Source organism: Enterococcus sp. E5-37 (assembly GCF_035726925.1).
GTDB lineage: Bacteria > Bacillota > Bacilli > Lactobacillales > Enterococcaceae > Enterococcus_B > Enterococcus_B faecium.
Map to the genome: position 1 here is coordinate 173,015 of NZ_JAPMLG010000001.1, position 57,671 is coordinate 230,685.

At 39.0% G+C, this 57,671-nt stretch carries 62 protein-coding genes, 3 tRNA genes and 1 riboswitch (2 of these 66 running past the window's edge); of the genes, 59 read left to right on the forward strand and 6 right to left on the reverse strand.

All coding sequences use genetic code 11. The features are described 5' to 3' along the window. Together OS138_RS00805 and OS138_RS00810 are read right to left on the reverse strand one after the other, a co-directional pair. A protein-coding gene (locus OS138_RS00805; RefSeq protein ID WP_002295121.1) for an HD domain-containing protein crosses the window boundary here: on the reverse strand, window positions 1-1,158 show its 5' portion. It extends 210 nt beyond the left edge of the window; the window shows 1,158 of its 1,368 coding nt (coding positions 1-1,158); it begins with the start codon at window positions 1,156-1,158; the stop codon falls past the left edge of the window. Then, window positions 1,142-1,972 (reverse strand): lipoate--protein ligase family protein, encoded by an 831-nt coding sequence (locus OS138_RS00810; RefSeq protein ID WP_002295123.1) that lies wholly within the window; start codon window positions 1,970-1,972, stop codon window positions 1,142-1,144. Before OS138_RS00810 ends, OS138_RS00805 begins: the two co-directional genes overlap by 17 nt. A 162-nt stretch (window positions 1,973-2,134) precedes the next feature. Between OS138_RS00810 and OS138_RS00815 the strand changes: the two genes are divergently transcribed. The 5 genes from OS138_RS00815 (at window position 2,135) to OS138_RS00835 (ending at window position 5,850) form a co-directional block, all read left to right on the forward strand. Next, the gene (locus tag OS138_RS00815; RefSeq protein ID WP_002295125.1) at window positions 2,135-2,572 is read left to right on the forward strand and encodes a DUF1934 domain-containing protein; all 438 of its coding nucleotides are present in this window, start codon (window positions 2,135-2,137) and stop codon (window positions 2,570-2,572) included. 75 nt (window positions 2,573-2,647) lie between these two features. Next, window positions 2,648-3,268: a DNA-directed RNA polymerase subunit delta gene (gene rpoE / locus OS138_RS00820; protein ID WP_002292825.1), complete on the forward strand. Its 621-nt coding sequence runs from the start codon at window positions 2,648-2,650 to the stop codon at window positions 3,266-3,268. 188 nt (window positions 3,269-3,456) lie between these two features. Then, window positions 3,457-3,963 carry an RNA polymerase sigma factor gene (locus OS138_RS00825; protein WP_002295126.1) on the forward strand — a complete coding sequence of 169 codons (507 nt, stop codon included), beginning with the start codon at window positions 3,457-3,459 and terminating at the stop codon, window positions 3,961-3,963. A 16-nt stretch (window positions 3,964-3,979) separates the two neighbouring features. Further along, window positions 3,980-4,879, forward strand: a complete 900-nt coding sequence (locus OS138_RS00830; RefSeq protein WP_325069585.1) for an RsiV family protein — start codon at window positions 3,980-3,982, stop codon at window positions 4,877-4,879. A gap of 86 nt (window positions 4,880-4,965) precedes the next feature. Continuing rightward, complete coding sequence (locus tag OS138_RS00835) at window positions 4,966-5,850, forward strand: polysaccharide deacetylase family protein (protein ID WP_002334122.1); 885 nt, start codon at window positions 4,966-4,968, stop codon at window positions 5,848-5,850. Between the two features lie 191 nt (window positions 5,851-6,041). On the opposite strand, the gene OS138_RS00840 is transcribed toward OS138_RS00835, so the two are convergent. Next, window positions 6,042-6,113 (reverse strand) — tRNA-Arg (locus OS138_RS00840). Window positions 6,114-6,172: 59 nt separating this feature from the next. Here OS138_RS00840 and rpoN point away from each other — a divergent pair. The 7 genes from rpoN (at window position 6,173) to OS138_RS00875 (ending at window position 14,901) form a co-directional block, all read left to right on the forward strand. After that, window positions 6,173-7,507, forward strand: a complete 1,335-nt coding sequence (gene rpoN / locus OS138_RS00845; protein WP_002297773.1) for an RNA polymerase factor sigma-54 — start codon at window positions 6,173-6,175, stop codon at window positions 7,505-7,507. Window positions 7,508-7,655: 148 nt separating this feature from the next. Next, the gene (locus OS138_RS00850; protein ID WP_002321448.1) at window positions 7,656-8,747 is read left to right on the forward strand and encodes a sugar-binding transcriptional regulator; all 1,092 of its coding nucleotides are present in this window, start codon (window positions 7,656-7,658) and stop codon (window positions 8,745-8,747) included. A gap of 40 nt (window positions 8,748-8,787) precedes the next feature. Then, window positions 8,788-9,789, forward strand: a complete 1,002-nt coding sequence (gap, locus tag OS138_RS00855; RefSeq protein WP_002292818.1) for a type I glyceraldehyde-3-phosphate dehydrogenase — start codon at window positions 8,788-8,790, stop codon at window positions 9,787-9,789. Window positions 9,790-9,898: 109 nt separating this feature from the next. Then, the gene (locus OS138_RS00860) at window positions 9,899-11,089 is read left to right on the forward strand and encodes a phosphoglycerate kinase (protein WP_002295135.1); all 1,191 of its coding nucleotides are present in this window, start codon (window positions 9,899-9,901) and stop codon (window positions 11,087-11,089) included. Between the two features lie 103 nt (window positions 11,090-11,192). Further along, on the forward strand, window positions 11,193-11,948 hold the full coding sequence (tpiA, locus tag OS138_RS00865; protein WP_002292815.1) for a triose-phosphate isomerase: 756 nt from the start codon (window positions 11,193-11,195) through the stop codon (window positions 11,946-11,948). Window positions 11,949-12,063: 115 nt separating this feature from the next. Further along, window positions 12,064-13,362, forward strand: a complete 1,299-nt coding sequence (gene eno / locus OS138_RS00870; RefSeq protein WP_002292812.1) for a phosphopyruvate hydratase — start codon at window positions 12,064-12,066, stop codon at window positions 13,360-13,362. A gap of 399 nt (window positions 13,363-13,761) precedes the next feature. Beyond that, the gene (locus tag OS138_RS00875; RefSeq protein WP_002295137.1) at window positions 13,762-14,901 is read left to right on the forward strand and encodes an ArgE/DapE family deacylase; all 1,140 of its coding nucleotides are present in this window, start codon (window positions 13,762-13,764) and stop codon (window positions 14,899-14,901) included. Window positions 14,902-14,967: 66 nt separating this feature from the next. Here OS138_RS00875 and OS138_RS00880 read toward each other — a convergent pair whose 3' ends face one another. Further along, entirely contained in the window at window positions 14,968-15,543 is a 576-nt protein-coding gene (locus OS138_RS00880) for an ECF transporter S component (protein ID WP_325069586.1), read from the reverse strand. A 4-nt stretch (window positions 15,544-15,547) separates the two neighbouring features. Continuing rightward, window positions 15,548-16,522: a nucleoside hydrolase gene (locus tag OS138_RS00885; RefSeq protein WP_002296444.1), complete on the reverse strand. Its 975-nt coding sequence runs from the start codon at window positions 16,520-16,522 to the stop codon at window positions 15,548-15,550. Window positions 16,523-16,545: 23 nt separating this feature from the next. Next, a riboswitch (PreQ1 riboswitch) is annotated at window positions 16,546-16,590 on the reverse strand. 214 nt (window positions 16,591-16,804) lie between these two features. Between OS138_RS00885 and OS138_RS00890 the strand changes: the two genes are divergently transcribed. The 25 genes from OS138_RS00890 to OS138_RS01010 all read left to right on the forward strand — a co-directional run bounded on the left by OS138_RS00890 (window position 16,805) and on the right by OS138_RS01010 (window position 35,293). Beyond that, on the forward strand, window positions 16,805-17,773 hold the full coding sequence (locus OS138_RS00890; protein ID WP_002289477.1) for an alpha/beta hydrolase: 969 nt from the start codon (window positions 16,805-16,807) through the stop codon (window positions 17,771-17,773). Between the two features lie 112 nt (window positions 17,774-17,885). Then, window positions 17,886-18,164, forward strand: a complete 279-nt coding sequence (locus tag OS138_RS00895; protein ID WP_002296443.1) for a GNAT family N-acetyltransferase — start codon at window positions 17,886-17,888, stop codon at window positions 18,162-18,164. A gap of 117 nt (window positions 18,165-18,281) precedes the next feature. Then, window positions 18,282-18,518 (forward strand): preprotein translocase subunit SecG, encoded by a 237-nt coding sequence (gene secG, locus OS138_RS00900; protein WP_002289017.1) that lies wholly within the window; start codon window positions 18,282-18,284, stop codon window positions 18,516-18,518. Window positions 18,519-18,620: 102 nt separating this feature from the next. Further along, on the forward strand, window positions 18,621-19,376 hold the full coding sequence (locus OS138_RS00905; RefSeq protein WP_002304573.1) for an alpha/beta hydrolase: 756 nt from the start codon (window positions 18,621-18,623) through the stop codon (window positions 19,374-19,376). A gap of 2 nt (window positions 19,377-19,378) precedes the next feature. Further along, window positions 19,379-21,736 carry a ribonuclease R gene (gene rnr / locus OS138_RS00910; RefSeq protein ID WP_002299412.1) on the forward strand — a complete coding sequence of 786 codons (2,358 nt, stop codon included), beginning with the start codon at window positions 19,379-19,381 and terminating at the stop codon, window positions 21,734-21,736. Between the two features lie 21 nt (window positions 21,737-21,757). Next, window positions 21,758-22,222 (forward strand): SsrA-binding protein SmpB, encoded by a 465-nt coding sequence (gene smpB, locus OS138_RS00915; protein WP_002289013.1) that lies wholly within the window; start codon window positions 21,758-21,760, stop codon window positions 22,220-22,222. 301 nt (window positions 22,223-22,523) lie between these two features. Beyond that, window positions 22,524-23,243, forward strand: a complete 720-nt coding sequence (gene atpB / locus OS138_RS00920; RefSeq protein WP_002289012.1) for a F0F1 ATP synthase subunit A — start codon at window positions 22,524-22,526, stop codon at window positions 23,241-23,243. Between the two features lie 52 nt (window positions 23,244-23,295). Further along, window positions 23,296-23,511 carry an ATP synthase F0 subunit C gene (atpE, locus tag OS138_RS00925; RefSeq protein WP_002289011.1) on the forward strand — a complete coding sequence of 72 codons (216 nt, stop codon included), beginning with the start codon at window positions 23,296-23,298 and terminating at the stop codon, window positions 23,509-23,511. Window positions 23,512-23,601: 90 nt separating this feature from the next. After that, entirely contained in the window at window positions 23,602-24,126 is a 525-nt protein-coding gene (gene atpF / locus OS138_RS00930) for a F0F1 ATP synthase subunit B (protein WP_002289010.1), read from the forward strand. After that, window positions 24,113-24,655 (forward strand): F0F1 ATP synthase subunit delta, encoded by a 543-nt coding sequence (locus tag OS138_RS00935; RefSeq protein WP_002289009.1) that lies wholly within the window; start codon window positions 24,113-24,115, stop codon window positions 24,653-24,655. The genes atpF and OS138_RS00935 overlap by 14 nt, the downstream gene beginning before the upstream one ends. Window positions 24,656-24,677: 22 nt before the next feature. Beyond that, the gene (atpA, locus tag OS138_RS00940) at window positions 24,678-26,234 is read left to right on the forward strand and encodes a F0F1 ATP synthase subunit alpha (protein WP_002289008.1); all 1,557 of its coding nucleotides are present in this window, start codon (window positions 24,678-24,680) and stop codon (window positions 26,232-26,234) included. A gap of 13 nt (window positions 26,235-26,247) precedes the next feature. Then, window positions 26,248-27,150 (forward strand): F0F1 ATP synthase subunit gamma, encoded by a 903-nt coding sequence (locus OS138_RS00945; RefSeq protein WP_002292792.1) that lies wholly within the window; start codon window positions 26,248-26,250, stop codon window positions 27,148-27,150. 22 nt (window positions 27,151-27,172) lie between these two features. Then, window positions 27,173-28,579, forward strand: coding sequence for a F0F1 ATP synthase subunit beta (gene atpD, locus OS138_RS00950; protein WP_002289006.1), 1,407 nt, complete (start codon window positions 27,173-27,175; stop codon window positions 28,577-28,579). A gap of 13 nt (window positions 28,580-28,592) precedes the next feature. Beyond that, entirely contained in the window at window positions 28,593-29,015 is a 423-nt protein-coding gene (locus OS138_RS00955) for a F0F1 ATP synthase subunit epsilon (RefSeq protein WP_002289005.1), read from the forward strand. A gap of 590 nt (window positions 29,016-29,605) precedes the next feature. Next, complete coding sequence (locus tag OS138_RS00960; protein ID WP_002289004.1) at window positions 29,606-29,836, forward strand: DUF1146 family protein; 231 nt, start codon at window positions 29,606-29,608, stop codon at window positions 29,834-29,836. 96 nt (window positions 29,837-29,932) lie between these two features. After that, window positions 29,933-31,234: a UDP-N-acetylglucosamine 1-carboxyvinyltransferase gene (gene murA, locus OS138_RS00965; RefSeq protein WP_002289003.1), complete on the forward strand. Its 1,302-nt coding sequence runs from the start codon at window positions 29,933-29,935 to the stop codon at window positions 31,232-31,234. Between the two features lie 12 nt (window positions 31,235-31,246). Further along, entirely contained in the window at window positions 31,247-31,423 is a 177-nt protein-coding gene (locus tag OS138_RS00970) for a DNA-directed RNA polymerase subunit beta (protein ID WP_002292789.1), read from the forward strand. A 134-nt stretch (window positions 31,424-31,557) separates the two neighbouring features. Further along, a complete protein-coding gene (gene yidD / locus OS138_RS00975; RefSeq protein ID WP_002289000.1) occupies window positions 31,558-31,854 on the forward strand; it encodes a membrane protein insertion efficiency factor YidD in 297 nt (98 codons plus the stop codon). 184 nt (window positions 31,855-32,038) lie between these two features. Beyond that, window positions 32,039-32,506, forward strand: coding sequence for a GNAT family N-acetyltransferase (locus OS138_RS00980; RefSeq protein WP_002296580.1), 468 nt, complete (start codon window positions 32,039-32,041; stop codon window positions 32,504-32,506). Window positions 32,507-32,590: 84 nt separating this feature from the next. Next, the gene (locus tag OS138_RS00985; protein ID WP_002299423.1) at window positions 32,591-33,475 is read left to right on the forward strand and encodes an ROK family protein; all 885 of its coding nucleotides are present in this window, start codon (window positions 32,591-32,593) and stop codon (window positions 33,473-33,475) included. A gap of 113 nt (window positions 33,476-33,588) precedes the next feature. Continuing rightward, window positions 33,589-33,825, forward strand: coding sequence for a DUF2969 domain-containing protein (locus tag OS138_RS00990; protein ID WP_002316425.1), 237 nt, complete (start codon window positions 33,589-33,591; stop codon window positions 33,823-33,825). Between the two features lie 87 nt (window positions 33,826-33,912). After that, window positions 33,913-33,993: transfer RNA gene (locus tag OS138_RS00995), tRNA-Tyr, on the forward strand. Window positions 33,994-33,999: 6 nt separating this feature from the next. Beyond that, a tRNA-Gln gene (locus OS138_RS01000) sits at window positions 34,000-34,071 on the forward strand. Between the two features lie 124 nt (window positions 34,072-34,195). Then, window positions 34,196-34,366 carry a hypothetical protein gene (locus tag OS138_RS01005; RefSeq protein ID WP_002294990.1) on the forward strand — a complete coding sequence of 57 codons (171 nt, stop codon included), beginning with the start codon at window positions 34,196-34,198 and terminating at the stop codon, window positions 34,364-34,366. 219 nt (window positions 34,367-34,585) lie between these two features. Beyond that, complete coding sequence (locus tag OS138_RS01010; RefSeq protein ID WP_002292782.1) at window positions 34,586-35,293, forward strand: GntR family transcriptional regulator; 708 nt, start codon at window positions 34,586-34,588, stop codon at window positions 35,291-35,293. 58 nt (window positions 35,294-35,351) lie between these two features. Here the strand turns inward: OS138_RS01010 and OS138_RS01015 are convergent, their stop codons facing one another. Continuing rightward, the gene (locus OS138_RS01015; protein WP_002296584.1) at window positions 35,352-35,996 is read right to left on the reverse strand and encodes a YigZ family protein; all 645 of its coding nucleotides are present in this window, start codon (window positions 35,994-35,996) and stop codon (window positions 35,352-35,354) included. Window positions 35,997-36,122: 126 nt separating this feature from the next. Here OS138_RS01015 and OS138_RS01020 point away from each other — a divergent pair, with 126 nt between their 5' ends. The 22 genes from OS138_RS01020 to hprK all read left to right on the forward strand — a co-directional run. Then, a complete protein-coding gene (locus OS138_RS01020; protein ID WP_002294988.1) occupies window positions 36,123-36,410 on the forward strand; it encodes a DUF7662 domain-containing protein in 288 nt (95 codons plus the stop codon). 107 nt (window positions 36,411-36,517) lie between these two features. Beyond that, a complete protein-coding gene (locus tag OS138_RS01025; protein ID WP_002292778.1) occupies window positions 36,518-36,838 on the forward strand; it encodes a PTS sugar transporter subunit IIB in 321 nt (106 codons plus the stop codon). Between the two features lie 80 nt (window positions 36,839-36,918). Then, window positions 36,919-38,232, forward strand: a complete 1,314-nt coding sequence (locus OS138_RS01030) for a DEAD/DEAH box helicase family protein (RefSeq protein WP_002337437.1) — start codon at window positions 36,919-36,921, stop codon at window positions 38,230-38,232. Next, the gene (locus tag OS138_RS01035) at window positions 38,229-38,948 is read left to right on the forward strand and encodes a ComF family protein (RefSeq protein WP_002299428.1); all 720 of its coding nucleotides are present in this window, start codon (window positions 38,229-38,231) and stop codon (window positions 38,946-38,948) included. Before OS138_RS01030 ends, OS138_RS01035 begins: the two co-directional genes overlap by 4 nt. 127 nt (window positions 38,949-39,075) lie before the next feature. Further along, complete coding sequence (gene hpf, locus OS138_RS01040) at window positions 39,076-39,627, forward strand: ribosome hibernation-promoting factor, HPF/YfiA family (RefSeq protein ID WP_002294985.1); 552 nt, start codon at window positions 39,076-39,078, stop codon at window positions 39,625-39,627. Window positions 39,628-39,849: 222 nt separating this feature from the next. Then, the gene (gene secA, locus OS138_RS01045) at window positions 39,850-42,384 is read left to right on the forward strand and encodes a preprotein translocase subunit SecA (RefSeq protein WP_002289770.1); all 2,535 of its coding nucleotides are present in this window, start codon (window positions 39,850-39,852) and stop codon (window positions 42,382-42,384) included. A gap of 125 nt (window positions 42,385-42,509) precedes the next feature. Further along, window positions 42,510-43,611, forward strand: a protein-coding gene (prfB, locus tag OS138_RS01050; protein ID WP_096948712.1) for a peptide chain release factor 2 whose coding sequence is annotated in 2 segments (ribosomal slippage) — window positions 42,510-42,581 and window positions 42,583-43,611 — 1,101 coding nt in all. Because the reading frame shifts where the segments join, the coding sequence is not laid out codon by codon here. Window positions 43,612-43,715: 104 nt separating this feature from the next. Continuing rightward, on the forward strand, window positions 43,716-44,402 hold the full coding sequence (ftsE, locus tag OS138_RS01055; RefSeq protein ID WP_002292768.1) for a cell division ATP-binding protein FtsE: 687 nt from the start codon (window positions 43,716-43,718) through the stop codon (window positions 44,400-44,402). Continuing rightward, the gene (gene ftsX / locus OS138_RS01060; protein WP_002294981.1) at window positions 44,395-45,279 is read left to right on the forward strand and encodes a permease-like cell division protein FtsX; all 885 of its coding nucleotides are present in this window, start codon (window positions 44,395-44,397) and stop codon (window positions 45,277-45,279) included. Before ftsE ends, ftsX begins: the two co-directional genes overlap by 8 nt. Window positions 45,280-45,430: 151 nt before the next feature. After that, window positions 45,431-46,879: a cardiolipin synthase gene (gene cls / locus OS138_RS01065; RefSeq protein ID WP_002306208.1), complete on the forward strand. Its 1,449-nt coding sequence runs from the start codon at window positions 45,431-45,433 to the stop codon at window positions 46,877-46,879. A gap of 336 nt (window positions 46,880-47,215) precedes the next feature. Then, complete coding sequence (locus tag OS138_RS01070) at window positions 47,216-48,073, forward strand: phosphate ABC transporter substrate-binding protein PstS (protein WP_002292763.1); 858 nt, start codon at window positions 47,216-47,218, stop codon at window positions 48,071-48,073. A gap of 114 nt (window positions 48,074-48,187) precedes the next feature. After that, complete coding sequence (gene pstC, locus OS138_RS01075) at window positions 48,188-49,108, forward strand: phosphate ABC transporter permease subunit PstC (protein ID WP_002292761.1); 921 nt, start codon at window positions 48,188-48,190, stop codon at window positions 49,106-49,108. Beyond that, window positions 49,108-49,992 (forward strand): phosphate ABC transporter permease PstA, encoded by an 885-nt coding sequence (gene pstA, locus OS138_RS01080; protein ID WP_002296590.1) that lies wholly within the window; start codon window positions 49,108-49,110, stop codon window positions 49,990-49,992. Before pstC ends, pstA begins: the two co-directional genes overlap by 1 nt. 14 nt (window positions 49,993-50,006) lie before the next feature. Continuing rightward, window positions 50,007-50,813: a phosphate ABC transporter ATP-binding protein PstB gene (gene pstB, locus OS138_RS01085; RefSeq protein WP_002289486.1), complete on the forward strand. Its 807-nt coding sequence runs from the start codon at window positions 50,007-50,009 to the stop codon at window positions 50,811-50,813. Window positions 50,814-50,828: 15 nt separating this feature from the next. Then, a complete protein-coding gene (gene pstB, locus OS138_RS01090) occupies window positions 50,829-51,587 on the forward strand; it encodes a phosphate ABC transporter ATP-binding protein PstB (protein WP_002289489.1) in 759 nt (252 codons plus the stop codon). Window positions 51,588-51,599: 12 nt separating this feature from the next. Then, a complete protein-coding gene (phoU, locus tag OS138_RS01095; RefSeq protein WP_002289490.1) occupies window positions 51,600-52,277 on the forward strand; it encodes a phosphate signaling complex protein PhoU in 678 nt (225 codons plus the stop codon). Window positions 52,278-52,514: 237 nt separating this feature from the next. After that, complete coding sequence (locus tag OS138_RS01100; protein WP_002296593.1) at window positions 52,515-53,546, forward strand: YibE/F family protein; 1,032 nt, start codon at window positions 52,515-52,517, stop codon at window positions 53,544-53,546. Continuing rightward, complete coding sequence (locus tag OS138_RS01105) at window positions 53,543-54,310, forward strand: YibE/F family protein (RefSeq protein ID WP_002299434.1); 768 nt, start codon at window positions 53,543-53,545, stop codon at window positions 54,308-54,310. Before OS138_RS01100 ends, OS138_RS01105 begins: the two co-directional genes overlap by 4 nt. A 99-nt stretch (window positions 54,311-54,409) precedes the next feature. Continuing rightward, window positions 54,410-55,978, forward strand: coding sequence for a daptomycin-sensing surface protein LiaX (liaX, locus tag OS138_RS01110; RefSeq protein WP_002299435.1), 1,569 nt, complete (start codon window positions 54,410-54,412; stop codon window positions 55,976-55,978). A gap of 296 nt (window positions 55,979-56,274) precedes the next feature. Next, complete coding sequence (locus OS138_RS01115) at window positions 56,275-56,595, forward strand: PspC domain-containing protein (protein WP_002294972.1); 321 nt, start codon at window positions 56,275-56,277, stop codon at window positions 56,593-56,595. Beyond that, window positions 56,595-56,945, forward strand: coding sequence for a phage holin family protein (locus OS138_RS01120; protein ID WP_002289566.1), 351 nt, complete (start codon window positions 56,595-56,597; stop codon window positions 56,943-56,945). The genes OS138_RS01115 and OS138_RS01120 overlap by 1 nt, the downstream gene beginning before the upstream one ends. Before the next feature lie 166 nt (window positions 56,946-57,111). Further along, window positions 57,112-57,671: the 5' portion of an HPr(Ser) kinase/phosphatase gene (gene hprK, locus OS138_RS01125; RefSeq protein WP_002289568.1), read on the forward strand. It continues 379 nt past the right edge of the window; 560 of the gene's 939 nt are visible here — the first part of the coding sequence; it begins with the start codon at window positions 57,112-57,114; the stop codon falls past the right edge of the window.

The window sequence follows — 57,671 nt, forward strand, 5'->3', positions numbered from 1 at the left end:
CTCGATTTGTGTGCGATGTCTGCCTTGTTCTGGGCGATAAAAATCATAAGGTAGATCGTAGCTAGAATTCACAGCAGTGTAATAAACAGGATTATATCCGACCTTTTCTACTAACAAAGTGAGTTCTTGGACTAATTTTGAATCCCGGTTGCCAGAAAAAGTAGCAGATTTCAGTGGTTTACGATTCAAAAAACGTTTAGCTAAATCATTTAAAATAGGATCAGCAGATTCAGACCATTGAGTAAAGTAAGTGCCCAAGACCCCATCATCAAGTTTGAGGTATTCTTCTAAAGTAAAGCTTCCGTCAAGAAATGGCAGAAGTAATTGAGAATGGAGTTCAAAACTGCTGGCATCTTCTTGATACAACTCGTGTGCGCGATGAAGCAGATGCTCCAAAATCACTTCCATACCGCGGGAAACAGGATGGAAGTACACTTGCACATACATTTGATATCGGCTAACGATATAATCTTCCACTGCATGCATGCCACTCATGGAAAAAGCGATCCCGCCTTCATAAGGACGAATCACACGTAATATTCGGGTAAGATCAAATGTTCCATATTCTGTTCCAGTGAAATAAGCATCCCGAAGCAAATAGTCCATTCGATCCGCATCGATCTGACTAGAAATCATTTGGACAACTTGTGGGTTGGGGTAAGTTTTTTGGATTACACTAGCTACCTTTTCAGGAAAACCTTCTTCTACTCGGTTAAGAATCTGATACACTTCTGTTTCTGGAGAAGTGATGATCTCTACAGTGATGGCTTCATGATTCGTATGGAAGATATGTTCAAATGTATGAGAGTAAGGACCATGACCGACATCATGCAACAGTGCCGCACATAAAGTCACCAGCCGTTCCTGATCATCCCAGCCTCCGTTGCCTATTTTTTCTTTTGAAAAATTTCGAGAAAAGATATCGCAGATTCGTCTTGAAATCTCATAAACGCCTAATGAATGAGTAAAACGGCTATGTTCTGCTCCGTGAAAAGTGAAAGAAGAAGTGCCTAATTGTTTAATGCGTCGTAGACGTTGGACTTCTTTCGAATTGATCAAATCTAAGATTACTTGATGCTGGACATGGATATAGTTATGGACTGGATCACGAAAAACTTTTTCCATAGGCAGCATTTGATATTTATAAGGGGTTGTCATAATGTAGCTCCTTTATGTTATTACGTTGTTCCATTCTCTGGATTTGGTTGTTCCATTGCTCCAGCTGGATTTCTTTTTTTAGCCAGTCGGTAGAATCCTGTAAATCACTTGCAGAATACAGCTTTTCAAAAGCTTTTGCAAATGCTTCTTTGACTTCTTTTACAAAAAGGGGTTGGTCAAGCAGTTCTTCAAGTGTTGCCATTGTAGCAGGATCCACTGCAGGATAGCCATTTGTACCAAAGTCTTCTTTTAAAGCAGATTGATAAAATCGCTTCATGACTTGCCCACGTTTTTCCTGATTACCGTTGACACTTAAGTACATCATAACAGAAATCCCATTTTTGATCCGACGCTGAGCGATACCGGCAAATTTTTTGCCATGGATGCTTAAATCATAAGTTCCAGGACAATAAGAATGGGTGATTTCGAATGCTTGGATCGGTGCCTTTGGAAAAGCGTATTTAGTCAATAGGAGCATTTGCTCGTAAGCGTCATCTATGGTTATTTTTTTTGTGTCACTTTGGGGGAAAATCAAAGAAATATTCAAAATTCCTTCATCTGATACGATCCCTAATCCACCTGAATTTCTGATCACTGGAGCGTAACCTGCATCTTTCAGTGTTTGGATCCCGTCACTTAGAAAAGGAGTTCGAACATCCTTCATACCTAAGATGACTGTGCAGTCATATTGCCAGAAATGTAAAAAGATTTGCTGGTGTTCTTTAGAATATTCCGTTAATATATCTGTTAATGCAAAAGGGGAAAAGTCGTTTTTTTGATAAATGTGCTGATCTAGTCGAATCGCAGGGTTCATTCAACCGGCTCCTTTGTATAAATTCATATTTTCTACAATATTATACTCTAAAATCAAAGAGTTGTTTTGGAAAAAAGGTTTTCTGTAAAAATGGACAAGTTGGTTGACAAAACAAAAGAAACTAGGAACAATGTAGCTATGAGAAGTAAAGGAGAATGAATAATGGAATTATCACAAGGAACACCGATTTCAATCAAATTGCGTACAAAAGTAAAACAGCAAGGGGAAGTGCAAGATTTTTATTTTGATTTGAAAGGGCAAATGGTGACAATTGGCGATACGCTGTACATACGTTATAAAGAGATTCAGGAGGAGACGGGCGATGAGATTCCTGTAACGATCAAATTAGTTCCAGATGGTCATGTACAGCTGATCCGTGCAGGAGAAATGCGGATGCGTTTGAAATTTGGCTATAAAGAACGGTTAGAAACATCCTATCGAACACCATACGGTATGATCCAGATTGCTACTTTTACGAAAGAACTGCATGTTAGTTTGAAAGACCGTCCCACAGCAGGGAAGGTTCGAATCGATTATGATCTGTTCATGGGACCGGAAAAAATCGGCGAATATTATTTGACCTTGGATTTTACAGCGTAAATATAAAAGAAAAGTTTGATTTTTTGTGTCTGATTTTGTATGATAAGGAGTAGACTGTGAAAGGACGTGTCCTGATTGGAAATTAGTGTATTTGAAGGTGCAAACAAAAGCGAATTATCAATGATCGAAGTAGCACACGCGATCTTAGAACAACGTGGCGATGTCATGGATTTTTCTGATTTAGCTAACCAGATCCAAAACTATCTTGGGAAATCAGACAGTGAAATTCGTGATTCACTCGCACAATTTTATACTGACTTGAATATTGACGGCAGCTTTATCTCATTAGGGGATAATCGTTGGGGCTTGCGTTCATGGTATGCTATCGATTCGATCGATGAAGAAGTAAACCATGGAATGGACGAAGAGGATGAAGATACTCCACGTCGCCGTAAACGCAAGAAAGTCAACGCCTTTATCAATGATGATGAAGACGCGATCGATTACAATGACGATGACCCAGAAGATACAGATCTGACAGAAGAAGATGACGATGATCTGTTTGATGACGATGATGATGAAGATGAAGAAATCGCTGCTTATAATTCTGACTTGCAAGAAATCGGAGCAGATGACCCGACAGATGATGAAGAAGACTTGCCAGGAAATATCGAAGAAGATTTAAGTATCATAGACGAAGACGATGATGATGAAGATTATGAAGAGGAAGAATTTTCTGACTCTGAAAAAGAATAAACATTATTTTCTTACGAGAGGTTGTGACAGAGACGATCAGCCTATCAGAATAAGGAGGTGTGACACGATTTTTGTCACACCTTCTTTTTTGTATATAAAAATCCCAAGTAAATACATAAAAAATAAAAAAATTGAAACTTTTAGCGCACCTTGTACGTCATATTAAGTGAGGCAGAAAGGAGTGGAGAATGATTTTTACTGGATATAAGAAAAAACGGCAGATCGAAAAATACCGTCACCTGCTGAATGGACTCATCGAAACTGATTATCAAAAAATGTTCCGTATCACGATGAATTACGTACATGATAAAGAAGAGGCCTTAGATGTGATGCAAGATAGTTTTCATAAAGCCCTGAACTATTTTGAAAAAGAAAAAGAGATCGAGCATTTTAGTGCATGGTTTTATCGGATATTGATCCGCACGGCATTAGATAGTTGGCGCAGACAAAAAAGGACGCCTGTGGACTTATTTGAAATTCAAGATATCCCCCAACAGTTACCTTTAGAAACTTCCGTTGCAGAGCTCCATATGATTTTAGATAAAATAGACAGTCCGGAAAAAGAGATTCTGATCCTCTACTTTTTTGAAGGATTTCGTTTGAAAGAAATTGCAACTATCTTGGATATGAATGAAAACACAGTTAAAACGAAAATGTACCGCTCATTGAATGCTTTACGTCAAATCCTAGAATGAAGGAGAGAAGAGTGCCATGTATTCCCAAAAAGAAAATTTAAAAAAACTAAAGAAAACTTATAAAGAACAAGCAATTCCCAAAGGGCTTAAAGAGGAGATCCGCCAGCGTTTTATTATCGAAGAGCAATCATTTATAAAAGCAAGGCGGAGAAAGAGACGTCTCCAAGGGTTCGGAGTATCTTTGGCTATCGTAGTGATTACAACAAGTAGCCTTCTTTTTAATAGTCAAGTTCGAAGCTTTGCAGAAGATTTACCCATCTTAGGATCAGTCATTGAATTGATCTTAGGCGAACGCTTTACTGATCGATCTGAAAAAATCGATATTCAGGTACTGAAGATCAATACACAAAATGAGAAAGAAAATAAAACAATTCATGGATTAAATCAAAAATACTTTCGCGAAGGACAAGCAGATTTTGAAAAAGCTGAAAAAGAATATGGAAATTTTGAAACGGATCATTACCAAGTTTTGGGAGATTATCAGAAAATCGTAGACGATAACCGGTTTCTCGTGATTGAAAGGCAGATCACCCAAACAGCAGCAGATAGCCATGTTGAAAAAAGATACGACACAATCGACAAGAAAAACAGTGTCCAGCTCTCACTTCCACTTTTATTCAAAGATGACACCTATCTATCTGTTTTGACAAAAGAAGTCAAACGGCAGATGGCCGAACAAGTCAAGGAAGATCCATCTAAGTACTATTGGACTGAGCAAGATATTCAAGAAGGGACGATAGAAAAACCAACACTTGTTACGCCTACACGAAGTTTTTATTTGAACAAAGAGCATCAATTAGTTTTGACTTTTTCTCAATACGAAATTGCTCCTGGTTATATGGGTACACCAGAATTTGTCATTCCTAAGTCCGTGACAAAAACGATTTTGGCATCGGAAGATTATTTGGATCATTAGACGAGAAGTAGTTGCGACTAGCAGTTTCAATTTTCAAGTAAGTACAAGTAAATAATAAGAAGAGAAAAAGAGAAAGAAGAGATATAGTGAAAAGAAATTATTTAGTTATCAGTATTATTGCTTTATCCGTGCTTTTGTTTTTCGAAATTACTTCGGTGGCCTCCTTGATCACCGAAGTAAAAGGACAAACACACTCTTCGGAGCATTCGTCACAATCTTTCAAACAATCAGAACAATCAACCATTAAAAGCCAATCAACTGAAACAGCTAACGTCAAAGAAGCCATTCAAGAATCAGCGAAAAAGGTACAAAGTCAGTCATCACAATCAACACAAGACAGTACAAAAACGAGCCGAGATACGGCTGTCAAAAGTATTGCCATCAGCTTTGATGATGGACCAGGAGCGACCACAACGCCGCAGCTTCTGCGAATCTTAAAAGAAAAAAACGTGCATGCCACTTTTTTCGTCTTAGGAGAAAATACGGCGCAACATCCTGAAATCGTGAAGCAGACAGCTGAAGCAGGGCACGAGATTGGCAATCACACATACGATCATCAGAATCTGGCCACTCTTTCTGCCCAGTCGATGACGGAGGAAGTGACGAAAGCAGACACTGAGATCAAAAAAGTCACTGGCAAAACCCCCACTTTTGTTCGTCCGCCCTATGGTTCTGTCACGAATGTAGGAGCAACGATCATCCAGCGACCGATCATCGAATGGTCTGTTGATTCAGAAGATTGGAAGACAAGAAATCCTGACTTGATTTTGCAGAAGATCCAAGCAACAGTATACGATGGGGCAATTATTTTATTCCATGATATCTATCCTGAAACGATTCGTGCCGTTCCTCAAGTGATCGATTATCTGAAAGAGCAAGGCTATCGCATCACGACAGTGGGGGATTTATTAGGACATCCAACGGCTGTCGAGAACTACTATGGCAGAAACGATCATCGGCCAGTTCAGTAAGTGAGACAAGTATCTTTAATAAATAACACATTTTAATAAGTAGTTGAACACATAACTACCTTACTTGCAAAGGCTTAACAATATCTATACAGATACAACAAAAAACTGTCCACCAATTTTCTTTGGCGGACAGTTTTCACTTAAAAATAAAGAAGCAACTATTCGTAAATTATGCTAAAATAGCAGTAGAACGCGTCCTGAGGGAATCGAACCCCCGTCTCAAGAACCGGAATCTTACGTGATATCCACTACACTAAGGACGCAAGCACTGGGATAATTGTAACTAAACAGATAAAAAATTACAAGGGGATTGGACAAAAAAATGAAATTTGAGCAAAATTTTTCACAAAAACAGCAGCAGACACAGAAACTAGCCATGACGCAACAGTTGCAACAGTCCATCCAAGTTTTACAATATAACAGTGAGGAGCTGTTGGCATTCGTTGAGAATCAAGCAATGGAAAATCCATTGGTGGAAGTTGTTGAGCCGGAATGGCAGCCAGATTACATAAAAGCTTCTTCATCTTCTTATGAAGGAGAAGAGACAAATTACCTAAATCAGATTCCTGATACAAAAGGGTCTTTATTTGATTCATTGATCGAACAAGTCCATTTGAATTACCGAGATACTTTTTTGAGGAAAATCGTTCTTTATCTTGTAGAATACATCGATTTGAACGGATTTTTGACGATTAGTTTAGAAGAAGCCGGAAAAGAGATTGGAGCTACGCCTATCCAAATGCTCGATGCGTTGACTCTGATTCAGCAATTAGAACCAGCTGGAGTAGGTGCACGTAGTTTGCAAGAATGTCTCATGCTTCAAACAGAACGAGATGATTATGCGCCGGAATTAGCTTATATCGTGTTGGAAGAATGTTTTGAGGAACTGGTGGAGCGAAAATGGAAAGAAATCGCACAACGTTTTTCTGTTGATCTACATGCTGTTCAGCAGATATTCGACTATTTACAAACGTTGAGTCCAAGCCCTGGCCGGATTTTCGACCGTAGCAGCGAATTGTACATTATTCCTGATGTCCGGGTATTAGTGGACGACGATAAAAATGTACAAGTTATCTCAAACCGAAAAAATCAGCCAAATATACGCTTTCAAGAGAGTTACTTCAAACAAATGTCACAACAAGCAGATAAAGAAACTGAAAATTATTTAAAAGAACGGAAACAGGAATTCGAATGGTTGAAGAAAACGATCCTCCAACGTGGGGATACAATTTTGCGGGTTGCTCAAGTCATTGTTTCCCGGCAAAAAGCTTTCTTTATCGACAAGGAACGTCCAATCAAGCCTCTTACGTTAAAGGAAGTTGCAACTGAGATAGATGTGCATGAATCCACGGTCAGTCGTGCAGTCAACGGGAAATATTTGGAAACAGATTTCGGTGTATTTGAATTAAAAAAATTTTTCACTACACGAATTCCTACGAATAGTACAGAACAGACAGAAGACCTTTCAGCAGATACAGCGAAGAAAAAGCTGCAGGAATTAGTCGATCAAGAAGACAAAAACAAGCCGTTGTCTGACCAGAAATTGGTTGAATTGCTGAAAAAAGACGAGATAGTAATCTCAAGAAGAACAGTAGCAAAATATCGTGATTTATTAGGAATCCCGAGTTCATCAAAAAGAAAACGTTATGATAACTAATCAGTCAAAAGACTAGAAAAAGTATTTCACTTTTTCTAGTCTTTTTAGTTGAAAAACGAGAAAAAAACTGTTAGACTTACAGTCGTGAGGTTGAGATTTCCCTTTATTGATGTGAAATTTGAATAGTTAATTTCTTTTTTTATCGTATATGGGTCGTTTTAAGTCTACATTGGACGTAAAGTGTCCAACTAAGGAGATCGCTATGCTGGATGAAATAAAAATGATTGAATCTGTTGCACCAGATATTATCGAAGTGTTGCAAGAACGCTATAAAATTTTACGAAATATCTATTGGATGCAGCCGATTGGACGTCGAAGTTTATCGGAAAGTATGGGGATCACAGAACGAGTATTACGAACAGAAACAGACCTTTTGAAAAATCTGAATTTGATCGACACCTCAAAAAGCGGTATGACGCTGACAACTAAGGGCGAAGAAGTTTATCAAAGCCTTGAAAACTTCATGGATCAGCTTTTAGGTACGCATCAAACCGAACAACAGTTGGCAGAATATTTTGGTAACCAACGCTGTATCGTTGTTTCAGGAAACAGCGAAGAGCAGACCAAAGTGGCTGATGCATTCGGCGAAGCGCTGAGCGAAGCCCTAGACCGACTACTTCCAGAAGGCGAGAATATCATCGCTGTGATGGGAGGAACTACTATGGCTGTGGTAGCCGAACAATTGTCTAATCTGGAAAATAAGAAACGGCATAACCTGTTTGTCCCTGCAAGAGGCGGGATTGGTGAAGCGATAACTGTACAGGCAAATTCTGTCAGTGCAAGAATGGCTGCTAAAGCAAACGGTAACCACCGTGCACTTTATGTTCCGGAACAATTAAGTCTGGCAACTTACAATTCTTTACTCAATGAGCCATCTATCCAAGAAGTCTTAAACTTGATTAGTGAAGCGAATTGTGTTATTCATAGTATTGGGCGTGCATTACACATGGCAGCACGTCGTAAGATGACTGAAAAAGAATTAGTCATGCTGAAACAAGCAAATGCTGTTGCGGAATCTTTTGGCTACTTTTTCAATGAAAAAGGTGAAGTCGTTTATAAGGTCCCTAGAATCGGCATAGAATTGCAAGATTTGGAAAAAGTCCCGATCATCATGGCAATCGCGGGCGGAAAATCAAAAGCCAAAGCAATTCGAGCTTATATGAAAAATGCACCAAAACAAACGTGGCTCATCACTGATGAAGCTGCTGCAAATGAGATTTTAAAAGGGGTAACCCTTTAAAATAAATATTTTTTTGATTTTCATAAGGAGGAAATCTTAAATGACAGTTAAAGTAGGTATTAATGGTTTTGGACGTATTGGACGTCTAGCATTCCGTCGTATCCAAGATGTAGATGGAATCGAAGTAGTAGCAATCAACGACTTGACAGATGCTAAAATGTTGGCACACTTGTTAAAATACGACACAACTCAAGGACGTTTCAACGGAACAGTTGAAGTTCATGAAGGTTCATTCAACGTAAACGGAAAAGAAGTTAAAGTATTAGCTAACCGCAACCCAGAAGAATTACCATGGGGCGAACTAGGCGTAGATATCGTTCTAGAATGTACTGGTTTCTTCACTTCTAAATCAGCAGCTGAAAAACATTTAACAGCTGGTGCTAAACGCGTTGTTATCTCTGCTCCTGGCGGAAACGATGTTCCAACAATCGTTTATAACACAAACCACGAAACATTAACTGGTAAAGAAACAGTTATCTCAGGTGCTTCATGTACTACTAACTGTTTAGCTCCTATGGCTAAAACATTGAACGACAAATTTGGTGTTGTTGAAGGATTAATGACAACTATCCACGCTTACACAGGTGACCAAATGACTCTAGACGGACCTCATCCTAAAGGTGACTTCCGCCGTGCACGCGCTGCTGCTGCAAACATCGTTCCTAACTCAACAGGTGCTGCTAAAGCTATCGGTTTAGTAATTCCTGAATTGAACGGTAAATTAGACGGAGCTGCTCAACGTGTTCCTGTACCAACAGGTTCATTAACAGAATTAGTAACAGTTCTTGAAAAAGAAGTAACTGTTGACGAAATCAATGCAGCAATGAAAGAAGCTTCAAACGAATCTTACGGATACAACACAGACGAAATCGTTTCTTCAGATATCGTTGGTATGACTTACGGTTCATTATTTGATGCTACACAAACTAAAGTAATGACAGTTGGCGACAAACAATTAGTTAAAACTGTTGCTTGGTACGACAACGAAATGTCATACACTGCACAATTAGTACGTACTTTAGAATACTTCGCTAACTTATAAGATAGACAAACGTACAAGTGTAAATTATAGACATGTACATTTAAAAGCGGGGAAGCAATCGCGCTTCTTCCGCTTTTTTTGATAATAAGTTTATTCAGGAGGAAATAAAATGGCTAAGAAAACAGTGAAAGATATCGATTTAAAAGACAAAAAAGTTCTTGTCCGTGTTGACTTCAACGTTCCTTTGAAAGACGGCGTGATCACTGACGACACTCGTATCAAAGCAGCATTGCCAACAATCAACTACGTTCTAGAACAAGGCGGAAAAGCAATCCTTTTCTCTCACCTTGGACGTGTAAAAACAGAAGAAGATAAAGAAGGAAAATCTTTAGCTCCAGTTGCAAAACGTCTAGGCGAATTATTAGGTAAAGAAGTAACATTCGTACCTGAAACTCGCGGAGAACAATTAGAAGAAGCAATCCGCAACATGAATGACGGCGACGTTGTCGTATTCGAAAATACACGATTTGAAGATATTGACGGTAAAAAAGAAAGCAAAAATGATACAGAACTAGGTAAATACTGGGCTTCATTAGGCGATGTATTTGTTAACGATGCTTTCGGTACAGCTCACCGTGCACATGCTTCTAACGTAGGTATCGCTTCAACTGGTATCCCAACAGTTGCTGGATTCTTGATGGAAAAAGAAATCAAGTTCATCGGTGAAGCAGTAGAAGAACCAAAACGACCAATGATTGCAATCCTTGGTGGCGCAAAAGTTTCTGATAAAATCGGCGTAATCGAAAACTTGATTCCTAAAGCAGATAAAATCTTGATCGGTGGCGGAATGACTTACACATTCTACGAAGCAAAAGGAATCAAGATCGGTAACTCTCTAGTAGAAGCTGATAAAGTGGAACTAGCAAAAGAATTAATCGAAAAAGCAGGCGACAAACTTGTCTTGCCAATCGACAATGTCTGTGCACCAGAATTTTCAAATGATGTTGAAACACAAGTAATCGAAGGAGACATTCCTGATGGTTTGATGGCTTTAGACATCGGCCCAGCATCAGTAAAATTATTTGCTGATACATTACAAGGTGCAAAAACAGTTGTTTGGAACGGACCTATGGGTGTATTTGAAATGAGTAACTTTGCTAAAGGTACAATCGGTGTTTGTGAAGCAATCGCTAACTTAGAAGGCGCAACAACAATCATCGGTGGCGGAGACTCAGCCGCAGCAGCAGAACAATTAGGATTTGCTGACAAATTCACACACATCTCAACAGGTGGCGGCGCAAGCTTGGAATTGCTTGAAGGTAAAGAATTACCAGGACTAGCAGCAATCAACGATAAATAAACGACCAAGTTTGCTCAATTCTGACGAGTAATCGATCAAAAGGTGAAGGGAGTTTTCATGACTCCCTAGCCATTTTTCAATAAATTAAGGAGTGTGTTCCTCAATGCGTAAACCTATTATCGCAGGTAACTGGAAAATGAACAAAACTGCATCAGAAGCAAAAGAATTTGCTGAAGCAGTAAAAAACAAAATCCCTTCAAATGACAAAGTTGATTCAGTCATCGGATCTCCTGCATTATTCTTACAAGAATTAATGACATCAGCTGAAGGTACAGAACTAAAAATCTCAGCACAAAACTGCTACTGGGAAAACTCAGGTGCGTTCACTGGTGAAACTTCACCAGCAGCTCTTGCTGATCTAGGTGTTCATTATGTGATCATCGGACATTCAGAACGTCGTGAATATTTCCATGAAACAGACGAAGACATCAATAAAAAAGCGAAAGCTATCTTTGCAAATGGTATGACACCAATCCTATGCTGTGGCGAATCTTTAGAAACCTATGAAGCAGGCAAAACTGCTGAATGGATCGAAGGACAAATTACAGCTGGTTTAGCTGATCTTTCAGCTGAACAAGTGTCAAACATGGTTATTGCTTATGAACCAATCTGGGCAATCGGTACTGGTAAATCAGCTGACGCACAAATCGCTGACGAAATTTGTGGAGTTGTACGTCAAACAGTTGAAAAACTTTATGGAAAAGAAGTATCAGAAGCAGTTCGTATCCAATACGGCGGTTCTGTAAAACCAGAAAATATTGCTGAATACATGGCAAAAGAAAATGTTGACGGTGCTTTAGTCGGTGGCGCAAGCTTGCAAGCAGATTCATTCTTGTCATTGTTAGACGCTGTAAAATAATTGTTGAAAATTTGCGAAAAATGCAAGAAATGTTTGCACTAATGAGCAAAATTAACTAAAATCGTATATGAGGGAAATCCCTTAGGAAAAAACAAACTCAAAGGAGAGACAAAACATGTCAATTATTACTGATGTTTACGCTCGCGAGATCTTAGACTCACGTGGTAACCCAACAATCGAAGTAGAAGTATACACAGAAAGCGGAGCTTTTGGCCGCGGAATGGTTCCTTCAGGTGCTTCAACTGGTGAATACGAAGCAGTTGAATTACGTGACGGAGACAAAGCTCGTTATGGCGGTAAAGGTGTAACTAAAGCTGTCGACAACGTAAACAACATCATTGCTGAAGCAATCATTGGCTACGATGTTCGTGACCAAATGGCTATCGACAAAGCTATGATCGCTTTAGACGGAACTCCTAACAAAGGTAAATTAGGTGCGAACGCTATTTTAGGTGTTTCTATCGCTGTTGCACGTGCAGCTGCTGACTACCTAGAAGTACCTTTATACCACTACCTAGGCGGATTCAACACAAAAGTATTGCCAACACCAATGATGAACATCATCAACGGCGGATCACATGCTGATAACTCAATCGACTTCCAAGAATTCATGATCATGCCTGTTGGCGCTCCAACATTCAAAGAAGCTCTACGTATGGGTGCTGAAGTATTCCACGCATTAGCTTCAATCTTGAAAGCTCGCGGATTAGCAACTTCTGTTGGTGACGAAGGTGGATTTGCTCCAAACCTTGGTTCAAACGAAGAAGGTTTTGAAGTAATCATCGAAGCAATCGAAAAAGCTGGCTATGTACCTGGTAAAGACGTTGTTCTTGCTATGGATGCTGCTTCTTCAGAATTCTACGACAAAGAAAAAGGTGTTTACGTACTAGCTGATTCAGGCGAAGGCGAAAAAACAACTGACGAAATGATCAAATTCTACGAAGAATTAGTTTCTAAATATCCAATCATCTCAATCGAAGACGGATTAGACGAAAACGACTGGGACGGATTCAAGAAATTAACTGACGTATTAGGCGACAAAGTTCAATTAGTTGGTGACGACTTGTTCGTAACAAACACTCAAAAATTATCTGAAGGTATCGAAAAAGGAATTGCTAACTCAATCCTTATCAAAGTGAACCAAATCGGTACATTAACAGAAACTTTCGAAGCTATCGAAATGGCTAAAGAAGCTGGCTACACAGCAGTTGTATCTCACCGTTCTGGTGAAACAGAAGATTCAACAATCTCTGATATCGCTGTTGCAACAAACGCTGGCCAAATCAAAACTGGTTCTCTATCACGTACTGACCGTATTGCTAAATACAACCAATTACTACGTATCGAAGACCAACTTGGTGAAGTTGCAGAATACAAAGGTTTGAAATCTTTCTACAACTTAAAAAACAAATAATTCTTTTCTAATGAAGATACATGATCGACTATTGAAAGATAGTCGAGTATGATCACTTAGTTAAGTAATCGAACTCTCTACTTGCTGAAATATCAGCAGGTAGAGAGTTTTTTTTGCAACTAGCTTCTGTATATGATGTTTACAAAGAATGGTACAAGAAAAGATCATCCTTGAAAAAGGAAAGCTAACAATAACTAGCATCATATAAGAGCTTTTAAGGATAGAACAGTAGAATAGGAATCTATGAGCAAGTCCTCTCGTATAAATAAAATAGGAGGGAAGTAGCAGCATATTTTTCATAAAGTGGCTCTCTTTCTTCATTTTTACTTTGGTTGCTCCTATTTGAAAATTCGAGCACACTCAAATACAATAAAAAGAAATGGCAAGGGAGAGAATTAGATGAAAAAAGAAGAAAAAATCGCGATTTTACAAGAGATCATCCGAATTAAATCAGTGAATGGAAACGAAGGTGAAGTAGCAGCCTATTTGAATAAGCTTTTGGCAAAGCATGACATAACAGGAGAGATTGTTTCTTACAGAGATGGTAGAGATAATTTGATTGCTCGTTACCAAAAGGGCCAATCAGGAAAAGTGTTAGGCCTATCTGGGCATATGGATGTCGTGGCGGCTGGTGATGAATCGTCTTGGACCTATGCACCCTTTGCAGCAGAAATCCATGGGAACCGTTTGTACGGACGTGGTGCTACAGATATGAAGAGTGGCTTGGCAGCAATGGTGATTGCCATGATCGAACTGAAAGAGTCAGGAAAACCATTTAACGGAACAGTCAAATTATTAGCCACTGTCGGAGAAGAAGTGGGTGAACTAGGTGGGGAACAGCTCACGAAAGCAGGCTATGTAGATGACTTAGATGCCTTGATCATCGGAGAGCCAACCAATTACAGTTTGATGTATACGCACATGGGATCAATCAACTATACAGTCACCTCGCACGGAAAAGAAGCGCATAGCTCTATGCCAGACCAAGGTTATAATGCAATCAATCACCTAAATGAATTCATTACGAAAGCAAATGCTGAAATGAATCACCTCGCTGAAACAATCGAGAATCCTGTCCTAGGAAAAACAATCCATAATGTTACATTGATCAGTGGCGGGAATCAAGTCAACAGCATCCCAAGCCATGCGCAGCTCCAAGGGAACATTCGATCGATTCCAGAATACCCAAATGATAAAATCATTGCATTGCTGCAATCAATCGTCAATGAATTGAATCAAGAGACAGACTATCATTTGGAATTGATGATCGATTACAACAAAATACCTGTCAAAGCTGATCCAGATTCTCCTTTGATTCATTGCATTCAGCAACAATTCAGCCAGCCATTACCTTTAGTTGGAGCGGCAGCAACAACGGATGCAGCCGAATTTACGAAAGCTAACCATTCCTTCGACTTTGTCGTCTTTGGGCCTGGTGTCGTTACTTTGCCTCATCAAGTAGATGAGTATGTTGAAATCGATAATTATTTGGATATGATTGAAAAATATCAAGGAATTATTTTATCCTACTTAGCGTAAGATTTTTTTAATAAATGAAAAAACAGAGCCAGATTAGCATTATTTTGCTAATCCAGCTCTGTTTATTCAGCCTATTTTTCTTTTTGAATATATCAAGCGTTGTGGCAACATAGTGATGACTAATGAAACAACGACGATAGACAACAAACGATCAAGGTAGTCTGTACCTGCCTGTACCAAGATCACACTTGTTGTCTGACTTAAACCTAACCCATGTAATAGCTGAACGATCATACTGGATCCTGAGGAGGTGATCCCGCCAAATAACTGAACGGTAATGATCGAAGAAACGATCGTTCCAGGTACCGACAAAATCAAAGCGAGTAATAACAGTTTCAAGCTGTTTTTATCTTTGCCGAGATATCTTGGCAAAATCAATCCAGCAAGCAAGCCTGTGAGAATTTGGATTGGCGAATAATACAGAGAAAAAATATCTGTAGTCACTCCACTTAAAATACCGCTGGACAATCCTGTCAGCATTCCAGGTACAGGCCCAAGCAATGTACCAGCAAAAATCGTTCCGATAGAATCGAGATAGATTGGCAAACGAAGCCATAAAGCAATCGTTCCTCCAATATAATTGATCCCAATACACAAAGCCATCACTGTAAGTACGCGAGTTGCCATTTTGTTTTTATTCATTTTGTTAGCCCATCTTTAACCTTTCCAAATCTTTCATAATCGTTTCTTCTTGTGCATTTAAAAGAACGGTTAAAAACTTTCGGAAAAAAAGACGAGTATCTACTTTTGTCATAATTTTACTGTTAGCAGGTTTCTGCCAAAATTCATAACGATCAACCAATGTTTGTCCACGACTTATTCCTTGAGTTTCCACAGCAGTGAAGCTTTTGAAACCTTCACAGATGGCCCCCTCGATAAAATAAGCAACAGCTAACGGATCATTGATGACACATCCTAAAATTCTTTCTTGTTTCCAGTGGAAGTCAAAATAAAAACGAGTGATCGCTTTTAGATACTCTCCCTCTTCAGGATTCATTTGACAGCAGTATTCGAGGATAGTCGGTGTCAAGACGATTTCTCTTGTCACATCTAACCCAACCATTTCTATCGTTTGTTTGAGATTCTCGAATACATAAGAAGCTGCTTCAGGATCACACCAGTAATTGTATTCAGCAACTGGCGAACAGTTACCATGGCTTTTGTAAGTTCCACCCATCGAGACAAAACGATCCATATGTTTCCCAATATTTGGGTTGACTTTCAAAGCAAAAGCGATATTGGTCAAAGGACCCAAAGCAATGACTGATGTATTTGTCTTTTCTTTGAAATAATCAGCCAAAAAATCAACGGCATGGAGAGGTTCTGCCTGTTTTCTCAAGATCATCGGGAAATTTGTTTCCCCTAAACCATCCATACCATGAGTGTCTTGTGCACTGATGAAAGGTTGCTTCAAAGGTTTTTCCATTCCTTGATAAACAGGAATGTCTAAACGATCACAGCGTTCCAGGCATTTCAGCACATTCTGCGTACCTATATCTGCAGGGACATTCCCACAAACTACGGTAATAGCAACTACTTCGATATCAGGGGATTTGACAGCTAATGATAAAGCTAAAGTGTCGTCGATCCCTGGATCGCAATCAATAATTACTTTTCGCATTATTTCCAATCTCCTTTCTTTAGAGATACTTAGTTTTTTATTCTGGGAAGTTTCCGAACCAGTCCAAGACGAGCGTCTTGATTATAATGCACGAAATTAGTATACTGGCTTTTATTGCGAATGTAAATGCTCTCTTACAAGTAAATCTATTGAGGAGAACTTTAAGTAAATGATACAATGAAAAAGAAATGGAATTTACGTGTGCCGAAAATAAAGAATCCTATGGATCGGTACATTGGATAATAGTTAGATTATAGTTTGGCAGAAAGCGGCGGGTGTACAATGGTTATTTTTTATTTCATTCTTATTCTGATAATTATAGGGATCAGTTACCATTTTCTTTCTTATTTTTATGCAAAGAAATTAGTAAGAGCGGGAGTACAGAGAGGATATGACTGGTATGAAGACACTGGTCATCGTTTGATGGACCCTGCTGCAGTCACGTCAGTAGAAAAAAAACGACAAAAATTAGAAGAAGAGTGTGAAAGCTTTTGGGAGCAGGGAACACCCAAAACAATCAAAAGTTATGACGGGTTGAAACTAGCTGGTCAGATGTTCATCCATCCAAATAAGCAGAATAAATGGGTCATTTGCGTACATGATTACCGAAGCACAGGGAAAAGAGACATGTCTCATATAGGTAAAAGATATGCAGAGAAAGGATTCAACGTTCTTGTACCTGATTTACGTGCGCACGGAGAAAGTGAAGGAGAAATCATCGGAATGGGATGGCTAGATCGGCTAGATTTAATTGCCTGGATCCAACTCATCTTAGATGAACAGCCGAATGCGTCCATTATTTTACACGGCGGATCAATGGGAGCTTCTACGATCATGATGGCAAGTGGTGAAAAACTTCCATCAGCGGTCAAAGGATTTATTTTAGACAGCGGATATGTTTCTGTTTATGCAGAATTCCGATATATGTTAAGTAAAATCACTGTCTTTCCTAAAAAAATGGTCATGAGATATGCGAATCATTATGCCCAGAAATACGCCGGTTACTCCTTAAAGCAAGCATCAGCTACGAGACAGCTTGGCAGCAACCATCTGCCTTTATTGGTCATTCATGGTGAAAGAGATCATTTTGTCCCTACAGAAGCAGCGTACACGATTCAAAATGCTACGGCAGGGGATAAAGCACTGCTGCTTGTTCCAGAAGCAGAACACTTGGAAGCATCGATGAAAGATCCGAAAACCTATTGGACAGTGATTTTTTCATTTATTGAACAAAGAATAACGATGAATTAATTTTCTCTTCTTTTTTGTAAGTAATTCGAGGATAAATAATTGTTTATAGATCAGGAGACTGCTAAAATAAGGTAGGAATAAAAAAATATCAGTTATTTGAGGAGTGCGGCATATGGAAATCAAAGAAGAAAAAAATCGTCTTGCTTTATTCAATGATGAACAACAAGAGATCGGAGAAATGACATGGTCAGATGCGGGCCCAGACATCATGATCATTGACCATACATTTGTAGATCCAGCATATCGTGGTCAAAAGTTAGCTGAAAAGCTAGTGTATACTGGAGTAGAATTAGCAAGACGAGACGGGAAAAAGATCATTCCTTTATGCCCTTATGCAAAAAAAGAGTTTGAAAAGAAACCAGAATATCAAGACGTCTTACGTCAGTCATAAGAATAACAGCTGAAAGTTTTGAACTTTCAGCTGTTATTCCATTTATATAGAGTTGTCACGGACTTTTATCTATGATAAAGTTAAAGAGACGATATCTTTTGGGAAGGAGGCTGCGATATGTATAATTTAATTTTGGGAATCGTGATCGTTTTATCGATTGTTATGGTCATTGCGATTATGATGCAGCCAAGCAAGCAAAATAGTGCAGCGAGTGCATTTACCGGCGGTGCGGATCAACTATTCGGCAAACAAAAAGCTCGCGGCTTTGAAGCTGTCATGCAGCGATCAACTGCAGTTATGGGAGCTATCTGGATGATCTTATTATTTGTCCTAGCATATTTATCTTCGAAGTAGTTGAATAAGCCTCTCGCAAAACGGCGGGCGGCTTTTTTTATTGCAAAGAGAACGCTTAAGAAGAAGTTATGAAAGAAACTATGGTAAAATGAGGCGAAAGAGGTGAGACGAGTGAGACAATTACCAAAACCCCTTTATGCAAAACATGGAAAGCGAGCGGTTTTGCTGCTTCACGCTTACTCAGGAAGTCCAAACGATGTTCGAATGCTCGCACGATTTTTGGAAAAAGCAGATTATACAGTTTATGCGCCGCTTTTTAAAGGACACGGAACAATGGAGCCATATGATATTTTGCAAGAAAAAGCAGAAAGCTGGTGGGCAGACACTAAAAAAGCCATCCATTTTTTACAGTCTGAGCAGTTTTCTGATATTGCCGTATTAGGATTATCAATGGGCGGCATCTTTGCTGTACGAGCACTAGAAGAAGAATCAGTGATTGGCGGCGGTTTTTTCTGTTCGCCTTTGTCTCCTGTAAAAACAAACGTGCCTGAAAACTTTGAAAAATACGTACGTCAAGTGCTGAAGACAGCAGGTAAATCAGAGAAAGAAATCAATGAAAAAGCAGTTGCTTACCGCTCGTTAGCTGAACAACAATTAATGGATATACAAGATCAGGCAGCAATCGTAGAAAGTAGGTTGTCAGATATCCAACAGCCGATATTTTTAGCTCAAGCTGGGAAAGATGAAATGATCGACCCTAATGGCGTATTTGAAACTGCACGCAAGTTGAGCCGTCAGCGAGTGACACTTCAATGGTATCCTGAAAGTGGTCATGTGATTACAGTTGGTACAGCAAGACGCGAATTAGAAAAAGACGTCTTGGAATTTTTAGAAAAATTACCTTGGAATGAGGAATAAATATGACAAAAGAAACGATAAAAGAGAAAATTCTCTTTTTCATGGAAAGCAGTCGCAAACGCAGTTTTTCTATGGAAGAAATCGCTGAAGGTTTAGGGTTCCAAAAAAGCGATGATTTTAAATTACTAGTACAAACGATTGCTCAAATGGAAAGAGAACAGAGTATAGTTTTCAATAAAAAAGGAAAAGTGAAACTTCCTTTAAAACCAATCTTGATCGAAGGAACATTTCGAGCAAATGAACGAGGATTTGGATTTGTAACGATTGATCCCGAAGAAGATGACATCTATATCCCAAAAGAAGCGACTGGTTTTGCAATGGATGGAGACACCGTAGCAATCGATATCATGAAGCGAGCAAATACAGATATGGATCGCGGAGCAGAGGGGAAAGTAGTCGAGATTCGAGACCGGGCGACTACTCAGTTAGCAGGGGAATTCGTTGCTTATTCAGAAGAAGAAATACAAGAAACGGATCTTTACGGCGTTGTTATCCCGAAAGATAGAAAGCTCAACCAATTTAAAGTATATGCAGCAGCAGAGGGAGTTCGTCCAGTTGACGGAAGTATTGTGCTGATCGAACTGACCCATTACCCTGAAAAAGGGTATGCGACTAGTTTAGAAGGGATAATCAAGCAAGTGATTGGTCATAAGAATGACCCTGGCATGGATATCCTCTCAATTGTCGTGGCTAATGGTATCCCTACGAAATTTCCTGATGATGTATTGTCTGAAGCAGATGAAGTTCCAGATCAAATCAGCGAAAAGGATATAACTGGACGTAGAGATTTAAGAAATCAGCTCATTGTTACGATTGATGGAGAAGATGCAAAAGATCTAGATGATGCAGTTACGGTTAAAAAATTAGATAACGGTAATTATTTTCTTGGAGTACACATTGCAGATGTTTCTTACTATGTGACACAAGGCAGTCAATTGGACAGAGAAGCATATGAAAGAGGGACAAGTGTATATTTGACTGATCGAGTGATTCCGATGATCCCGCAACGTTTATCGAATGGTATCTGTTCACTGAATCCCCATGTTCCAAGGCTGACCATGAGTTGCGAAATGGAGATTGATCCAAATGGACAAGTAGTCTCTCATGATATTTTCCCAAGTGTGATCCAAACAACAGAACGGATGACCTACACAGCTGTCAATCAAATCTTAGAAGATCAAGACGAAGAAACGATGCAACGCTATGCTCAGCTCGTACCTATGTTCCAAGAAATGGGTGAATTGCATCGAATCCTTGAAACGATGCGAATCAAACGTGGCGCGATTTCTTTTGAGGATCGCGAAGCGAAAATCCTTGTTGATGCTGAAGGACACCCAAATGACATCCAGCTAAGAAGCAGAGGAATTGGTGAACGCTTGATCGAATCTTTCATGCTTGCGGCCAATGAAACGGTAGCTGAACATTATAATAAATTAAATCTGCCGTTTATTTACCGAATCCATGAACAGCCAAAAGAAGAAAAAATGCAGCGCTTCTTTGATTTTGCTTCAGCTTTGGGCATTCTGGTCCGAGGAACGAAAGGAACGATCACACCAAAAGATTTACAGCATGTGATCGAAGGAGTAGAAGACAAACCAGAAGCTGCAGTTATCAATACTATGTTGCTAAGAAGCATGCAACAAGCACGCTATTCAGAAGACAATTTTGGGCATTATGGCTTAGCGGCAGATTACTACACACACTTTACATCTCCTATTCGACGCTATCCCGATCTAATCGTCCATCGTCTGATCCGTTCTTACAGTGAAGATAAAAGTGAAAGCAATCAAAGTTCGTGGGCTGCGGAACTTCCTGAAATTGCAGATCATAGTTCTAAGATGGAACGTCGTGCAGTAGAAACAGAACGTGAAGTAGATTCCATGAAGAAAGCAGAATTCATGATGGACAAAGTGGGAGAAGAATTCGATGGGATCATCAGCTCTGTTGTGAAATTCGGCCTGTTTATCGAACTGCCGAATACAGTAGAAGGATTGATCCATATCAATGAATTGAAACAGGACTACTTCCATTTTGTTGAAAATCATTTAGCTCTTGTAGGTGAAAGAACTGGTCTGACTTTTAAAATCGGACAGAAAGTGCGAGTAAAAGTAGTCAAAGCTGATCCAGATGAACGGGCAGTAGATTTTGAACTTGTTTCCGCAGAAGAGGTTACAGCGTTGGAACGGCCAAAAATACGAAATGGAAAATCAGGAAAACGCGAAGGAAAACAAGCAGGAAAACGCCCAGAAAGAAATGGCAAGAAGAACAAACGATATAGCGATAGTAAGCAAACGTTCGGTAAGAAAAAAGGGAAGAAGCCATTTTACAAAGGTGTTAAAAAGAAGAAAAAGAAAAAATAAAATGAGTTGGAGGAAACAGCTATGCCAAAAGGCGAGGGAAAATTAATTGCACAAAACAAGAAAGCTCGCCATGATTATTCGATCATCGACACGATGGAAGCAGGGATGGTCTTGCAAGGAACCGAGATCAAGTCGATACGAAACAGCCGGATCAATCTAAAAGATGGATTTATTCGCGTCCGCAACGGAGAAGCTTTCTTGCATAATGTTCATATCAGTCCTTATGAACAAGGAAATATTTTTAATCATGATCCGTTGCGCACGAGAAAGTTATTATTACACAAAAAACAAATCATCCGTCTTGAAAATGAATTGAAAAATACTGGGATCACTGTTGTTCCTTTAAAAGTCTATATTCGTAACGGCTATGCCAAGGTATTGATTGGTCTGGCAAAAGGGAAAAAATCGTATGATAAACGGGAAGATTTGAAACGAAAAGATATCGATCGACAAATTGATCGAACATTAAAAAATTTCTCTAGATAATTTCATTATCCTTTTTCGCATATTCGGTGCTTTTGCTTTTACTTAATGATAAAATTTGTTAGCATTTAATCTGATAAAACATGATTATCATAGGTTTTTTCTTAGATCAGGAGCACCGTGTATAAAGAAAAATTCGCTTCGTTTTTGACTGAAATAAAAAAGTGTCTAATTTTCATGAAAATGTTTTGAATTTTCTGTTTCATGGTGGTATGATACCGTGTGGTTAGAAACCGATTGGAAAAAACCAGATACGCACATGAATTGATTTTATGTGAATTTCGGGGAAAAGAGGTGAAATGGATTGGATGAACGCTCGCTAACGTTCCACATTGGACCAATTTGGTTTGATGGTACAGTTTGTATAATGGTGTTACTGACCTGTTTGATTGTTTTCTTCTTAGCTTACTTTTTTACAAGAAATCTTAAGTTGAAACCAACAGGCAAACAAAATGCGATAGAATGGGTCATTGATTTTAGTCGAGGAATCGTAACAGATAATCTGCCTAGAAAAGAATTGAGCAATTTCCATTTGTTGGCATTTACATTGTTTTTATTTGTTTTTGTTGCAAACAACATCGGTTTAGTAACAAAAATCGTTTTACCTAACGAAACAACACTTTGGAAAAGCCCGACAGCAGACCCGTTTGTTACTTTAACTTTGGCATTTATAATGATCTTACTTACTCACTTATTTGGGGTGAAAAAGTTAGGCTTCAAAGGATATTTCGTAAATTCGTTCTTGAAACCATATAGTTTTATGTTTCCGATGAAACTGATTGAAGAATTTACAAACTTATTAACACTTGCTTTACGTCTTTATGGGAATATTTATGCGGGGGAAGTTTTGCTAACCTTGATTGCAAAAATGGTAATAAGCTTAGGCTGGTTCTCATTGCCGTTAGCAATTCCATTAGAGATGGTCTGGATCGCATTCTCCTTGTTTATCGGAAGCATCCAAGCATTTGTCTTCGTTACTTTATCTATGGTTTATATGAGCCATAAGATTGAAGTGGAAGAATAATATTCGTTTTAAAAACAAACTACTATTTATCTAATTTAGGAGGAAAACAATTATGAATTATATCGCAGCAGCAATCGCAATCATGGGAGCAGCAATCGGAGCCGGTTATGGTAACGGTCAAGTTATCTCTAAAACAATCGAATCAATGGCTCGCCAACCTGAAATGTCTGGTCAATTCCGTACAACAATGTTTATCGGGGTAGCTCTAGTCGAAGCTGTTCCTATCTTAGGGGTAGTTGTCGCCTTGATTCTAGTTTTTGGTGTTTAATTGAATCAGTATTAAGGCAGAAACAATTTGGTTTGTTACTGCTTTTTTACATGAAAACTAGAAGTACTTCAAAGAAAGGAAGGCTCGCCTATGCTGAATCAATTGGCAATTGCAGAAGTTGGCAATGCGATGTTAGGAAATGTCATCGTTGTCAGCGGCTCATTTTTGATACTACTGGCTCTCTTGAAGCATTTTGCTTGGGGACCAATCAGCGATATTTTGAAAAAACGTGAAGACAAGATCGCCAATGATTTGGATTCTGCAGAACAATCTCGCATCAACTCAGCGAAAATGGAACAAGAACGCGAACAACAATTGTTAGCCTCTCGTTCTGATGCAGCTGATATCATCAAAAATGCGAAAGAAAGTGGAGAATTAAGCCGCCAAAATATTTTGAAGGATGCTCAAGAAGAAGCAGCTCGTCTAAAAAGTAAAGCCCAAGCTGATATCACTGTAGAACGTGATTCAGCGCTGAACTCTGTAAAAGACGATGTTGCAGAACTATCTCTTCAAATCGCGGAAAAAATCTTGAACAAAGAATTATCTCCAGAAATGCACGAATCATTAATCAATCAATATATCGAAGGTCTAGGTTCTTCAAATGAAACTAGATAAATATACAGTAGGAAGACGTTACGGGAAAGCTTTATTTGAACTGGCGATCGATTCAAATCAAGCAGAAGAAATCTATCAAGATCTCGTAAGCTTACGTCAAATCTATGAACAAGTACCTGGATTAGGTAATATGTTAAGTGATGTTCGTCTAGAACCTCATGAAAAACGAGAAATCATGGACAAGCTTGTTAGTGGCTATGATGGAATCGTTAAAAACTTTTTAGAAGTTGTTTATGCGTATAACCGAATGGATGATCTTTTGTTCATGATCGAAGAATATGAACGTCGATATGATGAACATCAAGGTTTGCTGTTGGGAAGTGTCACAACAGCAGTTCCACTTTCAGACGAACAACGAATACAATTAGAAAAGAATGTTGCAAAAACAATGAACTATCAATCAGTCGAATTAAAACAAATCGTTGATTCTTCTATTATTGGTGGCGCGATTGTTGAAGCTAACCATCGAGTAATCGACGGAAGCATTCGCACGCAATTAGAAAATATGCGTAATCAATTAAATAGATAGTACAAAGAGGTAGGTGAATCGAATGGCCATCAAAGCAGAAGAAATTAGTGCCTTGATTAAAGAACAAATTGAAAATTATCAAAACGTGCTTTCAGTCGAAGAAATCGGTACCGTAACTTATGTAGGTGACGGGATCGCTCGTGCACATGGTTTAGAAAACGCGATGAGTGGTGAGTTGCTTGAATTTTCAAATGGCTCATACGGAATGGCGCAAAACTTAGAATCAAATGATGTAGGTATCATTATCCTTGGCGATTTCGAGTCCATTCGTGAAGGAGATAAAGTAAAACGAACAGGAAAGATCATGGAAGTTCCAGTTGGAGAGGCCTTGATCGGACGGGTAGTTAATCCGCTAGGTCAGCCAATCGACGGACTAGGTGAAATCGTTACTGACAAAGCTCGTCCAGTAGAAGCAATGGCACCAGGCGTTATGCAACGTAAATCTGTTAACGAACCAATGCAAACAGGTCTAAAAGCAATCGACGCTCTTGTACCAATCGGACGCGGCCAACGTGAATTAGTTATCGGTGACCGTAAAACAGGGAAAACTTCCATTGCGATCGATACGATCATCAACCAAAAAGGTCAAGATATGATCTGTATCTATGTAGCAATCGGACAAAAAGATTCTACAGTTCGTACACAAGTTGAAACATTGAAAAAATATGGCGCAATGGATTACACAATCGTTGTGAATGCCGGTGCGTCTCAACCAGCGCCGTTGCTTTATATCGCACCATATGCTGGTACTGCAATGGGTGAAGAGTTCATGTACAACGGGAAACATGTCTTGATCATTTTTGATGATCTTTCAAAACAAGCTGTTGCTTATCGTGAACTTTCCTTGCTACTTCGCCGTCCACCAGGTCGTGAAGCTTATCCAGGGGATGTTTTCTACTTACACTCACGCTTATTGGAACGTGCAGCAAAATTAAGTGATGATTTAGGTGGCGGTTCAATGACTGCCTTACCATTTGTTGAAACACAAGCTGGAGATATCTCTGCTTATATCCCAACAAACGTTATTTCGATCACTGATGGACAAATCTTCTTAGAAAGCGACTTGTTCTACGCAGGGACTCGTCCAGCGGTTGATGCCGGACTATCTGTATCTCGTGTAGGGGGTTCTGCGCAAATCAAAGCAATGAAAAAAGTTGCTGGGACTTTACGTCTAGACTTAGCAAGTTACCGTGAATTAGAAGCATTTACACAATTCGGTTCTGACTTGGATGCAGCAACACAAGCAAAACTAAATCGTGGACGCCGTACAGTAGAAATCTTGAAACAAAAATTGCATGCACCGCTAGCTGTTGAAAAACAAGTAGTGATTTTGTATGCTTTGACACATGGATTCTTAGATAGTATCCCTGTAGACAGTATTTTAGACTTCGAACATGAATTATTCGAATATCTGGATACCAATCATTCAGATATCTTTGAAACAATCCGTACAACAAAAGATCTTCCAGAAGAAGAAGCGTTGAACAGTGCGATTCAGGAATATAAAGACATGTTCTTAGCTACAAAAGGAAATAATTCCTCTACAGAAGATAAATTGAAATCCATTCAAAATGCATAGTGAGGTGAGATGAATGGGTGCTTCATTAAATGAAATCAAGACACGTATCGCTTCAACGAAAAAAACGAGCCAAATCACGCGGGCAATGCAGATGGTGTCTGCTTCTAAGTTGACAAAATCTGAAGCTTCTTCACAGAAGTTTCAGGTTTATGCAACAAAAGTAAGAGAAATCGTTACGCATTTGACTGCTACTCAGTTAAATGATATTGCCTCAGAAAATCCTAGAGGGGATATCAATTACAACAGCATGCTGCTCAGCCGTCCTGTTAAGAAAACTGGTTATATCGTCATCACTGCAGATGGCGGTTTAGTCGGTGGATATAACAGCTCGATATTGAAACAAACGATGTCTATTTTAGAAGAAGACCACCAATCACCCGATGATTACGTGATGATCGCAATTGGCGGAACTGGTGCAGACTTCTTTAAAGCACGCGGTATCAATCTAGCATATGAGCTGCGCAATCTATCTGATCAGCCAAGCTTTGATGAAGTCCGCAAAATCGTAAATATGGCAACAACTATGTACCAAAACGAAGTATTCGATGAATTATACGTATGTTATAACCATCATATCAATTCGCTAACTAGTCAGTTTCGTGTAGAAAAAATGCTGCCAATCTCAGACTTAGATCCAGAAGAAGCAACTACTTTCGAACAAGAATATATTTTTGAACCTTCAAAAGAAGAAATCTTGTCTCAGTTATTGCCTCAGTATGCTGAAAGTTTGATCTACGGTGCGATCGTTGACGCCAAAACAGCAGAACATGCTGCTGGTATGACAGCAATGAAAACAGCAACTGATAATGCTGCTAATATCATTGATGAGCTGACGGTTTCTTATAACCGTGCAAGACAAGGGGCTATTACCCAAGAAATTACCGAAATTGTTGCCGGAGCTTCGGCACTAGAATAGTATTGAGATTGGAGGAAAAAAGATGAGTTCAGGCAAGATTGTTCAAGTAATCGGTCCCGTTGTCGACGTGGAATTTTCTTTAGACCAATCCTTACCAGATATCAACAACGCATTAGTTGTTTATAAAAATGACGAAAATAAATCAAAAGTTGTTCTTGAAGCAGCGTTAGAATTAGGGGACGGAGTGATCCGGACCATTGCGATGGAATCAACAGATGGTTTACAAAGAGGAATGGAAGTCATTGATACAGGCAAAGCAATCTCTGTTCCTGTAGGTAAAGAAACATTAGGTCGCGTATTCAACGTACTAGGAGATACGATCGATTTAGAAACACCTTTCCCAGAAGATGCGGAAAGAAGCGAAATTCATAAAAAAGCACCAGCCTTTGACGAATTAAGTACAAGTACAGAAATTTTGGAAACAGGGATCAAAGTTATCGATTTGCTTGCCCCATATTTAAAAGGTGGGAAAGTCGGACTATTCGGTGGTGCCGGTGTTGGTAAAACCGTACTGATCCAAGAACTGATCCATAATATCGCCCAAGAACATGGTGGTATTTCTGTATTTACCGGTGTAGGTGAACGTACTCGTGAAGGTAATGACTTGTATTATGAAATGAAAGATTCAGGAGTTATCGAAAAAACAGCCATGGTGTTCGGACAAATGAACGAACCACCAGGTGCACGTATGCGTGTTGCTTTGACTGGTTTGACGATTGCGGAATATTTCCGTGATGTAGAAGGTCAAGATGTACTGTTGTTTATCGACAACATTTTCCGTTTCACTCAAGCTGGATCTGAAGTATCAGCCTTGTTAGGACGGATGCCTTCTGCGGTTGGTTATCAACCAACATTGGCAACAGAAATGGGTCAATTGCAAGAACGTATCACATCTACGAAAAAAGGTTCGATCACATCGATCCAAGCAATCTATGTGCCAGCCGATGACTACACTGACCCGGCGCCGGCAACAGCATTCGCCCATTTGGATGCGACAACCAACTTGGAACGTAAATTAACAGAACAAGGGATTTATCCAGCGGTAGATCCATTGGCTTCTTCTTCAAGTGCTTTAGCACCTGAAATCGTGGGAGAAGAACATTATAAAGTAGCAACAGAAGTTCAACACGTATTGCAACGATATCGTGAATTACAAGATATCATTGCTATCTTAGGTATGGATGAATTATCCGATCAAGAAAAAGTGTTAGTTTCTCGTGCCCGCAGAGTCCAATTCTTCTTGTCACAAAACTTTAACGTGGCTGAACAATTTACTGGTCTTCCAGGTTCATATGTCCCTGTAGAAGAAACAGTGAAAGGATTCCGCGAAATCTTGGAAGGCAAATACGATGATCTTCCTGAAGAAGCTTTCCGAAGTGTTGGCCGAATCGAAGACGTCGTAGAAAAAGCGAAAACACTAGGCTACTAGAAAGGGGTGCCCCATGGATCAATATTTAACAGTAAATGTGGTAACTCCTGCCGGTTTGGTCTATGATCACCATGCAGCTATCGTCGTTGCACGTACGACAGCTGGTGAGCTTGGGATTTTGCCTAAACATGCACCAATCATCGTTCCATTGACGATTGATGAAGTTCGTGTAAAACGAACAGATTCAGATACCCACGTCGATTGGATCGCTGTTAATGGCGGAATCATGGAAGTTCGTGATAATGTTGTTTCAATCGTTGCTGATAGTGCGGAACGTGAACGTGATATCGATGTATCTCGTGCGGAACGTGCAAAACAACGCGCAGAACGCCAAATCGAAGAAGCAAAAGCAAAACAAGATACGAACGAATTGAAACGGGCAACTGTTGCGTTGCACCGAGCAATCAATCGTATCAAAGTATCTAAGCACTCATAAAATGAGATGCGGATGTTTATCCGTGTTTAAGAACAGTAAAAAGAGGTTATGACAGAAGTGGTCAGCTTCAAGACATAAGAAGGAATTTACGAAAATTGCTTCTCAAATTTTTGTGAAATCTCAGCTTATTTTTCGAAGAAGCTACTTCTGGAACACCGTATATCAGAGGTTGTGAAAAAGCTGCCTTGCATCAAGTAATAAGAACAGCTAAACAAAAATAGCTCCTTATATTTTTCGTTTGGTTGGACTTATTACCGCAGATGCAAGCTTTTGAACACCGTATATCAGAGGTTGTAAAATCAGCGTTTTGTCCTGAGTATTAGAGAAACAAATGGAAAATAGTTCCTCATATTTTGCCGTTTTTTGAGCTAATACCGAGGGTCAGATGATTGAACACCGTTTATTTGGAATAAGGGACTGCGACAAGACTTTTGTCTCAGTCCCTTTTTTTGCATATTTTTAGCATTTATTTCCTAAAAAATGTAAGGGGATTCCTATATTTTTAAGTATACTTGTTTTTCCTTTTATACATTTTATGGTATTATCATTTTATTAGTTATTATAAAACAATCGTTAGAAAGGACGTCATTATGCAAGTATACGGAATTGATGCGGTGCTTCGAATCGTGAGTCATTTGGCGTTTATCTACTTAGCCTTCTGGTCTTTACGTTCGTTACGCATTGAAACTTTTTTCAGACCAATGCATAATACGCAAATTAGAATGGCAATCGTACTTTTTTCAATTTTTTTAGGGTACACTGCAAGTAATTTTTTCTTAGAAGTTATCGCTTTATGCCGAAATCTTTTCGTTAGCCTGTAAATTTTAAAAAAAGGTACTATTTTAAAAGCAAGGATGTTATAATAGAAAAGATTTTGAGTAAGTGTATGCTCATTGGAATTTTTTGGAGGGAACAACATGGAAGAGATCATCGTAAGAGGTGGCAATCAATTAAATGGAACAGTAAGAATTGAAGGAGCTAAAAATGCTGTTTTGCCTATTTTAGCTGCTAGTTTGTTAGCAGAAGAAGGTATTACGACATTAGACAACGTTCCGATTCTTTCTGATGTCTTCACTATGAATCAAGTGATTCGTCACTTAAACGTAGATGTAGATTTTGATGAACAAAAGAATCAAGTAACAATCGACGCTTCAAGACAATTAGAAATCGAAGCGCCTTATGAGTATGTTAGTCAAATGCGTGCTTCAATCGTTGTGATGGGTCCGCTACTTGCCAGAAATGGACATGCAAAAGTAGCTATGCCTGGTGGATGTGCGATTGGTAAACGACCAATCGATTTGCATTTAAAAGGATTTCAAGCTTTAGGAGCAAAAATTATTCAAAAAAACGGCTATATCGAAGCAATTGCGGATGAATTGATCGGTAACACGATTTATTTAGATTTCCCTAGTGTAGGTGCTACTCAAAATATCATGATGGCTGCTGTAAAAGCAAAAGGAACAACCATCATTGAAAACGTAGCTCGCGAACCAGAAATCGTTGACTTAGCAAACATTTTGAATAAAATGGGCGCTCAAGTCTATGGAGCTGGTACTGAAACAATGCGTATTGAAGGCGTGGATCATTTACATGCAGTCAACCACTCAATCGTGCAAGATCGTATCGAAGCAGGTACCTTTATGGTTGCTGCTGCAATGACACAAGGCAATGTGCTGATTGCAGATGCTATCTCTGAACATAACCGCCCATTGATTTCTAAATTGATCGAAATGGGTGCAGAAATCATTGAAGAAGAAGGCGGAGTCCGTGTCATCGGACCAAAACATATCTTACCTACAGATGTAAAAACGATGCCTCATCCTGGTTTCCCTACAGATATGCAAGCTCAAATGACAGCTATCCAATTAGTTGCAGAAGGTACAAGTGTGGTGACTGAAACAGTGTTTGAAAATCGTTTCCAACATTTAGAAGAGATGCGCCGTATGAACGCTCATGTCAAAATCGACGGAAATGTAGCAATCATGGATGGAAACCATGAATTGCAAGGTGCAGAAGTATATGCAACAGACTTGCGGGCAGCAGCAGCATTAGTTTTAGCTGGCTTGAAAGCAAATGGAATCACACGTGTGCGTAACTTGAATTATCTAGACCGTGGATATTATAATTTCCATATCAAACTACAGCAATTAGGTGCAGACGTCGAACGTGTAGACATGGATCAAACTTCTGCTGAAAAAACAGCACAAACGATTGCTTAAGGAAGTGGCTGAATGAGTAACCAACGATATATCTTATTAACTTTGATAAAGATTTTAGTGGTGATCTTATTGCTTATCCTTCTTTTTGTGGCCGGAACGATGATCGGATATGGTGTCATCGGTGGCGGCAATCCATTTAAAGTATTCCAGCCAAGTTTGTGGATTCATATTCGAGACTTTTTTCATTGATAAATAAGAATCACAGTGGTTCTAGTCGATATGAAGTGAGCCATGAAGCAGAACATGATAAAAGAAAACAGAAGGGAACGTTGACGTTAGTCGCGATCCCTTTTTTTAGTAAAAGAAAAGAAGGAATCTAATTGATGAAGAAGATATTGATTTATTTAGTTAGAGGATATCAGCGCTTTATTTCGCCTGCATTTCCACCTAGCTGCCGTTATTACCCAACCTGTTCCAATTATATGATAAAAGCAATTCAAACCCATGGTGCGCTAAAAGGGACGGTAATGGGGACTGCACGGATCTTACGCTGTCATCCTTTTGTCAAAGGCGGTATCGATTATGTACCATTGACATTCCGATTAACGCGAAATAAGAAAGATAAAAAAGAACCAGATTATAAAAAGGTTGTGAAAAATACGGGTAGCACTGAGCGATAAAGAAACAAGTTGGAAAATAGCTTCTCATATTTTGCAAAATTGTGAGTTATTGCCGAAGTGTTGGATTTTGAACACCGTCAAAAAAAAGGTTGTGAAAAATACGGGTAGCACTGAGCGATAAAGAAAAAGAGGAAAATTATTGTCAAAGTAACAACTCCGCAACTACTTATATGGGGGACAAAAAATGATCGAAGAACTAAACAAGAAAGATTTACCATGGTCCTTGTTATTAGATGCAGATCCTGATAAAGAAAAAGTTCAAGTATATGTTTCCAGAGGGAGTGGCTGGATATGGAAAGAAAAAGAAAAAACAATAGGTGTACTGATCTATGTGGCAAGGGAAAAAGAATACGAAATCGTCAATGTAGCAGTAGCCCCAACGTATCAAGGAAAGGGGATTGGCGGAAAATTACTTGAGACAGCTTTTCAGAAGCTTTCACAACTCGCTTCCAGTCAAACTCAGATCATCATACGAACCGGCAGTACTAGCAGTGCGGCGTTACATCTCTATCAAAAAATGGGCTATGTGGAGATTGGTCGAGTCAAAGACTATTTTATCCATCATTACTCTGAGCCCATTTTTGAAAATGGAGATCAATTAAGGGATCAAGTGATTTTAGCAATTCACTTACCTAAAAATAGCTTTAACTAATAAAATTTCAATTCAAGAAAATGCTTTCAAATGCTAAATAGATACATTACAATAGCTTTAGCAAACAAAAAGGAGAATATTTTTATGGGAATATTAGTTTTTGATTTTGGTGGATCGGCTGTCAAATATGGTTGTTGGGATGGCAAAGAGATTAAAGGCAAGGGACAATTTGCAACGCCTGAATCTTGGGAAGAAATGAAAGCGCAATTATTTCAAGTTTATAAAAAAATACTCGTTTCTTTTGAAGTCGAAGGAATTGGAATCAGCTCTCCTGGAGTAGTGAATAATGAGAAACAGGTGATTGAGGGAATCAGTGCGATTCCTTATATTCATGGATTTAATATTTTCCGAGATTTGGAAACTCTGTTTCAACTTCCAGTAACGATTGAAAATGACGCCAATTGTGCCGGAATGGCTGAATTTTATGAAGGTGCTGCCCGCGATTATCAAGATGTTGCTTTTGTTGTAGCAGGAACTGGGATTGGCGGGGCGTTGTTCACGAAAGGACAAATCAATAAAGGGGCACATCTTTACGGTGGAGAGTTTGGGTTGATGTTCTTAGATGGCGATAAGACATTCAGTAAAATTGGTACAGCGGTACAGATGGCTTGGCGTTATTGTGAACGAAAAGGTCTCGATAAAAATGCTTATACCGGAAAAGATGTCTTTGAATTAGCAGAAACTGGAGATGCAATAGCAAAAGAAGAAGTTGAGAGTTTTTATACGTATCTTACAAAGGGATTATTCAGTATTCAATTTTCGTTTGATCCAGAAGTGATCGTATTAGGCGGCGGGGTTTCTGCAAAAGAAGGGCTCATTGATGAGATCAAAAGCCGAATGAAGAAGCTGACAGAACAATTCGATTTGCATGATTTCGAACCGCAGATTTTATTATGTGAATACAGAAACGATGCTAATCTTGTAGGTGCAGCAGCAAACTATCTCGCTGTACGTCAAGGAGAGAATTAAGAGCTTTAGAGAAGGTGCAGCTTGCATAAAAGAAGTGAATGAAATGAATAGGAGATTTTTACCTAAGGAATGTTTTATTTGCTGCAGTATGATAAAATATCTGAGAGGTGAAAATGATGTCAAAAAAAAATAAAGATATTGAAGTGCGTATAGAAGAAGTGAAAAAAGATATCAAAGGTAAGAATTATGAAGTCACTCAGTTATTTATAGGGAAAAAAATGATTGGTGAGATCTTAGCCTATGGACCAAAAGAATATGAAATTTTCTTTGGTGAAGAAGATTTTGGAAAAGAAAAAAGTCTTGAAAATGCGATAGAAACAGTGATTCGACACTGGAATCTGCACGAATAAAAAAATATCAAAAAAACTTTCAATAAAGGGTTGCAAAAATCTGGAAAATTAGGTATTATAACTAAGTCAGGTTGATACAAACCTTTCGGAGGAGTAGCGAAGTGGCTAAACGCGACGGACTGTAAATCCGTTCCTTAGGGTTCAGTGGTTCGAATCCACTCTCCTCCATTTCATTGGGGTATAGCCAAGCGGTAAGGCAAGGGACTTTGACTCCCTCATGCGTTGGTTCGAATCCAGCTACCCCAGTATACCACAATCGTAAGCTCTCGTTAGTTCGAGAGCTCTTTTTTTTGCTTTGCTACCTTGTTCCTTGAAGATTCTGCTGATTTAAGATAGAGTTAAGTTAACTACAAGAATTGGAGGGATCCACATGAAATGGAAAGAAAAAGTAGACGAAGCAGCTGAAAAGTTATATGATTTGGTCAAATCAGAAAAATACAATATTGAAGTGAATATTCCGAAAAAAGGCGGAAAAGCGGTCCAGGTAAAATCAAAACGCCCAACGAATCATACAAAAAAATGGATGGCTAAAAACCGCTAATAATAACAAAAGATCCATAAGTCGGCATTTTCATCGATTTTAGGGTCTTTTGTTATTTTCTAGGTTGGACATATCTAAAAAATTGTTTCTGACAATAGGAGTAGGAAGAACGATGTGTGTCTAAATCCTCTGTTGATGGATAGAAACCTTTATCTTTTTCAGTTGTGAATCAGGTATATACCAGTTATAATAGAAGAAACGAAAGGACGGGTGTACGTTATGTCGAATCAATTACCTGTATATATACAGATTCATGACCAATTAAAAAATGAAATCGAACAAGGTATATGGAAAGTCGGAGACCGTCTTCCTTCAGAAAGAGAATTAGCAGTGAAATTCAATGTCAGCCGTATGACGTTGAGACAAGCAATTCAAAACTTGGCAGATGAAGGAATCTTAGAAAGAAAGATCGGTTCGGGTACATATGTTGCGCGAGAAAAAGTACAAGAAAAAATGTCTGGTGCAACAAGTTTTACAGAAATTATGGAATCGCAAAATCGAGTACCATCTAGTCGGACAATCTCTTATTTCTTGACTTCGCCAAGCTCAAGTGAAATGGAAAAACTAAACTTGAGTAAAGATGACACGATCTTGCGAATGGAACGTATTCGTTTCGCAGATGATGTCCCTATTTGTTTTGAAGTTGCCAGTGTGCCACAAAAGCTGATCGATGGCTACAGCAAAGCAGAGATTACTGAATCGTTGTATCGCACGCTAGAAGAAAAAGGCGGGAAAAAGATCGGTCCAGCGAATCAAACGATTACTGCTGTGTTGGCTTCTGAGAAAATTGCTGACTATTTAGAGGTAAAACGAGGAGATGCAGTTCTTCGTTTGCGCCAGATTTCTTATTTTGAAGACGGTACGCCGTTTGAGTATGTGCGTACGCAATACGTAGGAAATCGTTTTGAGTTTTATTTGGAAAAATAAAAAACAGGTGATCCCTGATTCCTTATTAGAAATAAAAGAGAATCAGAATCACCTGTTTTTATATATGATCAGTTACCAGTTGCTCGTGATAAGAAACAGGACCCTCTTCAAATTGGACTTGTCCGTTCAGCAGCTCAATGATGGATTCTTTAAAGTGGTCAGCACTTTTTTCATCTACAGCACAGATGACGCTAACTTGATCAGTATATTGGATTTCTTTTATAAAAAAATGTTGGAGTTCAAGATAATTCTGTAATTTTCCTAGTTGCGGATACGTGATCATCACAGAGATCTCCTGTTGCAAGGTACCTTCTACGATTCCAATGTCAGACAATGCTTGAGAGACAGCATGAGTGTATGCTCGTATTAATCCGCCTGTGCCGAGTTTCGTTCCTCCAAAATATCGAGTGACTACTGCAGCTACATTGATCAGTTGATTTTTTTTGAGGACTTCCAACATCGGTACGCCCGCCGTTCCACTTGGTTCTCCATCATCGCTGCTTCGCTGGATTTCATTTTTTTCTCCAATGATGAAGGCGCTGCAGTTATGGTTCGCTTTCCAATGTTCTTTTTTTATTTCTTGAATGAAACTTTTTGCTTGGTCCTCTGATTCTATTCGTCTAAGAGAACAGATAAAGCGTGATTTTTTGATCTCAATCTCACTTTGTCCATTTTCTTTTATTGTACGATAGCGCTCGATCATCTTGTCACCTCTTTTTTTCATTTTCTTTATTCAGTATAAATAAAGTTCTAGGTTGTTTCAACACTGTAACGGTTGCGCAATCGCTGTAGTATGCGATAATAAAGACAAAGGTAGGTGGATCTTGGGATGCAGGAACGAATGAAAAAGTACGATGCAATTACGCATTATTTGAAGAACAATGGCGGCTCTCAAGTAACGTTGACCTTTACCCAATTTGACGAACTGCTGTTTCCCAGTAACGGACTTCCCAAAACAGCAAGGGAAAGTACAGATTGGTGGGCAAATGATTATAAACACCCTGAAAAAGGTGCCTATGGCTGGATAAATGCAGGCTATGAAGTAGTTGTCATCAATTTGGACAAAGAATATGTCGTGTTCAATAAATTAGTGAAATCTAGTTGGCTATTTGATTAAATAAACCGCGTTTAGAAAACGTTGACAAATTTCTTTCTTTTTATATAATAGAGTAACAGACGCGAAGAAAACGTTTGCGTAGTTTGTTTTAAAAAGGAGAGAAAAGTATGGCTAAAAAAACAATCATGCTTGTATGTTCGGCTGGTATGAGCACAAGTTTACTAGTAACAAAAATGCAAAAAGCTGCTGAAGCAAAAGGAATCGACTCGGATATTTTCGCTGTGTCCGCTTCTGACGCAGATAACAATCTTGCAAATAAAGATGTAGATGTACTGTTATTAGGACCTCAAGTTCGCTTTATGAAAGCTGATTTTGAAAAACGTCTGGAACCAAAAGGCATTCCTTTAGATGTCATCAATATGGCTGATTATGGTATGATGAATGGCGAAAAAGTGTTAGATCAAGCAATCACGCTCATAGGTGAATAAATAGAACAGTATAACTATCGAACAAGCGATCCAAAAAATAGATCGCTTGTTTTTTCGTATATTTTTTTAGGGCGAATAATATGAATCATTTTTGGGGTAGAAGGCTTCTGACGAGAGATATTAAAGCAATAGACTGTGAGGAGGTAAATTTACCAAATTATGAGAAGATCGCAGCAGTGGAACGTTTGGGCAACTGGATTCTTTGTCATCGCTGTGGAATGAGGACGTCCGTCATTGATGGACAGCTTGCAGATTACGGTTATTTTTGTACACATTGTCTATATTTAGGGCGATGCGACACTCAACAAGATTTATATTTGTTTGATCAGCCTGAAGCAAAACCTCGAGAAGTCGTCTTTTTTTGGACAGGACAGCTTACTGAAAAACAAACGGAAATCTCAAAGAGAATACTTTGCCATTCAGAAAAAAGACATCATCTTATTTGGGCTGTAACAGGTGCAGGGAAAACAGAGATGCTTTATCCTATTTTAGTGGAAACTTTAAAAGCTGGAGGAAGAGTAGCGATTTGTACACCGCGAGTCGATGTTTGTAATGAATTGTTTTTACGCTATCGTTATGTTTTTCCAGAAGAAAAAATCACGTTGCTCCATGGGAATACAGCAACGGCTTATACCTTTACTTCTTTTGTTATCTGTACGATTCATCAGCTATACCGTTTTTATCGGTCCTTTGATTTAATAGTGATCGATGAGATCGATGCGTTTCCTTATAACGGGGATGCAGGATTAGCTCATGCTGTGCAAACAGCGATTAAACCAGACGGACGATTCATCTACTTAAGTGCCACACCTGATAAAAAGTTACTAAAGGAAATCAAGCAGACGTTTGACATCCACAAACTTGCTTTACGCTTTCATCGGCGTTTACTTCCTGAACCCGTCTTGGTTTTCATGAATAATTGGCGACAAAAATGCAAGAACAAGAAGAAGATAAAATCTTTGGTGCGGATCATTCATCAATTAATTAAAGAAAACCATATCCTTTTATTTTGTCCAAGTATCACGATGATGCATCGTTTGAAAGCCACACTTCAAGAGGCTCTTCCGAGATATGAGATCACAGATGTTTCTTCAAGAGACAATCAGCGGGCGGAAAAAGTCCAGAAAATGCGAGAAGCAAAATATGACATACTGTTAACCACGATGATCCTTGAACGTGGAGTCACATTTGAAAGAATATCCGTTATCGTTTTAGGAGCGGATCATCCGGTTTTTACTAAATCTTCTTTGGTACAAATCGCAGGAAGAGCCGATCGTAAAGGGCCTTATACGAACAGTCAAGTATACTTTTTCTATGAAGAAAAAACTGCAGCTATTCGAAAAGCTTGTCAGGAAATCAAAGAAATGAATGAAGAAGGGAAGAAGATGCTGTGAGGTGCAGTTGCTGCAGTAAAGATATCGTCCAAAATTTAACATTCAGCGAGATTATTGGTGTTTCGAAATACAGATTACCTCAGACTTGTTCAGTTTGTCGCGCACAATTTCATTTATTGGAAACAAGAGGCTGTTCTGGCTGTCAAAAACCAATCCATTTCAATCTAGAGAGTACGAAAAAGAAAGTAAAGTCTATTCCCGTTTACTGCAGTGACTGTCAAGAATGGAAGAAGAAATATCCGACCTATGATTTTCAGCACCGTGCCTTTTTTGTGTACGATGAAAATATGAAGGCCTGGCTCAATCAATACAAGTTTATGGGAGATATCCGACTAGCAGGCACCTTTGCATATAAATGGACGCAGATAAAAAAAGAATACCCGACATACATCTATTGTCCAATACCTTTATCTGAAAAAAGGCGAACAGAAAGAGGATTCAATCAAGTAAGCGAGATGTTGAAAGCAGCAAGAATTCCTTTTCAGATGCTACTCAAAAGAGAGAAGCATCTGCTGGCTCAAGCAAAAAACACGCGAAAGGAAAGATTGGAGATGCCTCAACCTTTTGAACTTGCAGTCACCTTTTCTAAGATACAAAATAAAAAAATATTGATTATTGATGATGTCTATACAACAGGACAGACTCTTTTCCACGCAGCAGATTGTTTGCAGGTCGCACAGCCGAAAATCATCCGAACTATTTCTTTGGCGAGATGAATTAGATGTGGAAATTTGATAGCGATTTAATTTGCAAATAACCTAGAGTTCGATATAATAGAATTAAGAAGAGGGAAAGAGTGGTCCTTCTCCTTCTTGATTGTGGTAGACGAAAGGGGTAATTTTTATGTTTAGATATAATGTACGCGGCGAAAATATCGAAGTAACTGAAGCGATTCGCGACTACGTTGAGAAAAAAGTAGGCAAACTAGAACGCTATTTCAGTGACGCACCCGATGCAACGGCGCATGTGAACTTAAAAGTTTATACAGAAAAAACAGCAAAAGTGGAAGTAACGATCCCATTACCTTATCTTGTATTACGTGCCGAAGAAACTTCTCCAGATTTATACGCAAGTATCGATTTGGTTGTTGACAAATTGGAACGCCAAATCCGCAAATTCAAAACAAAAATTAATCGTAAATCCCGTGAAACGGGCATGAATACTGCAGATGCTGCTGCTTTATTCAATGAAGAGGACGAAAACGAAAATGATTCTGAATTAGATATCGTACGTACGAAACGCCTTTCATTGAAACCAATGGATAGTGAAGAAGCAGTCTTACAAATGAACATGCTGGGACATAACTTCTTTATTTTTGAAGATGCAGAAACAAATGGTACAAGTATCGTTTACCGCCGTAAAGATGGAAAATACGGACTGATTGAAACAGACTGATCAGCCTTACTTAAATAACAACGAAAACTTGCAGCAGCTACTGACAGCTGCCGCAAGTTTTTTTGAGTTTCCCTCCTCTTTTAGATGAAATATGAATAAATTATGAAGTTCTTACTTTAATACGCTTAAGATATTTCAATTATCTATAACTAATGATAAAATGAAAAGTAAAGTCTACATAGTCTGGATAATAAACAGAAGGAAAAGGAGATTACACAACGCATGGCCAATTTGATTCGTTCACTTATCGAAAACGATAAGAAAGAACTAAAACGTTTAGATAGCATTGCAAAAAAAGTTGAAGCATACGCTGACCAAATGGCAGCATTAACTGATGAACAATTACAGGCAAAAACTGCTGAATTCAAGGGCAGATACCAAAAAGGAGAAACATTAGATCAATTACTTCCGGAAGCTTTTGCAGTCGTCCGAGAAGCAGCAAAACGTGTATTGGGGTTATATCCATACCACGTACAATTGATGGGTGGAATCGTGCTTCACGATGGAAATATCCCTGAAATGCGTACTGGTGAAGGTAAAACCTTGACTGCGACGATGCCAGTATATCTAAATGCTCTGACTGGCGAAGGGGTCCACGTAGTTACCGTCAATGAATATTTAGCAACCCGTGACTCAACGGAAATGGGCGAACTTTATAATTTCTTAGGATTAACAGTGGGGTTGAATATCAACTCAAAATCTTCGGATGAAAAACGCGAGGCTTATAATTGTGATATCACTTATAGTACGAATAATGAATTAGGATTTGACTACTTGAGAGACAATATGGTCGTTTACCGCCATCAAATGGTACAACGTCCGCTGAATTATGCCATTGTCGATGAAGTTGACTCAATCTTGATTGATGAAGCGAGAACGCCGCTGATCATTTCAGGGCAAGCAGAAAAATCCACAGCTTTATATACAAGAGCAGACAACTTCGTGAAACGTTTGAAAGAAGAAGAAGATTATAAAATCGATGTACAATCAAAAACAATCAGTTTAACCGAAGCAGGGATCGAAAAAGCAGAAGAAACATTCGGCTTGGATAACTTATACGACATTGAAAATACTGCATTGACCCATCACTTGGATCAAGCATTGAGAGCCAACTATATCATGCTTTTAGATATCGATTATGTTGTCCAAGACGGAAAAGTACTGATTGTTGACCAGTTCACTGGTCGGATCATGGATGGACGCCGTTATTCAGATGGACTTCACCAAGCAATCGAAGCTAAAGAAGGCGTAGAGATCGAAGACGAAACGAAAACCATGGCGACGATCACTTTCCAGAACTATTTCCGTATGTATAAGAAACTTGCGGGAATGACTGGTACAGCTAAAACAGAAGAAGAAGAATTCAGAGAAATTTATAACATCCAAGTATACCAGATTCCGACAAATCGTCCGGTTATCCGTGATGATCGTCCAGATTTACTTTACCCAACATTACAAAGCAAGTTCCACGCTGTCGTGCAAGATATCAAAGATCGCTACCGCAAAGGTCAACCTGTGTTAGTCGGAACTGTTGCGGTTGAAACATCTGAGTTATTATCAGATATGCTGAATCAAGAACGTATTCCTCATGAAGTGCTGAATGCGAAAAATCACTTTAAAGAAGCAGAGATCATCATGAATGCTGGTCAAAAAGGTGCTGTGACGATTGCTACCAACATGGCTGGTCGGGGAACAGATATCAAGTTAGGACTTGGGGTAAGAGAACTTGGTGGTCTAGCAGTTATCGGGACAGAACGACATGAATCTCGTCGTATCGATAACCAGCTTCGAGGACGTGCAGGACGTCAAGGAGACCCAGGTATGTCACAGTTCTACTTGTCATTGGAAGATGATTTGATGAAACGATTCGGTTCAGAACGAATCAAAGCTTTCTTAGATCGGATGAAGATCGGTGAGGAAGATGCTGTTATCCAAAGCAAGATGCTGACGAAACAAGTAGAATCTGCACAAAAACGTGTAGAAGGAAATAACTATGACACACGTAAAAACGTCTTACAATACGATGATGTGATGCGTGAACAACGTGAAGTAATCTATAAACAGCGACAAGAAGTAATCATGGAAGAAAAAAGCTTATCCAAGCCACTAATGAACATGGTCAAACGGACAATCAGTCGTGTAGTAGATGCGCATACACAATTAGAGAAAGAAAATTGGAATTTGGAAAGTATCATCGATTTTGCCGGCAGTACTCTTGTCCATGAAGATAGCATTACTCTTGCAGATATCGAAGGAAAAACAGCTCAGGAGATCAAAGAGTATCTAAACGAACGAGCACAAGAAGTATTTAATACCAAAGCGGCTCAACTAAATGGTCCAGAGCAACTGTTGGAATTTGAAAAAGTCGTGATCTTGCGTGTTGTGGACTCTAAATGGACAGACCATATTGATGCAATGGATCAATTACGTCAGTCAATCGGCTTACGTGCTTATGGACAGAACAATCCATTAGTCGAATATCAAACAGAAGGCTATAAGATGTTTGAAGATATGGTAGGCGCCATCGAGTATGAAGTCACTCGAATCTTTATGAAAGCTGAGATCCGTCAAAACGTACAGCGTGAACAGGTTTCTCAAGGAACAGCTTCTCACTCAGAAGACGGAGATGCCAAAGAAAATAGTAATACTAGCGCGAAAAAACAGCCAATCCATGTGAACAAGGTCGGAAGAAATGATCCTTGTCCTTGTGGAAGCGGGAAAAAATATAAGAACTGTCATGGAAAAAATGCAAACTAATTTCTGACAGCAGGATTGGTGAGACAAATTCTTTTTTTAAGAATTCGTCTCACCTTCTTTCTGTTATTTGCTGATTCTGTTAGACTAGATATAATGAAAAAAGTATAGTGAAAGAAGGAAAAAACATGGAAATATCCGAAATTCGAAATCTCCTGACAGAAATGCAGGAAAAGGTCACAAGTTTCAGGAGGTCTCTTTGACTTAGATCAGCTGGAAGAAGACATCGCGGAAGCAGAAGCAAAAATGGCTGAACCTGGTTTTTGGGATGACAGCGAAGCCGCACAAAAAGTGATCAGCGAAAATAACGCTAATAAAGAAACCTATGACCAATTCCATTCTCTTGCCGAAGAACTAGAAGAAATCGAATTGATGGTGGAGATGCTGCAAGAAGAACCTGATGCAGCAATGCAAGAAGAAGCAGAAACACGTATCAATGCATTAGATGAAAAAATGAAGACGTATGAATTATCTATGCTGTTAGACGGACCTTATGATCGAAACAATGCGATCGTCGAATTGCATCCAGGGGCTGGCGGAACGGAGTCCCAAGACTGGGGCAGCATGCTTTTACGTATGTATACACGTTGGGCAGAGCAGCATGGCTATCAAGTAGAAACACTAGATTATCAAGCAGGTGATGAAGCAGGGATCAAGAGTGTGACCCTGCTGATTAAAGGACATAACGCTTTTGGTTATCTAAAATCAGAAAAAGGTGTTCATCGCCTTGTACGGATTTCGCCTTTTGACTCAGCGAAACGACGTCATACTTCTTTTTGTTCGGTAGATGTGATGCCAGAGCTTGATGAAACGATCGATATAGAAATCAATCCAGATGATTTGAAAATCGATACGTACCGAGCAAGTGGTGCAGGTGGTCAGCACATCAATAAAACAGAATCTGCTGTACGGATCACTCACTTGCCTACAGGAACAGTAGTAGCTAGTCAGGCACAACGTTCACAATTGAAAAACCGTGAGCAAGCGATGGGGATGTTAAAAGCTAAGCTTTATCAATTAGAAGTGGAAAAGAAAGAACAAGAAGCAGCTGCACTTCGAGGAGAACAAAAAGAAATCGGCTGGGGTTCACAGATCCGTTCTTATGTTTTCCATCCATATTCTATGGTAAAAGACCATCGGACAAACGTAGAGACAGGAAATGTCCAAGCAGTTATGGACGGTGACCTTGATTTATTTATTGACGGCTATTTAAAAATGCATCTACAATAAGAACCCATTGTTAAATTGAAATAAAATTGTAAGATTTTGCAAGCATGTTGAAACATTGCCATGCTATAATAGCTAAAGACTGAAAAAGATATGGAGAGAACGCCATGATTGAAATGAAGGATGTAATGAAGAAGTACTCAAATGGTACGACCGCTATCCGCAATCTCTCGATTGTCATCGAACAAGGAGAGTTTGTCTATGTGGTTGGTCCGTCTGGAGCCGGTAAATCTACATTCATCAAATTGATGTATCGAGAAGAAAAAGCTTCAAAAGGAACTTTGAACGTCGCAGGTCATGATCTAATAGCAATCAAAAACCGCGAAGTTCCTTATCTACGCAGAGAAATCGGCGTGGTGTTCCAAGACTATAAATTATTACCAAGAAAAACAGTATATGAAAATGTTGCGTACGCTATGCAAGTTATCGGCAGAAAACCTCGGGATATCAAAAAACGAGTAATGGAAGTGCTGGACCTTGTTGGTTTGAAACACAAAGTTCGAGTCTTTCCTAGCGAATTATCCGGTGGGGAACAGCAACGTGTCTCTATTGCTCGGGCAATCGTGAATACGCCTAAAGTACTTATCGCGGATGAACCGACAGGAAATCTGGATCCAGAAAACTCATGGGAAATCATGAAATTATTAGATCGGATCAATGCCCAAGGAACTACTGTCGTGATGGCTACACATAACAGTACGATCGTAAATACGATTCGGCACCGAGTAATTGCTATCGAAAACGGCCGCATTATTCGAGATCAAGCGGAAGGGGAATATGGATACGATGATTAGAACCTTTTTCCGCCATTTATTAGAAAGTATCAAGAGTTTGAAACGTAACGGCTGGATGACAGTTGCTTCAGTCAGTGCGGTAACGATCACGTTGACTTTAGTCGGTGTATTCATGGCAGTTATCATGAATGCAACTAAATTAGCTCAGGATATAGAAGGAAACGTTGATGTCTCTGTATTCGTAGATATCGGTACAAAAGACGAAGAGATGAAAAAGCTAGAAAAAGAATTGAATGACTTAGATCATGTTAAAAAAGTTGAATTTTCAAGTAAAGAACAGGAATTGAAAAAAATCCAAAACGAAATGGGTGATTCCTGGAAATTGTTTGAAGGTGACAATAACCCGTTATATGATGTGTATGTAGTAAGTGCTACTGATCCTTCTTATACAAAACAAGTAGCAGAAGAAGCAGCAGATTTGAAGAATGTTTCTCGTTCTGATTACGGTGGAGCTTCCTCAGATCGGATTTTCCAAATCGCTGGTGCAGTTCGGACATGGGGATTAGTTGCAGCGGCATTGCTGCTGTTCGTAGCGATGTTTCTCATTTCGAACACGATTCGGATCACGATTTTGTCTAGACAGCGTGAAATTCAAATCATGCGTTTAGTCGGTGCAAAAAATGGATATATTCGCTGGCCGTTTTTCCTTGAAGGTGGCTGGATCGGTCTGATCGGTGCGATTCTTCCGATTTTGATCATCACATTTGGTTATGCATGGTTTTTCCAATTGATCAATCCATCATTATTACGTTCCCATTATTCATTGATTCATCCACAAAATATCGTTTGGAAAATCAATCTTTTAATGGTCGGCATTGGTGTGATCATTGGTTCACTTGGCTCGATCATTTCTATGAGACGTTTCTTGAAATTCTAATACCACAATATAAATAAAATGAGAAAGTTGGACAGTTTCGTTCCAGCTTTCTTTTTTTATTGGCTAGGAGAATAGAAGGAAGCGGCTTTTTTCCCTTTACTTTAAAAAACAACTTGGGTATTCTTAAGTTGGTAGAAGAAGAGGTGAAGCCGTGAAAATTATCGTTGACAATTTTTTTACGATCCTTTTGATTATGAATATTTTGCTTTCCTTTATCATCGTTTTTCGAGAAAGAAAGGAAACTGCTCAAACATGGGCATGGCTGCTCGTTTTGATGTTCATTCCAGTTGTAGGATTTATTTTATATATTTTTTTAGGAAGAGGGATTTCCAAAGAGAAAATCTTTGATTTGAAGATCCAAGGGAAAATCGGTAAGAACCTGGAAATTGAAGAAGACAAACAGGCATTGATGCGAGGGCTTTATCCTCATCCGCCTACTGGACAAGTAGATGTGAAACAATTGATCTATATGCTCACGGTATTTGAAAGTACGCTCTATACGACTAAAAATGAAATCACTTTATTTACAGATGGTCGTGAAAAATTCGATGCGCTGATTGAAGATATCAAGCAAGCAGAAGACCATATCCACTTCCAGTATTATATTTATCGCAGTGATGCATTAGGTGAAGAAGTTCGAGATGCATTGACAGAGGCGGCAAGACGAGGGGTAAAAGTCAGAGTCCTTCTTGATGCATGGGGTTCCACACAAGTTTCTTCCAGCTTTTTTCAGAATTTGAAAAAAGCAGGCGGAGAAGTCGCATTTTTCTTTCCTCTATTTGTTCCGTATATTAATCCTCGGATCAATTATCGCAATCATCGTAAAATCGTAGTTATTGATGGGAAAATCGGATATACAGGTGGGTTCAATGTTGGAAATGAATATCTAGGATTGGTAAAGAAATTTGGTTATTGGCGAGACAATCATTTGCGTATTTACGGAGAAGCGGTGTATACCTTGCAAAACCGTTTTTTGATGGACTGGAATTCTCAGCATACAAAAGAAGTAGGCTATTCTCCCAAATTTTTTCCGTCCATTCACTCTACTGGTGATATAGCTGTTCAAATCGTGACAAGCGGACCAGATACCGAACATGAACAAATCAAAATGACTTATTTGAAAATGATTTCGTTAGCCAAACGGGAGATATTAATCCAAACGCCTTATTACATACCGGATGGGTCGATTCATGAAGCACTGAAGTTGGCTCTTCTTTCAGGCGTAAAAGTTCATATCCAAATACCTAACAAACCAGATCATCTTCTCGTTTACTGGGCAACGTATTCTTTCGCTGCAGAGCTGATCGAGTATGGAGCAAGGATCGAAACATATGAGAATGGATTTATTCATGCAAAGACGATGATTATCGATGGTGGCATTGTTTCAGTTGGCTCAGCAAATATCGATGTTCGTTCATTTCGCTTGGACTTTGAGGTCAATACACTGGTTTATGATGAACGAATGGCTTCACGTGTAAGAAAAGCTTTTTTTGAAGACTCGAAAATTTCTACGCATCTCACAAAAGAAATGTATGAAAACCGAGGAATAATCATCAAGATGAAAGAAGGATTAGCAAGATTGATTTCGCCGCTCCTTTAAAACATAAAAAGGACATGAGAACCATCAACAGATGGAGATCTCGTGTCCTTTTATAACGGGGCCATTTCTGAGAGTACGTCAGAAATGGAGAAAGCGTCTCGCATGAGCGAAATTAACTTTGGGGTATCTCTTGTTTTTTGGGGAAAGCAAGAAATAAGCTAATATATGCTATTAAAAGAGACACATTTCAAAGCCAGTATAGCATAGAAACTTTTAATGAGATAGTTTTTTTTACAATTATGAGAATTTATTTTGTTATTTAATGATTTTGATTCGTTTTCATCAAGTAATGAAAATGATAAAATAAACATACTTTAGGATTAAAGGAGATTTCTAATGAAAAAACTTAAATTATTCTTACCAATAATAGGATTAGCTATTCTTTTATCAGGCTGTTCAAAGTGGATTGATCGAGGAGAATCCATTACGGCTGTTGGCTCTTCTGCTTTACAGCCTTTAGTAGAAACAGTTGCTGAAACTTACCAGACAGAAAATCCTGGAAAATTCATCAATGTACAAGGGGGCGGAAGCGGAACTGGTTTGTCTCAAGTACAGTCAGGAGCAGTCGACATCGGAAACTCTGATTTGTTTGCGGAAGAAAAATCGGGGATCGATGCCTCAGCATTAGTCGATCATCGAGTAGCAGTTGTTGGGATCACTCCTATTGTGAACAAGGATATTGGCGTAAAAGACATCAGTATGGAAAACCTGAAAAAACTATTTACAGGCGAGATCAAAAACTGGAGTGAAGTCGGTGGAAAAGATCAGCCAGTAGTTATATTGAACCGCGCTTCAGGAAGCGGAACCCGTAGCACGTTTGAAAAATGGGTATTGGACGGAGAAACAGCTGTTCAGGCACAAGAACAAGATTCAAGCGGAATGGTGCGCCAGATCGTTGCCGACACACCCGGTGCAATCAGCTATGTTGCTTTTTCTTATGTTTCCGATGATGTAGATACGTTGAATGTTAACGGTGTAGAACCGACAGATGAAAATGTGACAACGAACAAATGGACGATTTGGGCATATGAGCATATGTACACAAGAGATCATCCAAAAAAACTGACAAAAGAATTTTTAGACTATATCTTATCTGATGAAGTACAAGATAACATCGTTGGAGAACTAGGTTATATCCCTGTTTCTCATATGAAAGTCGAACGTGATTGGCAAGGAAATATCGTTAAAGAGTAATCTTTACACAAAATTTACAAACTTAGCTAAACTTTTACATGTTATTAAAACCAAATTGATGTTCAATTTGTACACTGAGTGAGTATGTTAAACCTGATTAAGGGGGAGTCATCTGTGGAAGATGTGAAAAAAGTATTATTAACAAAATCAAAACGTTCAAAAATGGAACAGCGTGGAAAATTCATCAGTTTTTTATGTATCGCGCTGATCGTGTTGGTTGTATTATCTATTTTTTATTTTGTAGCTAGTAAAGGATTGGCTACCTTTTTTACTGATAAGATCAATGTATTTGATTTTCTGTTTGGTACAGATTGGAATCCAAGCCAAATCGGAGCAAATGGGAAACCAATGGTAGGGGCATTGCCTATGATCACAGGTTCGTTTATTGTGACCTTTTTATCTGCTATCGTTGCCACGCCATTTGCCATTGGTGCAGCAGTATTCATGACGGAGATCTCTCCTAAAAACGGAACGAAGATCTTACAGCCGGTCATCGAGCTGCTTGTAGGTATTCCTTCTGTCGTTTACGGTTTTATCGGTTTATCAGTTATCGTGCCTTTTGTCAGAAGTATTTTTGGCGGGACAGGGTTTGGTATCTTAGCTGGTACATTTGTGTTGTTCGTTATGATCTTGCCGACTGTCACAACGATGACTGTTGATGCATTAAAGGCAGTACCACGGCACTATCGGGAAGCTTCATTAGCGCTTGGTGCCACAAGATGGCAAACAATCTACAAAGTCGTGCTACGAGCAGCCGTGCCCGGGATTTTAACAGCAGTCGTTTTTGGTATGGCTCGTGCGTTTGGTGAAGCCCTAGCTATCCAAATGGTCATCGGTAATGCAGCATTGATGCCAACAGGACTTACTACTCCTGCTTCTACATTGACGTCCATCTTAACAATGGGAATCGGAAATACAATCATGGGAACAGTTGAAAATAATGTGTTATGGTCATTAGCGCTGATCTTGCTATTGATGTCATTATTCTTTAATATCGTGATCCGTATGATTGGGAAGAAAGGAGAGCTGAAATAATGAACGCAAAACGCTCAGATAAAATTGCTACAGGTGTTTTATATATAGTTTCGGGGATCATCGTATTGATTTTAGCAGCTTTACTACTTTATATCTTAGTTCGGGGAATACCGCACATTTCATGGTCCTTCTTGACCGAACCTTCCAAAGCCTACCAAGAAGGCGGTGGAATCGGGATACAGCTATTTAACTCGATTTATTTGCTTTTGATCACGATGATCATCAGTTTTCCTATTTCTTTAGGTGCGGGTATCTATCTTTCAGAATATGCTGGAAAAAACTGGCTAACAGATGTGATTCGCACGTCGATTGAAATCTTGAGCTCGTTGCCTTCTGTCGTTGTCGGTTTATTCGGTTTCTTGGTTTTCGTTATTCAATTCCAGTATGGTTTCTCGATTATTTCTGGTGCATTGGCTTTGACTGTATTCAACTTGCCTCTTTTGACTAGAACAGTTGAGGAGTCTTTACAAGCGGTCCATTACACACAACGAGAAGCAGGATTGGCCTTAGGTTTGTCACGCTGGGAAACAGTGATAAAAGTGGTGGTTCCAGAAGCGACACCAGGGATTTTGACTGGTGTGATCCTAAGTTCTGGAAGAATTTTTGGTGAAGCAGCTGCATTGATCTATACGGCTGGACAAAGTGCACCTGCGTTAGATTTTACGAACTGGAATCCATTAAGTGTTTCAAGCCCGATCAGCATTTTCCGTCAAGCTGAAACATTAGCTGTCCATATTTGGAAGATCAATACAGAAGGCACGATGCCTGATGGTGTTTCTGTTTCGGCTGGCGCTTCTGCCGTGTTGATCATTGCTGTTTTACTGTTCAACTTCGGCGCTCGTGCGATTGGCAAACGATTATACCGAAAAATGACTTCAGCCTAAGGAGAAGAAGCAAAATGAAAAAATATAACTGGAATGAAACAAATGTCATCACCATGCCAAAAGAGAAAGAAGTAGCACTATATACGGATGATCTACATGTCTGGTATGGCGACAATGAAGCAATCAAAGGAGTGGATCTGGAATTTGAAAAAAATAAGATCACTGCATTGATTGGTCCTTCCGGCTGCGGAAAATCTACGTATCTTCGTTCGTTGAATCGAATGAATGATGGGATCGCTAATACGAAAATCACTGGGAAAATCATGTATCAAGGCGTAGATATTAATGCGCCTCAAGTGGATGTTTATGAGATGCGCAAACGGATTGGCATGGTTTTTCAACGTCCTAATCCGTTCAGCAAGTCGATTTATGACAATATTACATTTGCTTTGAAACAGCACGGCGAAAAAAACAAAAAGAAATTAGATGAAATCGTTGAAACAAGCTTGAAACAAGCTGCCTTGTGGGACCAAGTAAAAGACAGCTTGGACAAAAGTGCCTTGGCTTTATCTGGCGGGCAACAGCAACGTTTATGTATTGCTCGTGCGATCGCAATGAAACCTGATATCTTGCTGCTAGACGAGCCGGCAAGTGCTTTGGACCCTATTTCGACAGGAACGGTTGAAGAAACACTTGTAAACTTGAAAGAAGACTATACGATCATCATCGTGACGCATAACATGCAACAAGCAGCTCGTATCAGCGACTATACTGCCTTTTTCTATCTAGGAAAAGTAATGGAATATGACAAAACTAACAAGATATTTACCAGACCAAAAATTCAGGCAACCGAAGATTATGTGTCCGGTCATTTTGGTTAAGACGGAGGCCTCAACATGACAAAAGAAATTATTTCATCTAAAGATCTTCATCTGTATTATGGAAAGAAAGAAGCACTAAAAGGGATCGATCTAAGTTTCAATCAAGGGGAAATCACTGCGATGATCGGTCCTTCTGGTTGCGGGAAATCCACTTATCTGCGTTCTTTGAACCGGATGAATGACCTGATTCCGAATGTAACGATCACCGGAAGTGTTTTATATAAAGACAAAGACATCTATGGTCCAAAAACAGATGTTGTTGAACTAAGAAAAGAAATCGGCATGGTATTCCAGCAGCCAAACCCATTTCCTTTTTCTATCTATGAAAATGTCATCTATGGATTGAAATTAAAAGGGGAAAAAGATAAAAAAGTCCTTGATCAAGTAGTTGAAGAAAGCCTGAAGGCAGCGTCTGTTTGGGATGATGTGAAAGACAAATTGCATAAAAGTGCTTTATCTTTATCCGGTGGGCAGCAGCAGCGTGTATGTATCGCACGTGTTTTGGCAGTTAATCCGGAAATCATCTTATTGGATGAACCAACAAGTGCGCTTGATCCTGTTTCTACTGGGAAAATCGAAAGTATGCTGTTAGAATTAAGAGAGCGGTATACGATGATCATCGTGACCCATAATATGTCTCAAGCTTCACGTATTTCAGATAAGACGGCATTCTTTTTAGATGGTCACTTGATCGAATACAACGATACGAAGAAGATATTCATGAATCCAGAAAAACAAGAGACAGAAGATTATATTTCAGGTCGATTTGGATAAGGAGGAAACGGAATGCTACGTACACAATTTGAAGAAGAATTGCTGAATCTCCATAATCAGTTCTACGAAATGGGGATGATGGTGAGCAGCGCCGTGCACAAGTCAGTTCGTGCATACATCAAACACGATAAAATCTTAGCCCAAGAAGTTATCGAAAACGATATAAATATCAATAACATGGAAACACGCTTGGAGAAGAAAAGTTTTGAAATGATCGCATTGCAACAGCCAGTTACAACTGATTTGCGTATGATCATTACGGTCATGAAAGCTAGCTCGGATTTAGAACGTATGGCCGATCATGCGGTGTCTGTTGCTAAATCCACGATTCGCGTAAAAGGGCAGACGAGAATACCGGAAATCGAAAAAGAGATCTCCGATATGTCCGATTATGTGAAAAAAATGGTGGACAACGTCCTAGTTGCTTATGTCAAAACAGACGAAAAAGACGCACGTACGATCGCCAATATGGATCAAAGAGTCAATGACTATTTCAATCGAATCTATAATGCAACAATCAAAAATATGCAGGAAAATCCTGAGACAGTCATCAGTGGAACAGACTACTTGAATGTTGCCAGTTATCTAGAACGGATCGGAGACTATGTGACAAACATCTGTGAATGGATCGTCTACTTGGCTACAGGGAAAATCACTGAGTTAAATACGAACCACAATGAGATTTTCTAAACTGAAGCTGTGATTATGCCGTTTGTTTAGGAAAAGAGGTTGTGAAATCAGCGGTTGTGAAAAAGCTGTTCTGCATCAAGTAATAAGAACAGTCAAACAAAAAATAGCTCCTCATATTTTTCGTTTGGCTGGACTTATTACCGCAGATGCAAGCTTTTGAACACCGTTTATTCGGGAAAGGGTTTGTGACAAAACATGTCACAAACCCTTTTCATCATTTCATAGAAAGGATAAAGAATGCAGAAAAAAATTAGCATCATCACTATATTTTTTATTTGTGTGCTTACTTCATGGGTTATTCAGCATCAAGCTGCTTTATATGAAGTACCTGTCATCGAGATCGAAAAAGTACGAATAAAAGAGGATCATCAATTGATTACAGGAAAACTGATGAACACGGATCAAAAAGGAGAATCGATTTATTTATCGGTTCCTTATCAAAAAAATCAAATAGAAACAGCAAATATAAAAGCGAGACAAATGTATCTAGTCCAAATGCATGGAGATGAATGGCAGCTAGTAGCAAAAAAAAATGATGGCTGGCTTTTCTTCTTCACAAGTATCTTCATTGGCGCCATGTTGCTTATTGGCGGAAAACAGGGTCTATTTGCTTTAGGAAGTCTCATCATCAATATCGTTTTACTTTTACTTTTGTTGCTCATCTTTACTAAAACAGAAGGGATTTCTCTATTAAATATATCTATCCTGTTCGTCGTTATAGGGATGATTATTAGCATATTGGCTTTAGATGGATGGAATAGAAGCAGTATAATCAAAATTTCAGCTGCAGTTACGAGTGTTTTTTTAGCATTTTTTATTTGTCTTTTGACAATGAATCATTGGAAAGACCAAGGACTGCGCTATGAGGAACTGAATTATCTGACACGACCGTATCGTTCTGTTTTTCTTTCTAGCGTACTGATTGGAACAGCTGGAGGAACACTCGATACCGTTATCACAGTCATTGCGACATTAGAAGAATTGACTAAGCGACAACCAGAAATAACAGCGAAACAGTTATGGCTTTCAGGAAGGCAAGTGGGTCGAGATGTGATTGGCTCGATGACCAATATCCTTTTGTTCGTCTATATCAGTGGGTCAGTTCCATCGCTTCTTTTATATTTAGGAAATCAATGGTCTTTCAAAGAAACGATAGAACAGCATTTATCATTGGAATTTTTACGCGTCATTGCTGGCAGCTTAGGAATAGTATTATCGATCCCCATCTCGGTCCTCTTTTTTCTGACTGTAAGGAGGCTGAAACGATGAATGTACTTATTATACTTGTTGGGATTTTAGCAATCAGCGTGCTACTTATTGGCGGTACGCAAGGTATGTATATTCTTTTAGGCTTATTCATCAATTTAGGGATCTTTTTCCTGTTGTTATTCGGTTATCATCAGAAGTGGCCGATACTGGCATTGTCGGTCATAGGATTTTTATTGATTGCTGTGGTTATCTTATTTTTTATCAACGGTTATAATCTAAAAATGCGTGCAGCTTTTGTGAGTATACTGATCTTTTTATTTTGTTTCCTACTATTGCTTCCTATCACTGATTTTTTAGCGATCCAAGGTTTTACATCGGTAGAACTAGAAGAATTATCTGGCTTAGATAAGACTTTAGCGATTGATTTTAGATTACTTACGAGATCGTTGCTTCTGATTAGTCTTAGTGGTGCTGTTTTAGATGCGAGTGTAGCAATTTCTAGTGGGACATTCGAAGTATATCAGGCAAATCCGCAATTATCTTTTTACCAATTGCGCCATTCTAGTTTCGCTATTGCTAAAAAAATATTGGCGTCAACAGTAATGACACTTCTTTTTGCATTCATGGGAAGTTCTTTAGCGTTGATCCTCTGGTTTATTGATTTAGACATTCCTTTTCAGCAAGTGATCAATGAAAAATCATTTGTTCTAGAATATACGATGGCTATTCTTACCACATTGTCCGCACTAATTGTTCTTCCTTTAACCTGCGTGACTACAGCATATCTCTTTACAAAAAAGAAAGAACAACTCAAGATGGAGTAAAAGTTACAACTTAAGTCCTATGACATTTTTACTGAATCAGTGCATAATATGGATGTAAGGAAAAGCTTGCAAACAATTTTGCTTAAGGAGGCAATTTCCATGAAAGAAAGAGAACGTATTTTAGATTTAGTGAAAAAAGGAATCCTTTCGACTGAAGAAGGCTTAGATTTATTAGAAAGCATGGCAACTGAAAAAGACGAAAAGCAAATCAAAAAAGAAGCAGACAAGGTAACTGCTAGTCATAAAGAAAAAGATAAGGCAAGTCAATTGATCGATAAACTTGAAAACGGCGAAGAAGAAATTTCTGAGCCAGTTGATCCAAAGGAAAGAGAAAGACAAGATCAAGAAAACTTAGAAAAGATCTTAGATGAACTAGCAACTGAAGCGAATAAAACTTCGGCGCGTCTAGATGAAGTAAATGCTCAATTCGCTGACAATAAGGCAGCACGCAATGAGAAACAGGAAGCATTGATGCAGCTGAATACAAAAGAAGAATTAGGCGAGTTGACAGAAGAAGAATTAGCACAGCGTCAGGCGTTAGAGGCAGAAATCAAAGAGTTAGAAGCTAGTGGCGATACACTGTTAGAAGAACAATTGAAATTAGAAGCAGAATTAAAAGATATCCGTAAGAATCAATGGTCTGAGAAAAAAGAAACGTTTACTGATAAGTTTGAATTGCCAGATGATTGGAAAGATCAAGCAACAGATACACTGAATCAAGTAGGCGAAAAAATGTCAGAAGCTGGATCACAGTTAGGCAAATTCTTGAAGAAAACATTCCAAACTGTTTCAGAAACAGTGAATGACAACATGGAATGGAAAGATGTCAGCTTACGTGTCCCTGGGATTGCGACAACGAAATTTGAGCATGAATTTTACTATGAAGCTCCTGCAGCAAGTATCCTTGATATCAAGGCAGCAAACGGAAACGTGACGTTAAAAACGTGGGACAGCAACGATGTGAAAGTTGAAGCTAAGATCAAACTTTACGGAAAAATGGGTGCTGAACCATTTGAAGCATTCTCTGAACGGAGCCAGATTGAGGTTAATGAAGATCATATCTCCTTCCAAATTCCAAATAAACGTGTGCGTGCAGACCTTGTTTTCTACTTACCTAAACGAGTATACGACCACGCAGCTATTAAACTTCTAAATGGCAACATCATGATTGAAACATTGGAAGCTAAAGATATTTATACAAAATCTACGAATGGTAACATCATCGTGGACCAATTAACTGCAACGATGCTGGAAGTAGAAGGTGTAAACGGCAATATCGATATTCGAAACGGGAACATCTTAGATTCTATTATCGAAACAGTAAATGGTACAGTGACATTTGGTGCGACAGCAGAAAACCTTTCTGTGTCTTTGGTAAATGGTGATGTACGTCTTACGATTAAAGAAGATAATTTGAAAAAAGTAGAAGCAAGTTCAGTGAACGGAAATGTCAAAGTCGCTTTACCAGATGGCATCGGTTTGGAAGGACATGCTAAAACAAGTCTTGGAAGTATCAACAGCCGTCTGTCCAATTACGAAGTAGTTCGTGAGAAAAAAGAACGGACAAACCAAATGTTGCAATTCCGTCGTGTTTCAGATGGTGAAATCGCGCAAGTGCAACTTTCAACGACAACAGGAAGTATCTATTTAAAAGATACAGATAAATAAAGAGGTTGTGAAAGAGATGTTCAGCCTTGAGCAATAAGAAGCGATTTTGTAAAATAGCTTCCCCTATTTTACAAAATTGTGCCTTATTGCCGATAGGCTATCTCTTGAACACCGTTTACCAAGAGATTATGAACCTGCCAATTATCGCCGAGTCACAAGGAATAATTTCAGAAAAAGCTCGTCACGTTTTATGAATATGGTAATTTGTGACCGAGAATTTTGCAGAAAGACACCGATTAAGAAGAAGGTTGTCACAACGATTTTCTTCATTTAAAATAGTAGAACAGAGGTGAGACATGATGAAAAAAAAGTTGACAAAATCCAATAAAAATGTTGTTTTGACAGGGACTTTAGCAGGAATAGGAGAATACATCGGGATTGATCCGACTGTTATCCGTGTGCTTTATGTATTCCTAAGCTTAGTTGCTTTTGGAAGTCCAATCATTTTATACATTTTATTAGCTTTGATTATCCCATCTGCGCGTTCTGCACGAACAAACTATGGACATAACAATGCATATTATGAAAAAAACAATTATCGTGAACAAACTCGTGAACAAACAAAAAAACGCAAAGAAGCGGAAAAAATCGATGATGACGAATGGAGTGACTTTTAATGTCGTACTTTCAACGTATTTTAGTTAATACGTTAACATTCATATCATTGGCTGTTCTTTTTCCTGCGATGGTCCATGTGAGCAGTATTTGGACGGCCGTTCTTGCCAGCTTCGTATTGTCTGTGTTGAATATGTTTGTCAAACCGATTTTGACGATACTGTCCCTGCCCTTTACATTAGTCACATTGGGATTGTTTACGTTTGTTATCAATGCAGCGATTCTTAAAATGACCTCCTTTTTTGTGGGAGCAGAACATTTTAGTTTTTCTTCATTCGGTGCAGCGTTGTTAGTAGCTATCTTGATGTCGCTTGTCAATGTAATTGTCAGCGAACATAACAGTAGAAAATAAAAGAAAGCTGTGCCGAACTATCGGCGCAGTTTTTTTATTTAGAATCAGGAATGCGTTTTCTATTACATTGGTAATTAAATAAAAACGTTTTTTTTAATTGGTAGTACTTTTGGCTAGACAATGATAAAATGATAGAGAACACTCTAATAGAAATGAGGTAGCATGAATGTCAGAAGTTGTAAAAGTTAGCCAATTAGTGAAAAAATTATCTTTGGAAATAGTGACAGGCGACGAGAAAAGCTTAGACCGTGTCATCGTAACTGGGGACATCTCACGCCCAGGACTAGAGTTGACTGGTTATTTTAATTATTATTCCCATAATCGTTTACAGCTATTTGGCAGTAAAGAAATCAGTTTTGCGGAACGGATGATCCCAGAAGAGCGTTTGATCATCATGAGAAGATTATGTAGTGAAGATATGCCCGCATTTATTATTTCAAGAGGATTACCGGCTCCAGAAGAAATGATCCAGGCAGCAAATGAAAATGGGATAGCTGTACTGCGTTCTCCCATCTCAACTTCTCGTTTATTAGGAGAATTATCCAGTTATTTAGATGGTCGCCTTGCCCCTCGAACAAGTGTCCACGGTGTTTTAGTGGATGTTTACGGATTAGGTGTACTGATTCAAGGTGACAGTGGGATAGGAAAAAGTGAAACAGCGTTGGAGTTGATCAAACGCGGTCATCGATTGATCGCAGACGATCGAGTAGATGTTTATCAGCAAGA

Bases quoted from the DNA above. Each gene is read 5' to 3' on its own strand.
- OS138_RS00810 (WP_002295123.1), bottom strand. From the start codon at position 1,972: ATGAACCCTGCGATTCGACTAGATCAGCACATTTATCAAAAAAACGAC.
- OS138_RS00815 (WP_002295125.1), top strand. From the start codon at position 2,135: ATGGAATTATCACAAGGAACACCGATTTCAATCAAATTGCGTACAAAA.
- OS138_RS00825 (WP_002295126.1), top strand. From the start codon at position 3,457: ATGATTTTTACTGGATATAAGAAAAAACGGCAGATCGAAAAATACCGT.
- OS138_RS00830 (WP_325069585.1), top strand. From the start codon at position 3,980: ATGTATTCCCAAAAAGAAAATTTAAAAAAACTAAAGAAAACTTATAAA.
- rpoN (WP_002297773.1), top strand. From the start codon at position 6,173: ATGAAATTTGAGCAAAATTTTTCACAAAAACAGCAGCAGACACAGAAA.
- OS138_RS00850 (WP_002321448.1), top strand. From the start codon at position 7,656: ATGGGTCGTTTTAAGTCTACATTGGACGTAAAGTGTCCAACTAAGGAG.
- gap (WP_002292818.1), top strand. From the start codon at position 8,788: ATGACAGTTAAAGTAGGTATTAATGGTTTTGGACGTATTGGACGTCTA.
- OS138_RS00860 (WP_002295135.1), top strand. From the start codon at position 9,899: ATGGCTAAGAAAACAGTGAAAGATATCGATTTAAAAGACAAAAAAGTT.
- tpiA (WP_002292815.1), top strand. From the start codon at position 11,193: ATGCGTAAACCTATTATCGCAGGTAACTGGAAAATGAACAAAACTGCA.
- eno (WP_002292812.1), top strand. From the start codon at position 12,064: ATGTCAATTATTACTGATGTTTACGCTCGCGAGATCTTAGACTCACGT.
- OS138_RS00875 (WP_002295137.1), top strand. From the start codon at position 13,762: ATGAAAAAAGAAGAAAAAATCGCGATTTTACAAGAGATCATCCGAATT.
- OS138_RS00880 (WP_325069586.1), bottom strand. From the start codon at position 15,543: ATGAATAAAAACAAAATGGCAACTCGCGTACTTACAGTGATGGCTTTG.
- OS138_RS00885 (WP_002296444.1), bottom strand. From the start codon at position 16,522: ATGCGAAAAGTAATTATTGATTGCGATCCAGGGATCGACGACACTTTA.
- OS138_RS00890 (WP_002289477.1), top strand. From the start codon at position 16,805: ATGGTTATTTTTTATTTCATTCTTATTCTGATAATTATAGGGATCAGT.
- OS138_RS00895 (WP_002296443.1), top strand. From the start codon at position 17,886: ATGGAAATCAAAGAAGAAAAAAATCGTCTTGCTTTATTCAATGATGAA.
- secG (WP_002289017.1), top strand. From the start codon at position 18,282: ATGTATAATTTAATTTTGGGAATCGTGATCGTTTTATCGATTGTTATG.
- rnr (WP_002299412.1), top strand. From the start codon at position 19,379: ATGACAAAAGAAACGATAAAAGAGAAAATTCTCTTTTTCATGGAAAGC.
- smpB (WP_002289013.1), top strand. From the start codon at position 21,758: ATGCCAAAAGGCGAGGGAAAATTAATTGCACAAAACAAGAAAGCTCGC.
- atpE (WP_002289011.1), top strand. From the start codon at position 23,296: ATGAATTATATCGCAGCAGCAATCGCAATCATGGGAGCAGCAATCGGA.
- atpF (WP_002289010.1), top strand. From the start codon at position 23,602: ATGCTGAATCAATTGGCAATTGCAGAAGTTGGCAATGCGATGTTAGGA.
- OS138_RS00935 (WP_002289009.1), top strand. From the start codon at position 24,113: ATGAAACTAGATAAATATACAGTAGGAAGACGTTACGGGAAAGCTTTA.
- atpA (WP_002289008.1), top strand. From the start codon at position 24,678: ATGGCCATCAAAGCAGAAGAAATTAGTGCCTTGATTAAAGAACAAATT.
- OS138_RS00945 (WP_002292792.1), top strand. From the start codon at position 26,248: ATGGGTGCTTCATTAAATGAAATCAAGACACGTATCGCTTCAACGAAA.
- atpD (WP_002289006.1), top strand. From the start codon at position 27,173: ATGAGTTCAGGCAAGATTGTTCAAGTAATCGGTCCCGTTGTCGACGTG.
- OS138_RS00955 (WP_002289005.1), top strand. From the start codon at position 28,593: ATGGATCAATATTTAACAGTAAATGTGGTAACTCCTGCCGGTTTGGTC.
- OS138_RS00960 (WP_002289004.1), top strand. From the start codon at position 29,606: ATGCAAGTATACGGAATTGATGCGGTGCTTCGAATCGTGAGTCATTTG.
- murA (WP_002289003.1), top strand. From the start codon at position 29,933: ATGGAAGAGATCATCGTAAGAGGTGGCAATCAATTAAATGGAACAGTA.
- OS138_RS00970 (WP_002292789.1), top strand. From the start codon at position 31,247: ATGAGTAACCAACGATATATCTTATTAACTTTGATAAAGATTTTAGTG.
- yidD (WP_002289000.1), top strand. From the start codon at position 31,558: ATGAAGAAGATATTGATTTATTTAGTTAGAGGATATCAGCGCTTTATT.
- OS138_RS00980 (WP_002296580.1), top strand. From the start codon at position 32,039: ATGATCGAAGAACTAAACAAGAAAGATTTACCATGGTCCTTGTTATTA.
- OS138_RS00985 (WP_002299423.1), top strand. From the start codon at position 32,591: ATGGGAATATTAGTTTTTGATTTTGGTGGATCGGCTGTCAAATATGGT.
- OS138_RS00990 (WP_002316425.1), top strand. From the start codon at position 33,589: ATGATGTCAAAAAAAAATAAAGATATTGAAGTGCGTATAGAAGAAGTG.
- OS138_RS01005 (WP_002294990.1), top strand. From the start codon at position 34,196: ATGAAATGGAAAGAAAAAGTAGACGAAGCAGCTGAAAAGTTATATGAT.
- OS138_RS01010 (WP_002292782.1), top strand. From the start codon at position 34,586: ATGTCGAATCAATTACCTGTATATATACAGATTCATGACCAATTAAAA.
- OS138_RS01015 (WP_002296584.1), bottom strand. From the start codon at position 35,996: ATGATCGAGCGCTATCGTACAATAAAAGAAAATGGACAAAGTGAGATT.
- OS138_RS01020 (WP_002294988.1), top strand. From the start codon at position 36,123: ATGCAGGAACGAATGAAAAAGTACGATGCAATTACGCATTATTTGAAG.
- OS138_RS01025 (WP_002292778.1), top strand. From the start codon at position 36,518: ATGGCTAAAAAAACAATCATGCTTGTATGTTCGGCTGGTATGAGCACA.
- OS138_RS01030 (WP_002337437.1), top strand. From the start codon at position 36,919: ATGAATCATTTTTGGGGTAGAAGGCTTCTGACGAGAGATATTAAAGCA.
- hpf (WP_002294985.1), top strand. From the start codon at position 39,076: ATGTTTAGATATAATGTACGCGGCGAAAATATCGAAGTAACTGAAGCG.
- secA (WP_002289770.1), top strand. From the start codon at position 39,850: ATGGCCAATTTGATTCGTTCACTTATCGAAAACGATAAGAAAGAACTA.
- ftsE (WP_002292768.1), top strand. From the start codon at position 43,716: ATGATTGAAATGAAGGATGTAATGAAGAAGTACTCAAATGGTACGACC.
- ftsX (WP_002294981.1), top strand. From the start codon at position 44,395: ATGATTAGAACCTTTTTCCGCCATTTATTAGAAAGTATCAAGAGTTTG.
- OS138_RS01070 (WP_002292763.1), top strand. From the start codon at position 47,216: ATGAAAAAACTTAAATTATTCTTACCAATAATAGGATTAGCTATTCTT.
- pstA (WP_002296590.1), top strand. From the start codon at position 49,108: ATGAACGCAAAACGCTCAGATAAAATTGCTACAGGTGTTTTATATATA.
- pstB (WP_002289486.1), top strand. From the start codon at position 50,007: ATGAAAAAATATAACTGGAATGAAACAAATGTCATCACCATGCCAAAA.
- pstB (WP_002289489.1), top strand. From the start codon at position 50,829: ATGACAAAAGAAATTATTTCATCTAAAGATCTTCATCTGTATTATGGA.
- phoU (WP_002289490.1), top strand. From the start codon at position 51,600: ATGCTACGTACACAATTTGAAGAAGAATTGCTGAATCTCCATAATCAG.
- OS138_RS01100 (WP_002296593.1), top strand. From the start codon at position 52,515: ATGCAGAAAAAAATTAGCATCATCACTATATTTTTTATTTGTGTGCTT.
- OS138_RS01105 (WP_002299434.1), top strand. From the start codon at position 53,543: ATGAATGTACTTATTATACTTGTTGGGATTTTAGCAATCAGCGTGCTA.
- liaX (WP_002299435.1), top strand. From the start codon at position 54,410: ATGAAAGAAAGAGAACGTATTTTAGATTTAGTGAAAAAAGGAATCCTT.
- OS138_RS01115 (WP_002294972.1), top strand. From the start codon at position 56,275: ATGATGAAAAAAAAGTTGACAAAATCCAATAAAAATGTTGTTTTGACA.
- OS138_RS01120 (WP_002289566.1), top strand. From the start codon at position 56,595: ATGTCGTACTTTCAACGTATTTTAGTTAATACGTTAACATTCATATCA.